The 57,142-nt window shown below is 74.0% G+C and carries 49 protein-coding genes and 2 pseudogenes (2 of these 51 cut by a window edge); 26 read left to right on the top strand and 25 right to left on the bottom strand.

Annotation, left to right across the window (positions count from 1 at the left end):
* The 4 genes from DQE82_RS10785 to npdG form a co-directional block, all read left to right on the top strand.
* Window positions 1-200 carry the 3' portion of a hypothetical protein gene (locus DQE82_RS10785; RefSeq protein WP_018787041.1) on the top strand. The gene continues 4 nt to the left of window position 1, outside the view, so the window shows 200 of its 204 coding nt (coding positions 5-204); its start codon lies off the left edge, out of view; its stop codon occupies window positions 198-200.
* A 78-nt stretch (window positions 201-278) separates the two neighbouring features.
* A complete protein-coding gene (locus DQE82_RS10780; RefSeq protein ID WP_113972572.1) occupies window positions 279-1,049 on the top strand; it encodes a histone in 771 nt (256 codons plus the stop codon).
* 87 nt (window positions 1,050-1,136) lie between these two features.
* Window positions 1,137-2,573 carry an RNB domain-containing ribonuclease gene (locus tag DQE82_RS10775; RefSeq protein WP_113972571.1) on the top strand — a complete coding sequence of 479 codons (1,437 nt, stop codon included), beginning with the start codon at window positions 1,137-1,139 and terminating at the stop codon, window positions 2,571-2,573.
* Window positions 2,574-2,637: 64 nt separating this feature from the next.
* The gene (gene npdG, locus DQE82_RS10770) at window positions 2,638-3,336 is read left to right on the top strand and encodes an NADPH-dependent F420 reductase (protein ID WP_113972570.1); all 699 of its coding nucleotides are present in this window, start codon (window positions 2,638-2,640) and stop codon (window positions 3,334-3,336) included.
* A gap of 95 nt (window positions 3,337-3,431) precedes the next feature.
* Here the strand turns inward: npdG and panB are convergent, their stop codons facing one another.
* Window positions 3,432-4,277, bottom strand: a complete 846-nt coding sequence (gene panB, locus DQE82_RS10765) for a 3-methyl-2-oxobutanoate hydroxymethyltransferase (RefSeq protein WP_043329285.1) — start codon at window positions 4,275-4,277, stop codon at window positions 3,432-3,434.
* Between the two features lie 118 nt (window positions 4,278-4,395).
* Window positions 4,396-6,156 (bottom strand): NAD+ synthase, encoded by a 1,761-nt coding sequence (locus DQE82_RS10760; RefSeq protein WP_113972569.1) that lies wholly within the window; start codon window positions 6,154-6,156, stop codon window positions 4,396-4,398.
* Between the two features lie 206 nt (window positions 6,157-6,362).
* On the opposite strand from DQE82_RS10760, the gene glnA (DQE82_RS10755) reads away from it, so the two are divergent.
* The 5 genes from glnA (DQE82_RS10755) to DQE82_RS10735 all read left to right on the top strand — a co-directional run bounded on the left by glnA (DQE82_RS10755) (window position 6,363) and on the right by DQE82_RS10735 (window position 11,015).
* Window positions 6,363-7,712 (top strand): type I glutamate--ammonia ligase, encoded by a 1,350-nt coding sequence (glnA, locus tag DQE82_RS10755; protein WP_036344036.1) that lies wholly within the window; start codon window positions 6,363-6,365, stop codon window positions 7,710-7,712.
* 79 nt (window positions 7,713-7,791) lie between these two features.
* Window positions 7,792-8,217 (top strand): DUF350 domain-containing protein, encoded by a 426-nt coding sequence (locus tag DQE82_RS10750; protein WP_043329290.1) that lies wholly within the window; start codon window positions 7,792-7,794, stop codon window positions 8,215-8,217.
* Window positions 8,218-8,249: 32 nt separating this feature from the next.
* Window positions 8,250-8,942 carry a YafY family protein gene (locus tag DQE82_RS10745; RefSeq protein WP_113972568.1) on the top strand — a complete coding sequence of 231 codons (693 nt, stop codon included), beginning with the start codon at window positions 8,250-8,252 and terminating at the stop codon, window positions 8,940-8,942.
* Window positions 8,943-9,039: 97 nt separating this feature from the next.
* Window positions 9,040-9,405 carry a VOC family protein gene (locus DQE82_RS10740; protein WP_104114833.1) on the top strand — a complete coding sequence of 122 codons (366 nt, stop codon included), beginning with the start codon at window positions 9,040-9,042 and terminating at the stop codon, window positions 9,403-9,405.
* A gap of 251 nt (window positions 9,406-9,656) precedes the next feature.
* Entirely contained in the window at window positions 9,657-11,015 is a 1,359-nt protein-coding gene (locus tag DQE82_RS10735; protein WP_043329296.1) for a M28 family peptidase, read from the top strand.
* Window positions 11,016-11,186: 171 nt separating this feature from the next.
* Here DQE82_RS10735 and DQE82_RS10730 read toward each other — a convergent pair whose 3' ends face one another.
* Window positions 11,187-11,678, bottom strand: coding sequence for a hypothetical protein (locus DQE82_RS10730; protein WP_069088972.1), 492 nt, complete (start codon window positions 11,676-11,678; stop codon window positions 11,187-11,189).
* Window positions 11,679-11,859: 181 nt separating this feature from the next.
* Between DQE82_RS10730 and DQE82_RS10725 the strand changes: the two genes are divergently transcribed.
* Window positions 11,860-12,756 (top strand): virginiamycin B lyase, encoded by an 897-nt coding sequence (locus DQE82_RS10725; RefSeq protein ID WP_113972567.1) that lies wholly within the window; start codon window positions 11,860-11,862, stop codon window positions 12,754-12,756.
* 73 nt (window positions 12,757-12,829) lie between these two features.
* On the opposite strand, the gene DQE82_RS10720 is transcribed toward DQE82_RS10725, so the two are convergent.
* Window positions 12,830-13,705, bottom strand: a complete 876-nt coding sequence (locus DQE82_RS10720; RefSeq protein WP_247677634.1) for an LD-carboxypeptidase — start codon at window positions 13,703-13,705, stop codon at window positions 12,830-12,832.
* A 113-nt stretch (window positions 13,706-13,818) separates the two neighbouring features.
* Between DQE82_RS10720 and DQE82_RS10715 the strand changes: the two genes are divergently transcribed.
* Both DQE82_RS10715 and DQE82_RS10710 read left to right on the top strand, forming a co-directional pair.
* The gene (locus DQE82_RS10715) at window positions 13,819-14,586 is read left to right on the top strand and encodes a type 1 glutamine amidotransferase (RefSeq protein ID WP_030504183.1); all 768 of its coding nucleotides are present in this window, start codon (window positions 13,819-13,821) and stop codon (window positions 14,584-14,586) included.
* 2 nt (window positions 14,587-14,588) lie between these two features.
* The gene (locus DQE82_RS10710) at window positions 14,589-17,612 is read left to right on the top strand and encodes a bifunctional [glutamine synthetase] adenylyltransferase/[glutamine synthetase]-adenylyl-L-tyrosine phosphorylase (RefSeq protein ID WP_113972566.1); all 3,024 of its coding nucleotides are present in this window, start codon (window positions 14,589-14,591) and stop codon (window positions 17,610-17,612) included.
* Window positions 17,613-17,978: 366 nt separating this feature from the next.
* Here DQE82_RS10710 and DQE82_RS10705 read toward each other — a convergent pair.
* Window positions 17,979-19,082, bottom strand: a pseudogene (locus tag DQE82_RS10705) (hypothetical protein); the annotation flags it as partial.
* 132 nt (window positions 19,083-19,214) lie between these two features.
* A pseudogene (locus DQE82_RS31440) lies at window positions 19,215-19,649 on the bottom strand (hypothetical protein); the annotation flags it as partial.
* A 36-nt stretch (window positions 19,650-19,685) separates the two neighbouring features.
* Between DQE82_RS31440 and mptB (DQE82_RS10700) the strand changes: the two are divergent.
* Together mptB (DQE82_RS10700) and mptB (DQE82_RS10695) are read left to right on the top strand one after the other, a co-directional pair.
* On the top strand, window positions 19,686-21,098 hold the full coding sequence (mptB, locus tag DQE82_RS10700; RefSeq protein ID WP_043329305.1) for a polyprenol phosphomannose-dependent alpha 1,6 mannosyltransferase MptB: 1,413 nt from the start codon (window positions 19,686-19,688) through the stop codon (window positions 21,096-21,098).
* Between the two features lie 11 nt (window positions 21,099-21,109).
* Window positions 21,110-22,597, top strand: a complete 1,488-nt coding sequence (gene mptB, locus DQE82_RS10695; protein WP_113972729.1) for a polyprenol phosphomannose-dependent alpha 1,6 mannosyltransferase MptB — start codon at window positions 21,110-21,112, stop codon at window positions 22,595-22,597.
* A gap of 58 nt (window positions 22,598-22,655) precedes the next feature.
* Here mptB (DQE82_RS10695) and glnA (DQE82_RS10690) read toward each other — a convergent pair whose 3' ends face one another.
* Window positions 22,656-24,080: a type I glutamate--ammonia ligase gene (gene glnA / locus DQE82_RS10690; RefSeq protein ID WP_043329312.1), complete on the bottom strand. Its 1,425-nt coding sequence runs from the start codon at window positions 24,078-24,080 to the stop codon at window positions 22,656-22,658.
* A gap of 183 nt (window positions 24,081-24,263) precedes the next feature.
* Between glnA (DQE82_RS10690) and DQE82_RS10685 the strand changes: the two genes are divergently transcribed.
* Window positions 24,264-24,665: an RDD family protein gene (locus DQE82_RS10685; RefSeq protein WP_370446787.1), complete on the top strand. Its 402-nt coding sequence runs from the start codon at window positions 24,264-24,266 to the stop codon at window positions 24,663-24,665.
* Between the two features lie 60 nt (window positions 24,666-24,725).
* Here DQE82_RS10685 and DQE82_RS10680 read toward each other — a convergent pair whose 3' ends face one another.
* Window positions 24,726-25,415: a DUF4191 domain-containing protein gene (locus tag DQE82_RS10680; protein WP_043329318.1), complete on the bottom strand. Its 690-nt coding sequence runs from the start codon at window positions 25,413-25,415 to the stop codon at window positions 24,726-24,728.
* Between the two features lie 215 nt (window positions 25,416-25,630).
* Here DQE82_RS10680 and DQE82_RS30800 point away from each other — a divergent pair, with 215 nt between their 5' ends.
* Entirely contained in the window at window positions 25,631-25,801 is a 171-nt protein-coding gene (locus tag DQE82_RS30800) for a hypothetical protein (protein ID WP_166456627.1), read from the top strand.
* 113 nt (window positions 25,802-25,914) lie between these two features.
* Window positions 25,915-28,836: an AAA family ATPase gene (locus DQE82_RS10675; protein ID WP_233514634.1), complete on the top strand. Its 2,922-nt coding sequence runs from the start codon at window positions 25,915-25,917 to the stop codon at window positions 28,834-28,836.
* On the opposite strand, the gene DQE82_RS10670 is transcribed toward DQE82_RS10675, so the two are convergent.
* Together DQE82_RS10670 and lipA are read right to left on the bottom strand one after the other, a co-directional pair.
* Entirely contained in the window at window positions 28,818-30,458 is a 1,641-nt protein-coding gene (locus DQE82_RS10670; protein WP_233514633.1) for a DUF423 domain-containing protein, read from the bottom strand. The genes DQE82_RS10675 and DQE82_RS10670 overlap by 19 nt on opposite strands.
* Before the next feature lie 60 nt (window positions 30,459-30,518).
* Window positions 30,519-31,565: a lipoyl synthase gene (gene lipA / locus DQE82_RS10665; protein ID WP_166456624.1), complete on the bottom strand. Its 1,047-nt coding sequence runs from the start codon at window positions 31,563-31,565 to the stop codon at window positions 30,519-30,521.
* Between the two features lie 357 nt (window positions 31,566-31,922).
* Between lipA and aspS the strand changes: the two genes are divergently transcribed.
* Window positions 31,923-33,209: an aspartate--tRNA(Asn) ligase gene (aspS, locus tag DQE82_RS10660; protein WP_113972563.1), complete on the top strand. Its 1,287-nt coding sequence runs from the start codon at window positions 31,923-31,925 to the stop codon at window positions 33,207-33,209.
* Between the two features lie 537 nt (window positions 33,210-33,746).
* Here aspS and DQE82_RS10655 read toward each other — a convergent pair.
* The 3 genes from DQE82_RS10655 to DQE82_RS10645 form a co-directional block, all read right to left on the bottom strand.
* Window positions 33,747-34,139: a VOC family protein gene (locus tag DQE82_RS10655; RefSeq protein ID WP_113972562.1), complete on the bottom strand. Its 393-nt coding sequence runs from the start codon at window positions 34,137-34,139 to the stop codon at window positions 33,747-33,749.
* Between the two features lie 5 nt (window positions 34,140-34,144).
* Window positions 34,145-34,786 (bottom strand): lipoyl(octanoyl) transferase LipB, encoded by a 642-nt coding sequence (gene lipB / locus DQE82_RS10650; RefSeq protein ID WP_043329324.1) that lies wholly within the window; start codon window positions 34,784-34,786, stop codon window positions 34,145-34,147.
* 69 nt (window positions 34,787-34,855) lie between these two features.
* Window positions 34,856-36,631, bottom strand: coding sequence for a DUF2079 domain-containing protein (locus tag DQE82_RS10645; protein ID WP_370446791.1), 1,776 nt, complete (start codon window positions 36,629-36,631; stop codon window positions 34,856-34,858).
* Window positions 36,632-36,841: 210 nt separating this feature from the next.
* Here DQE82_RS10645 and DQE82_RS10640 point away from each other — a divergent pair, with 210 nt between their 5' ends.
* Window positions 36,842-38,077 carry a PHB depolymerase family esterase gene (locus DQE82_RS10640; protein ID WP_113972560.1) on the top strand — a complete coding sequence of 412 codons (1,236 nt, stop codon included), beginning with the start codon at window positions 36,842-36,844 and terminating at the stop codon, window positions 38,075-38,077.
* A gap of 28 nt (window positions 38,078-38,105) precedes the next feature.
* Here the strand turns inward: DQE82_RS10640 and DQE82_RS10635 are convergent, their stop codons facing one another.
* On the bottom strand, window positions 38,106-39,005 hold the full coding sequence (locus DQE82_RS10635) for a TIGR01777 family oxidoreductase (RefSeq protein ID WP_113972559.1): 900 nt from the start codon (window positions 39,003-39,005) through the stop codon (window positions 38,106-38,108).
* Between the two features lie 124 nt (window positions 39,006-39,129).
* Here DQE82_RS10635 and DQE82_RS10630 point away from each other — a divergent pair, with 124 nt between their 5' ends.
* The gene (locus tag DQE82_RS10630; RefSeq protein WP_113972726.1) at window positions 39,130-39,600 is read left to right on the top strand and encodes a helix-turn-helix domain-containing protein; all 471 of its coding nucleotides are present in this window, start codon (window positions 39,130-39,132) and stop codon (window positions 39,598-39,600) included.
* 11 nt (window positions 39,601-39,611) lie between these two features.
* Complete coding sequence (locus DQE82_RS10625; protein ID WP_043329330.1) at window positions 39,612-40,160, top strand: PIN domain-containing protein; 549 nt, start codon at window positions 39,612-39,614, stop codon at window positions 40,158-40,160.
* 29 nt (window positions 40,161-40,189) lie between these two features.
* On the opposite strand, the gene DQE82_RS10620 is transcribed toward DQE82_RS10625, so the two are convergent.
* From DQE82_RS10620 to DQE82_RS10605, 4 genes are all read right to left on the bottom strand, one after another.
* Window positions 40,190-41,200 (bottom strand): aldo/keto reductase, encoded by a 1,011-nt coding sequence (locus tag DQE82_RS10620; protein ID WP_113972558.1) that lies wholly within the window; start codon window positions 41,198-41,200, stop codon window positions 40,190-40,192.
* 152 nt (window positions 41,201-41,352) lie between these two features.
* Window positions 41,353-42,231 carry an oxidoreductase gene (locus DQE82_RS10615; RefSeq protein ID WP_113972557.1) on the bottom strand — a complete coding sequence of 293 codons (879 nt, stop codon included), beginning with the start codon at window positions 42,229-42,231 and terminating at the stop codon, window positions 41,353-41,355.
* 75 nt (window positions 42,232-42,306) lie between these two features.
* Window positions 42,307-43,641, bottom strand: a complete 1,335-nt coding sequence (locus DQE82_RS10610; protein ID WP_043329334.1) for a low temperature requirement protein A — start codon at window positions 43,639-43,641, stop codon at window positions 42,307-42,309.
* A gap of 44 nt (window positions 43,642-43,685) precedes the next feature.
* On the bottom strand, window positions 43,686-44,252 hold the full coding sequence (locus tag DQE82_RS10605) for a TetR/AcrR family transcriptional regulator (protein ID WP_064448297.1): 567 nt from the start codon (window positions 44,250-44,252) through the stop codon (window positions 43,686-43,688).
* Window positions 44,253-44,400: 148 nt separating this feature from the next.
* On the opposite strand from DQE82_RS10605, the gene DQE82_RS10600 reads away from it, so the two are divergent.
* Entirely contained in the window at window positions 44,401-45,345 is a 945-nt protein-coding gene (locus DQE82_RS10600; RefSeq protein ID WP_043329336.1) for an SDR family NAD(P)-dependent oxidoreductase, read from the top strand.
* A gap of 61 nt (window positions 45,346-45,406) precedes the next feature.
* On the opposite strand, the gene sucB is transcribed toward DQE82_RS10600, so the two are convergent.
* Complete coding sequence (sucB, locus tag DQE82_RS10595; protein WP_069088985.1) at window positions 45,407-47,257, bottom strand: 2-oxoglutarate dehydrogenase, E2 component, dihydrolipoamide succinyltransferase; 1,851 nt, start codon at window positions 47,255-47,257, stop codon at window positions 45,407-45,409.
* Between the two features lie 65 nt (window positions 47,258-47,322).
* Window positions 47,323-48,714 (bottom strand): dihydrolipoyl dehydrogenase, encoded by a 1,392-nt coding sequence (lpdA, locus tag DQE82_RS10590; RefSeq protein ID WP_043329337.1) that lies wholly within the window; start codon window positions 48,712-48,714, stop codon window positions 47,323-47,325.
* A 178-nt stretch (window positions 48,715-48,892) separates the two neighbouring features.
* Between lpdA and DQE82_RS10585 the strand changes: the two genes are divergently transcribed.
* Complete coding sequence (locus tag DQE82_RS10585) at window positions 48,893-49,222, top strand: hypothetical protein (RefSeq protein WP_113972556.1); 330 nt, start codon at window positions 48,893-48,895, stop codon at window positions 49,220-49,222.
* 75 nt (window positions 49,223-49,297) lie between these two features.
* Here the strand turns inward: DQE82_RS10585 and DQE82_RS10580 are convergent, their stop codons facing one another.
* Window positions 49,298-50,866: a leucyl aminopeptidase gene (locus DQE82_RS10580; RefSeq protein ID WP_064448300.1), complete on the bottom strand. Its 1,569-nt coding sequence runs from the start codon at window positions 50,864-50,866 to the stop codon at window positions 49,298-49,300.
* A gap of 166 nt (window positions 50,867-51,032) precedes the next feature.
* Here DQE82_RS10580 and gcvT point away from each other — a divergent pair, with 166 nt between their 5' ends.
* Complete coding sequence (gene gcvT / locus DQE82_RS10575; protein WP_043329340.1) at window positions 51,033-52,157, top strand: glycine cleavage system aminomethyltransferase GcvT; 1,125 nt, start codon at window positions 51,033-51,035, stop codon at window positions 52,155-52,157.
* A gap of 42 nt (window positions 52,158-52,199) precedes the next feature.
* On the opposite strand, the gene DQE82_RS10570 is transcribed toward gcvT, so the two are convergent.
* From DQE82_RS10570 to DQE82_RS10555, 4 genes are all read right to left on the bottom strand, one after another.
* Complete coding sequence (locus DQE82_RS10570) at window positions 52,200-53,489, bottom strand: DUF2314 domain-containing protein (RefSeq protein WP_043329341.1); 1,290 nt, start codon at window positions 53,487-53,489, stop codon at window positions 52,200-52,202.
* A 63-nt stretch (window positions 53,490-53,552) separates the two neighbouring features.
* The gene (cobS, locus tag DQE82_RS10565) at window positions 53,553-54,326 is read right to left on the bottom strand and encodes an adenosylcobinamide-GDP ribazoletransferase (RefSeq protein ID WP_113972555.1); all 774 of its coding nucleotides are present in this window, start codon (window positions 54,324-54,326) and stop codon (window positions 53,553-53,555) included.
* The gene (locus DQE82_RS10560) at window positions 54,316-56,298 is read right to left on the bottom strand and encodes a bifunctional adenosylcobinamide kinase/adenosylcobinamide-phosphate guanylyltransferase (protein WP_113972554.1); all 1,983 of its coding nucleotides are present in this window, start codon (window positions 56,296-56,298) and stop codon (window positions 54,316-54,318) included. The genes cobS and DQE82_RS10560 overlap by 11 nt, the downstream gene beginning before the upstream one ends.
* Window positions 56,299-56,346: 48 nt before the next feature.
* On the bottom strand, window positions 56,347-56,556 hold the full coding sequence (locus tag DQE82_RS10555; protein ID WP_064448305.1) for a hypothetical protein: 210 nt from the start codon (window positions 56,554-56,556) through the stop codon (window positions 56,347-56,349).
* A 175-nt stretch (window positions 56,557-56,731) separates the two neighbouring features.
* Here DQE82_RS10555 and DQE82_RS10550 point away from each other — a divergent pair, with 175 nt between their 5' ends.
* On the top strand, window positions 56,732-56,932 hold the full coding sequence (locus DQE82_RS10550) for a hypothetical protein (protein ID WP_043329344.1): 201 nt from the start codon (window positions 56,732-56,734) through the stop codon (window positions 56,930-56,932).
* Window positions 56,929-57,142, top strand: the 5' portion of a protein-coding gene (locus DQE82_RS10545) for a site-2 protease family protein (protein ID WP_043329346.1). The gene runs 581 nt beyond the window's last position; 214 of the gene's 795 nt are visible here — the first part of the coding sequence; it begins with the start codon at window positions 56,929-56,931; its stop codon lies beyond the right edge, outside the window. The genes DQE82_RS10550 and DQE82_RS10545 overlap by 4 nt, the downstream gene beginning before the upstream one ends.

Here is a 57,142-nt window from a genome sequence, read left to right as displayed (position 1 = left end):
GCGACGACGGAAGTGGTGGGCACTACTACTGGTGCACGCGACACCACCGGGTCGAGACCGATGCCGACGTGTGTCCCGCACGGCACGTTCTCGGACCGTACGCCTCAGCCGCCGACGCGGACAACGCCCTGCAGACGGTGCGGGAGCGGAACGACGCGTGGGACGCCGAGGACGCCCGTTGGGCCGGGGAGGGCCGCTAGACGGCGCGGGAGGGCCCGCGTCGAGGTGATCCGTGCTCCCGCGAGGGCGGGAGCACGTCCCCAGGAAAGGGAACCGAGATGGCCGAAGCACAGCAGGCCACCCGCCCGGCCGCGAAACGGACGACCGCGAAGAGGACCGCCGCGGGCAGGTCGACGACGGTCACCAAGGCGTCGCCGAACGCCTCGGGCGCCGGCGCCGGACGGACGCCGGCGAAGAAGGCGGTGGCGAAGAAGGCGGCCGCCAAGAAGGTCGTGTCGGCGGTCCGCGGGGCGCCGGCCACGAAGGCCACCACCAGGACGACCGCCAAGAAGACGGCCGCGAAGAAGGCTGGTACCCGGACGGCGCCGGCCGGCCGGGCCACCGCCAAGAGCGCGCCCGCCAAGAAGGCCACCGCGAAGAAGACGACGGCGAAGAAGACCACCGCGGCGAAGAAGACGACGGCCGCGAAGAAGACCACCGCCGCCCGGAAGAGCACGGCGGCGAAGTCGACTGTCACCGCGCGCAAGAGCACCACCGCGAAGAAGGCGCCGGCCCGCAAGACGACCGCGAAGAAGACGGCGGCGGCGACGAAGGCGACCGGAGCGCGGAAGGTCACCGCGGCGGCGAAGAAGACCACCGCCGCCAAGAAGACCACAGCGGCGAAGAAGGCTCCGGCGAAGAAGGCCACCGCCTCGACCCGCCCCACGGCGCGCAAGACGGCGGCGAAGAAGGCGCCCGCGCGCAAGACCACCACCGCGCGCAAGACCACCACCACGGCGAAGAAGACCACAGCGGCCAAGAAGGCGCCCGCCCGCAAGACCACCACCGCCAAGAGCACCGCCCGGAAGGCGCCGGCCCGCCGCGCCTGACCCCCGCCGCCCTCCCGCGGGGCGCCGCACGGACACGGCGCTCGCCCCGAAGGGCGGAACGAGCGGGGCGCTGTCAGGATTGACCACGTGGTGATCCGACGCGTACTGGCGCCCCGTATCGACTTCGGCGCGCTGCGCCGCGAGCTGGGACTGCCCGAGAGCTTCCCGGCCGCGGCGCAGCGCGAGGCCGACGCGGCCGCCGCCGCGCCGCCACCGGCCGTCGCCGACCGGACCGACGTCCCGTTCGTCACCGTCGACCCGGCGACCTCGCGCGACCTCGACCAGGCCATGCACCTCGCCCGCCGTCCCGGCGGCGGCTACCGCGTCCGGTACGCGATCGCGGACGTGCTGACCCACGTACGCCTCGGCGGTGACCTGGAGGCCGAGACGTGGCGCCGGGGGCAGACGGTCTACCTGCCCGACGGCAACGTGCCGCTGCACCCGCACACGCTCAGCGAAGGGGCGGCCAGCCTGCTGCCCGACGCCGACCGGGCCGCGGTGCTCTGGACCGTCGACCTGGACGCCGACGGCGCCACCGTCGCGGTCACGCTGGAGCGGGCGCTGGTGCGCAGCCGGGCCAAGCTCGACTACGGCGGCGTGCAGCGCGACGCCGACGCCGGCCGGCTGCCCGAGCCGATCGCCCTGCTGCCCGAGATCGGGGCGCTGCTCACCGCCCGTGGCCTGAGCCGGGGCGCGATCAACCTGCCGCTGCCGGAGCAGGACGTCGAGCCCGACGGCGACGGGTGGCGGCTGGTGCTGCGCGGCCCCGGCCCGATGGAGGAGCACAACGCCCAGATCTCGCTGCTGACCGGGATGGCGGCGGCCGACATCATGCTGGCCGGCCGGATCGGACTGCTGCGCACCATGCCCAGTCCCCGCGCGGAGGCGGTCGAGCGGCTGCGGCTGGCCGCCGGACCGCTCGGCGTGCCCTGGCCGGACGGCACCCCCGTCGGTCAGGTGCTCGACGGGCTGGACACCTCCCAGCCCCGGGTGGCCGCCTTCGTCGACCAGGCCGCCGAGCTGATGCGCGGCGCCGCGTACACCGCGTTCGACGGTGAGCTGCCCGAGCAGCCCGAGCACGGCGGGGTGGCGGCCGCGTACGCGCACGTCACGGCGCCGCTGCGGCGGCTGGCCGACCGCTACGCCACCGAGATCTGCCTGGCGCTGCACGAGGGCCGGGAGGTGCCCGAGCAGGTCCGGGCCGCGCTGCCGAAGCTGCCTGAGGTGATGGCCACGACCGACCGGACCGCCGGCGCGGCCAGCCGCGGCGCCGTGGAACTGGCCGAGGCGGTGCTGCTCGCGCACCGGGTGGGGGAGACGTTCGAGGCGGCCGTGCTCGACGTCGACGAGCCGCGCCCGGCGGGCAACGGCCGGCCCGGCCGACCGCCCGGCGGCACGATCGCGCTGGACGAGCCGCCGGTCCGCGCCCGCTGCACCGGCGAGCTGCCGCTGGGCGAGCGCGTCCGGGTACGCCTCACCGTCGCCGACCCGGCCCAGCGCCGGGTCGCCTTCGAACGGGCCTGACCAGCGGCCATTGTCACAGCACCGGGATGCACCGCACGCCGCCTCGCTTTGCGAGGATGAGCCCATGGCTTACGACGCGACCACGCTGCCCGACGTCTCCGGGCTGACCGTCGGCATCATCGGTGGCACCGGCGACCAGGGACGAGGTCTCGCCTACCGGTTCGCCCGCGCCGGGCAGAGCGTGCTGATCGGCTCCCGCACCGCGGAGCGGGCCTCCCAGGCCGCCGCCGAGATCGCCGCCCTGCCCGGGGTGCCCGACGGCGCCATCGTCTCCGGCGGCGACAACGAGGACGTGGCCCGGCGCAGCGACGTGGTGATCGTGGCGGTGCCGTGGGACGGGCACGCGGCCACCGTCGCCGCGCTCGCCGAGCCGCTAGCCGGCAAGATCGTGGTGGACTGCGTCAACCCGCTCGGCTTCGACAAGCAGGGCCCGTACGCGCTCGACGTACCAGAGGGCAGCGCGGTGCAGCAGGCCGCCGGGCTGCTGCCCGAGTCCCGGGTGTGCGCCGCGTTCAACCACGTCAGCGCGCCGCTGCTGGCCGACCCGCAGATCGACCGGATCGACCTCGACGTGCTGATCTGCACCGAGGACCGGGAGGTGGCCGGCGTGGTCGCCGCGCTGGCCGCGCGGATCCCCGGCATGCGGGGCATCTACGCCGGCCGGCTGCGCAACGCCCACCAGATCGAGGCGTTCACCGCCAACCTGATCGCGATCAACAAGCGCTACAAGGCGCACGCCGGCATCCGCGTCACCGACCTCTGAACTGCCGCCCGCCGCGCGCCGCGCGGCGCGCGTGCGTGTTAAGAAGGGGCCCCTCCTCTACGCCAGGCGTTAAGAAGGGGCCCTTCCTTACACCCTCAGAAGGTGTGCTCGGCCGCGGGGAAATCGCCGCCGCGTACCTCGTCGGCGAACCGGCGGGTGGCGTCGGTGAGCGCGCCGGCCAGGTCGGCGTAGCGCTTGACGAAACGGGGCGCCCGGCCGGTCCGCAGCCCGGCCATGTCCTGCCACACCAGCACCTGCCCGTCGGTGTCCGGGCCGGCCCCGATGCCGACGGTGGGGATGGCCAGCTCGGCGGTGACCCGCTTGGCGACCTCGCCCGGCACCATCTCCAGCACCACCGCGAACGCGCCCGCCTCGGCCACCGCCCGCGCGTCGGCGAGCACCTCCTCGGCCGCCTCGCCCCGGCCCTGCACCCGGTAGCCGCCGAGCGTGTGCTCGCTCTGCGGGGTGAAGCCGATGTGCGCCATCACCGGGATGCCGGCGCCGGTGATGGCCTCGATCTGGGCCGCGCAGCGCCGTCCGCCCTCCAGCTTCACCGCGTGGCAGCCGCCCTCCTTCATGAACCGCACCGCGGTGCGCAGCGCCTGCGCCGGGCCCTCCTCGTACGAGCCGAACGGCAGGTCGCCGACGATCAGCGACTGCTTCGTGGCCCGCACCACGGCGCGGACCAGCGGCAGCAGCTCCTCGGCGGTCACCGGCAGCGTGGTCTCGTAGCCGAACACGTTGTTCGCCGCCGAGTCGCCGACCAGCAGCACCGGGATGCCCGCCTGGTCGAAGATCGAGGCGGTGTACTGGTCGTACGAGGTGAGCATCGCCCAGCGCTCGCCGCGCTCCTTGGCGGCGATCAGGTCGCGGGTGCGTACCCGCCGGGTGGCCGGGCCGCCGTAGAGCGCCGTCACCTCGGCCGGGGTGGACTCCACCATGACAATCTCCTTCCTCGAGGCCGCGCACGCGGTCCCCGGGTTCCCCGCGATCGTCGCACCGGGCGACGGCCCGCGGGCAGATCGGAGTGGAGGATGTCACTCCCCGGCCGGGGAGCGGTCAGCCGTCCTCGCGCCACCGGTTGGTGATCGGCAGCCGCCGGTCCCGCCCGAACGCCTTCATGGAGATCTTGGTGCCGGGCGCGGACTGCCGCCGCTTGTACTCGGCGGTATCCACCATCCGCAGCACCTTGTCCACCACGGCCGGGTCGTGGCCGGACTCGACCAGGCCGTCGCGGCCCAGGTCGCCGTCGACGTAGCCGATCAGGATCGGGTCGAGCACGTCGTAGTCGGGCAGCGTGTCGCTGTCGAGCTGGCCGGGGCTCAGCTCGGCCGACGGCGGCTTGCCGATCGAGTTCTCCGGGATCGGCGGCGTCTGCCCGCGGCGCGCCGCGTCGGCGTTGCGCCACTTCGCCAGCCGCCACACCAGCGTCTTCCAGACGTCCTTGACCGGGTTGTAGCCGCCCACCGAGTCGCCGTACAACGTCGAGTAGCCCACCGCCAGCTCACTCTTGTTGCCGGTGGTGAGCACCAGGTGGCCCTCCTGGTTCGACAGCGCCATGAGGATCACGCCGCGTACCCGGGCCTGGAGGTTCTCCACCGCCACCCCGGACAGCGACATGTTCGCCAGGAACGTGTCCACCATCGGCTGGATCGGCTCGACCCGGTAGTCCAGGCCGGTGCGCTTGGCCAGGTCCTCCGCGTCGGTGCGGGAGTGCTCGGAGGAGTGCTGACTGGGCATCGAGACGCCGACGACCCGCTCCGGGCCGACCGCGTCCACAGCGATGGCCGCCGCCACCGCCGAGTCGATGCCGCCGGACAGGCCGAGCACCACCGACGGGAAGCGGTTCTTGTCGACGTAGTCGCGCAGGCCCAGCACCAGCGCGTGCCACACCTCGGCCTCGTCGGCGACCGGCTCGATGATCCCGCCGTCCGCAGCCGGTCCGGGCGGCGTGGCCGGGATCGTCGCCACCTCGCCGCGGACCACCCGCATGCCGTCACTGAGCCCACCGGCCTCGCCGGGCGTCCCGGCCGCCGCCGGCAGCTCCAGGTCGTGCACCAGCAGGTGCTCGACGAACTGCGGCGCCCGGGCCAGCAGCGTGCCGTCCGCGGCGACGATCATCGAGTCGCCGTCGTAGACCAGTTCGTCCTGGCCGCCGACCATGTTCACGTACGCGATCGCGGCCCCGGCCTCGGCGGCGCGCCGGCGCACCAGCGGCAGCCGCACGTCGTCCTTGTTCAGCTCGTACGGCGAGCCGTTGATGCTCAGCACCAGCCCGACGCCGGCCTGCCGCGCCGCCGCGAACGGCCCACCGGCCTGCCACAGGTCCTCGCAGATGGTCAGCGCCACGTCCACCCCGCCGACGCGCACCACGGTGAGCATGTCACCGGGGACGAAGTAGCGGTCCTCGTCGAACACGCCGTAGTTGGGCAGGTGGTGCTTGAAGTAGGTGGCGACGACCTCGCCCCGGTGCAGCAGCGCCGCCGCGTTGCGGGCGCCCCTGCCCGGCTCCGCGTCGGAGCTGACCTGCGGCGGGCCGTCGGCGTCCAGGTAGCCGACCAGGACCGGCAGGTCGCCGTGGCCGTCGGCGGCGAGGTCGGCGGCGAGCCGGTGCAGCGCGGCCCGGGACGCGGCCACGAACGAGCGGCGGAAGACCAGGTCCTCGACCGGGTAGCCGGTCAGCATCAGCTCGGGGAACAGGACGAGCTGGGCGCCGGAGCCGGCCGCCTGGCGGGTCCACTCGCGGACCAGGCCGGCGTTGCCGGTGAGGTCGCCTACCGTCGGGTTGACCTGGCACAGGGCGAGACGCAGGGTGGGCATGTCCTCATCTTCCCCCAGCCCTCCCGGCCGAATCCGACCGGTTGGGGCAGACAGGCGTGCCGGCCCGCGCGTCCCAGCGCGGCGGACACGGCGGGACGGCCGGCCGGGGAGGGCGTAACGTCGGCGTAACGAGCCCGGTGGAGACTGGGCGGTCAGGCCGAGCCGGCCCGGCGCCGGTGCGGACGTACGTGTAACGAGGGGTGGAAGTGGACCGTCAGCAGGAGTTCGTCCTCCGTACGCTGGAAGAGCGGGACATCCGTTTCGTCCGGCTGTGGTTCACCGATGTGCTCGGCACGCTCAAGAGCGTCTCGGTGGCCCCGGCGGAGCTGGAGGCGGCCTTCGACGAGGGCATCGGTTTCGACGGCTCCGCGATCGAGGGCTTCGCCCGGGTCTTCGAGTCGGACATGGTCGCCATGCCGGACCCGACGACGTTCCAGGTCTTCCCGTTCGAGGGCGGCGTCAGCGGCGAGAGCGCCCGGATGTTCTGCGACATCTCGCTGCCCGACGGCAGCCCGTCCTGGGCCGACCCGAGGCACGTGCTGCGCCGCATGCTCTCCCGCGCCGCTGACAAGGGCTTCACGTTCTACACCCACCCGGAGATCGAGTTCTTCCTGCTGGAGAACGGCCCGCAGGACGGCTCGGTGCCGATCCCGGTGGACACCGGCGGCTACTTCGAGCACACCACGCACGCCGTGGCGCGGGACTTCCGCCGCCAGGCGGTGCTGGCGCTGGAGCGGATCGGCATCTCGGTGGAGTACAGCCACCACGAGGTCGCCCCCGGCCAGCAGGAGATCGACCTGCGCTACGCCGACGCGCTCACCACCGCCGACAACATCATGACCTTCCGGCACGTGGTGAAGGAGGTCGCGCTCTCCACCGGCGTGCAGGCCAGCTTCATGCCGAAGCCGTTCACCGACCAGCCCGGCAACGGCATGCACACCCACCTGTCGCTGTTCGAGGGGGAGCGCAACGCGTTCCACGACGCCGGTGACCCGATGAAGCTGTCGAAGGTCGCCAAGTCGTTCATCGCCGGGCTGCTCACCCACGCGCGGGAGTACACCGCGGTGACGAACCAGTGGGTCAACTCGTACAAGCGGCTGTTCCCGCAGGCGCTGCCGGACCGGATCACCGAGAGCCCCGCGTACGTCTGCTGGGGTCACCTGAACCGGTCCGCGCTGGTGCGGGTGCCCGCGTACGGCAAGCCGAACTCGGCCCGGGTCGAGGTCCGCTCGCTGGACTCCGCGACCAATCCCTACCTGGCGTTCGCGGTGATGCTCGGCGCCGGCCTCAAGGGCATCGAGGAGGGGTACGAGCTGCCGCCGGGCGCCGAGGACGACGTCTGGTCGCTGAGCAGCGCGGAGCGCCGCGCCATGGGCTACGAGGCGCTGCCGGAGAACCTGGCCGAGGCGATCGACGTGATGGCCGGCTCCGAACTGGTCGCCGAGGTGCTCGGCGAGCACGTCTTCGACTTCTTCCTGCGCAACAAGCGGGCCGAGTGGGAGCAGTACCGCCGCGAGGTCACCCCGTACGAGCGGCAGCGCTACCTGTCTCTCTAGATCATCCTGGCGCGGTGCCGCTATCGTCTGCGGCACCGTCCCGGCACCTGGCCGGGCGGGTGAGCCGGGGAGGCGTTGGGTGCTGGGAGACCTGCTCGACGGGGCGTGGCAGAGCATCGTGTTCGGGATCGTCGGGGTGGCGCTGATGGCCGCCGGATTCCTGCTCGTGGATGTGCTCACCCCGGGCAAGCTGCGGGAGCTGATCTGGGTACGCCGCAACGGCAACGCCGCGCTGCTGCTCGCCGCGAACCAGCTCGGCATCGCCGGCATCGTCTTCACCGCCGTGCTGACCAGCTACAGCTCGTTCACCAAGGGGCTCGCCTCCACTGTGGTCTTCGGGCTGGTCGGCCTGCTGGTGATGGCGCTGGCGTTCCTGGTGCTGGACCTGCTCACCCCGGGCCGGCTGGGCGACGTGATCGCCGCCGAGGAGCCGCACCCGGCCGCCAAAGTCAGCGCCGCCACCCACTTCGGCGCCGCGCTGATCGTCTGCGCCTGCATCGCCTGAGCGGTGTCGTACCCCCGGGTTAGCGTCCGGGGGTGAACCGCACCGATCGCCTCTACGCCCTGGTCGAGGAGCTGCGGGCGGTGTCGCCGCGCCCGCGCAGCGCGAGCTGGCTGGCCCGCCGCTTCGAGGTCAGCACCCGCACCGTCGAGCGGGACATCTCCGCGTTGCAGGGCGCGGGCGTGCCGATCTGGGCCGAGCCGGGCCGCACCGGCGGCTACGTCGTCGACCGGGCGCGCACGCTCCCGCCGGTCAACCTGACGGCGGCCGAGGCCGTGGCGATGGCCGTCGCGCTGCACCGGCTCGGCGGCTCCCCGTTCGCCGCGGCGGCCGGCGCCGCGCTGCGCAAGCTGGTCGCGGTGATGCCACCGGCCGCGGTGGCCGAGGCGCACCGGCTCGCCGGCCGGGTGCACCTGGTCGGCGACGGGCCGGGCACGCCCGTCCCGGCCGTCGTCGCCGACGCGGTCGCCGCCGGGCGGGTGCTGCGCCTGCGGTACGCCGACCGCGACGGCGCCGATTCGGCACGCGACGTGGAGCCGCTGGCCTACCTGGGCAACTCGGTGCACTGGTATCTGGTCGCCTGGTGCCGGCTGCGCGACGGTGTGCGCTGCTTCCGCACCGACCGGATCCGCTCGGTGCGCCCGCTCGCCGAGCCGGTGACCCGGGAGTGGTGTGCTGACGACCTCGACGTGCCGGTCGACCGGGTGCGCCCGCTCACCCTGGTCTGATCCCTGTGGAAACACCGACAGGACGCTGTCGTGTCCCGGCACCACGCTGATTCCTGACGACGCCGGCCGACCGCCGGCGCGAACCTCAGGAGGAAGCATGTCCAGCACGCCCGTGACCTGGTTCGAGATCAGCTCCGACCGCCCGGACGAGGCGCAGCGGTTCTACGCCGACCTGTTCGGCTGGAGTTTCGAGGAGCAGGGCGGCCCGGCCGGGTCGTACCGGCAGACGACCGCCGGCGGTGAGCGGGGGATCGGCGGCGCGATCCGGGGCACCGACGCCGGCAACTACGCGATCTTCTACGCCGAGGTGGCGGACGTCGCGGAGACCTGCCGCCGGGCCGAGGCGACCGGCGGCGTCGTGGTGACGGGGCCGGTTACCACGCCGGCCGGTCTGGTGCGGGCTCTGTTGCGCGACCCGTCGGGCAATCTGCTCGGCGTCTTCACCCCGCCGGCCGGCGGCTGACCCCGGTCCGTCCACCCGTGGCGGCCGGCCACGGTGGAGCGACGGCGGGCGAGAGACCGGTCGATGTCGGGTCCGGTGATCGCCGGAGAGGATCTTGGATGCGCCCCCTACCTCGGGTTATGTTCAAGATCCTCCGAGTCGGACGGCCAACACCGGCCGGCTCGCACAGTCAGGAGAAGCGTATGACCAACGACGGCCACCCCTCTTCCCCCGCCACGGACATCACCGGATCCACTGTGAACCGACGCCGCATGCTGACCATCGCTCTCGGTGGCGCCGCCACCGTGGCCCTGCCCGCGCCGGCCTGGGCGGCCGACGACAAGCGCCCCGGATCGAGCCGGAAGCCGGCGCTCACGTCGGACGATCGCAAGATCATCGCCCAGGTCTCGGCCGAGCGGGCGCTGGCGCACCTGCGCGTCCTCAGCGAGGAGATCGGGCCGCGTATCGGCGGGACCGCCTCGGAGCGGCGTGCCGCCGACTACATCGCCAAGCAGCTCGACCGCCTCGGCTACCAGGTTCGGCTGGAGCCGTTCGCGGTGGCGGACAAGTTCCTCGCCCAGCTCGCCTCGCCGGCCGGGCTGCCCACCGACCTGAACTGGCAGGCCGGCGCCTCCCCGCAGGCCGCGCTGGACACCACAGTCCAGGGTGACGTGGTGGACGTGGGCGCGGGTGCTGAAGAGAACTACCCGGCGAGCGTCACCGGCCAGATCGTGCTCGTCGACTACGTGGCGGCCCGGCGCGAGCAGTTGGTCGCCACCGCTGTGGCGCGCGGCGCGGCCGCCGTGGTGTTCCTCGCCGCCGACGGGGTGCCGCCCCGGCGCAGCAGCGCGTTCTCGCCGACCCTGCCGGGCTCGGCGGGCACGCCGGTGCCGATCCCGGTGGTCGGCGTCGCGCAGGCGCAGAAGGAGCGGCTGCGTGCCCTGCTCGCGGCCGGGCGGCTCACGCTCACGATCTCCACCGTCGCGCACCGCAACCTGACGTCCCACAACGTCATCGCGGAGCGGGTCGGGCGGTCCGGCGCGAACGGGCCGGTCGTCATGGTCAGCGCCCACTACGACACTGTCATCGGCGCCCCCGGCGCCAACGACGACGGTTCCGGCACGGTGCTCTGCCTCGAACTGGCCCGGGTGATGAAGGCGATCCCGGTCGACGCCACCCTGCGGTTCGCGCTGTGGGGCTCGGAGGAGCAGGGCCTGCTCGGCTCGCGTCACCACGTCCGGCAGCTCCCGCAGGCCGAGCGGGACCGCTTCCTGGCGGTGTACCAGAACGACATGGTCGCCACGAGCTGGGACCCGGCCACCCTCTACTGGCTGCTGTCCTTCACCGGCCAGTCCAACCGGGCCACCGACGAGGTGGCCGCCGCCGGTGTACGCCTCGGCTACGACCCGCGGATGTCGCCGGTGACGCAGCGCGGCTCCAGCGACCACCAGTCCTTCCAGGAGGTCGGCATCGCCAGCGCCAACTTCTCCTGGCGGGGTGAGACGAGCCCGGCGCTGCTGGAGCCGCCGTACCACACCCCGGAGGACACCATCGCCAAGAACATCAGCCTCGAGCGACTCCAGGTCTCCCTCGAACTCATCGGCTGCGCCGCGTACGCGACAGCTCGCTGATTTACTGCCGTCCCCGTGCCGCCGGCCGCGGTGTCACGGGGACGGCGACCGGCGCCGCACCGGGGAGCCCCGGTGCGGCGCCTCTGTCCCGCCCGCCTGGTGTCAGGCGGTGGCCTCGCCGGCGCCGGTCACGAGGAGGGCCGGCCGGCGGGAAACGGCGTGGCCGTGCGGTCACTTGCCGTCCGGGCCGCCCTTGCCGCGCTCGCCGTGCGGGCCGCCCTTGCCGTCGTGGCCGGGGCCACCCGGGAACACGCCCGCCTCGGTGGCCTTGAGCACCGCGTCGGCCTGCTCCTGGGTGAGCTTGCCGTCGGTGACGGCCTGGTCCAGGCGCTCCTTCAGCGCCGCCTGCCGGTCCTCGGTCGACGGCCGCTCCGGCCGCTCCGGGCGGTCGCCCTGCCGCTGCTCGTGCAGCTTCTCCAGCGCCGCGGTGACCTTGTCGGTCGACACGCCCAGCTCCTTGGCGAGCGCCTCGGCGAACTCGGCCTGCCGGTCGGCGTGCTTCTGGCGGCGTTCGTCACCCTGGTCGGTGCTGCTGGCGCTCGAGGACGGCTTCGGGTTCTTGTCGTCGGCGAGCGCCACCGTCGGGGCGGCGATCCCGACGCCGAGCACGCCGGCAGCGGCCAGGCCGGCCAGCAGGTGCTTCTTCGACATCGTGCGGATCATGCGATTCTCCTGTTCGGTGGTGGTGCGATGACGTCACCGACAGTGAGCCCCGGAACTGAGGGCAACCCGTGGCGAACCTGTCAGCAGGCTGGCAATCCCGTCCGGAAGGCCCGTTTTATTCGTGTTGCCGGTGTGTCGGAGCGCCCGCGAGGCTGGGCGAAACCCGACGAAAGGCCACGCCATGACACAGCCTGCCATCCGCGAGATCCCGCTCACCGGGCCGGGCTCCGGCCCGTACTCGATCACGGTCGGGTCCGACGGCGCGCTCTGGCTGGCGCTGGCCGGCTCCGGCGGCGTCGCCCGGCTCGGCCCCGACGGTGAGGTGCGGACCTACCGCGACGACCCACCCGGCAGCCGCCCGCTGATCATCGTCGGCGGCCCCGACGGCGCGCTCTGGTACACCCGCTCGGGCGACGACCGGCTCGGCCGGATCACCGTCGACGGCGAGACCGGCTCGGTGGCGCTGCCGCCCGGCTGCGGCCCGTGCGGGCTGGCGGTGGGCCCGGACGGCGCGCTCTGGTACGCCGGCATGAGCGACGACACGGCCGGCCGGGTGAGCGTAGACGGGGAGGTGACGTCCGTCCCGCTGCCGGTGGAGAAGGGCTTCCCGTCGATGCTCGCGGCCGGCCCGGACGACGCGCTCTGGCTCACGCTCAACCAGGCGAACGCGATCGCCCGGATCGACCTGGACGGATCGGTGACGCTGCATCCGCTGCCCACCGAGGCGGCCGGGCCGGTCGGCATCACCCGGGGTGTCGACGGCGCGCTCTGGTTCGTCGAGATCGCCGCCGGGCAGGTCGGCCGGATCACGCCGGACGGGCGGATCGACGAGTTCCCGCTGCCGGACCGCGCGGCGCGCCCGCACGCGATCGTCGCCGACCCGGCCGGCGGCTGCTGGTTCACGGAGTGGGGCGCCAACCGCATCGCCCACCTCGACCCCGACGGCCACATCACCGCCCACGATCTGCCCACCCCCGCGTCGGAGCCCCATGGCCTCACGGTCACCCCCGACGGCACGGTCTGGGCAGCCCTGGAGATCGGCGCGGTAGCCCACCTCACCCCGCCCGCGCCGCGTTGATCATGAGGTTGGCGGCAGTTGTGGATCTCTGAACTGCCGCTAACTTCATGATCGCCGGGCCTCGGCCTCGGCTTCAGCGGACGGCGGCGGTCACCGTCAGGGTGCCTGTGGTGGCGTCCAGGACCGCGGGGGTGTTCACCGGGACGGTGAGCTGGTCGGGGCCGTGGCCGATCGGCAGGCCGCCGAGCACCGGAACGCCCAGGTCGCCCAGGCGGTCGGTGAGCACGTCCACGACAGTGGTGTCCCAGCCGTCCGCGCACTCGGTGAACTGGCCCACCGCCACCCCGGCGATCCCGTCCAGCGCGCCGCAGCGACGCAGGTGGGTGAGCATCCGGTCGATCTTGTACGGCGGCTCCTGCACCTCCTCGACCAGCAGGATCGCACCGGTCAGGTCCGGCATGTCCGGCGTGCCGATCGACGCGGTGATCAGGCACAGGTTGCCGCCGATCAGCCGGCCCTCGGCCCGGCCGGGCACCCGCACCGGGTACGTCTCCTCCGCCTCGACCGCCGCCACCGTCACCGGCTCGGCGCTGGTCAGCGCGGCGTGCAGCGACTCCGCCGAGCGCAGCGGCGTGCGCTCGTCCCGCCACGCCGCCCCCGGGCCGTGCACCCCGGCCAGGCGGGCGCCCCGCCAGAGCGCGAACTGCAACGCGGTGATGTCGGAGAACCCGGCCACCACCTTCGGGTCCCGGCGTACCGCCGCCATGTCGATCAGGTCCACCACCCGCTGCGCGCCGTAGCCGCCCCGCGTGCAGATCACCCCACGGATCTCCGGGTCGGCGAACGCCGCGTTCAGGTCCGCGGCCCGCAGCGCGTCGTCGCCGGCCAGGTAACCCCGCCGGGCGTACGCGTTCGGCGCGGGCACCGGACGCAGCCCCCAGCCGGTGAGCAGTTCGATGCCACGGGCCACCCGCTCGGGACGGGTCGGTCCGGACGGGGACACCAGCATCACCGCGTCGCCGGGACGCAGGGCCGGTGGGCGCAGGCAGTCGTCGGGCACGATCGCGAGCCTAGGGCCTGCCGGACCGTGCCCTGTCGGCCGCACCGGTTAGCCTCGACGTCGTGGCGACCGCGCTGGTGATCGAGAACGACCCGACCGACGACCTCCGCCGCCTGGGGGAGTGGCTCACCGAAGGGGGCCTGGAACTGCGCGTGCTGCGTCCGCACGCCGGTGACGCGCTCCCCGCCGACCTGGAGGGATACGCCGCGCTGGTGGTGCTCGGCGGCGACCAGCAGGCGTACCCGGGGTCCGACGGCGCCCCCGGCGCGCCCTGGTTCCCGGCGCTGGAGGGGCTGCTGCGCAAGGCGGTCCGCCAGCGGGTGCCCACGCTCGCGATCTGTCTCGGCGCGCAACTGCTCGCCACCGCGCACGCCGGCCTGGTCGAGCGCAGCCCGTCCGGGCCGGAGATCGGCCCGGCCCTGGTGGGCCGGCGCGACGCCGCCGAGGACGATCCGCTGTTCCGGTACGTGCCGCTGATGCCCGACGTGCTCCAGTGGCACGCCGACGAGATCACCGAGCTGCCGCACGGCGCGACGCTGCTGGCCGCGTCCACCCGCTACCCGCACCAGGCGTTCCGCCTCGGCGATCGGGCCTGGGGCCTGCAGTTCCACATCGAGTGCGACACCGCCATGATCGCCGAGTGGTCCCGCGACTCGGCGGTGCTGGCCGAGCTGGACTACGACCCGGAGCTGGTGGTGGCCGCCTGCGACCGGGTGATGGCCGACGTCGAGGAGGCGTGGCAGCCGTTCGCGATCCGGTTCGCCGCGCTCGCGCTCGGCGAACTGGGCGACGACAACCCGCGCCGCAGCCTGCCGCTGCTCGGGGCCTGACGGTGACCCGGCCGGCCCGCGGGCGCCTGGCCCGCTACGGATTCGCCGAGGGGGACGGCGCCACGCGCGCCGCCGACCTGCTCGGCCCGGACGGGCTCGACCTGTGGCGGCCCGAGACGCAGGAGCCGGCCGACGAACGCGCCGCCGAACTGCTCGCCGCGCTGTCCCGCGCCGCCGACCCGGACCTGGCGCTGCGTCAGCTGCACCGGCTGGTCGAGTCCGAGCGGCGCTCCGGCGACGAGGTGGCCGTACGCGACGCGCTGGCCGCCGACCCCGGGCTGCGCCGCCGCCTGATCGCGGTGCTCGGCGCCTCCTCCGCGCTCGGCGACCACCTGGTCGCCAACCCGGGGCAGTGGGCGGTGCTGGCCACCGAGCCGGACGGGCTCGCCCCCACCGCGGACGGGCGGCTCGACCTGAGCGTGGCCGCCCGGCTCACCACCATGACCGGCGCGGTCCCGCTGCTGCGGCAGGCGTACCGGCTCGCGCTGCTACGGATCGCGGCGGCCGACCTGACCGGCGGGCGCGGCCTGGAGCAGACCATGGCGGCGCTGTCCGGGCTGGCCGACGCCACGCTGGCCGCCGCCTACGACATCGCCGCCGACGAGCTGCCCGAGGGCACGCCGCGTCCCCGCCTGGCCGTGGTGGCGATGGGCAAGTGCGGTGGCGACGAGCTGAACTACGTCTCCGACGTCGACGTCATCTTCGTCTCCGCCACCGACGACGACCTGCCCGCCGCCACCCAGATCGCCACCCGGCTGATCCAGATCTGCGGACTGGTGGCCTGGCCGGTCGACGCGGCGCTGCGCCCCGAGGGCAACCGGGGCCCGCTGGTCCGCACGCTCGCCAGCCACCTCGCCTACTACAAGCGCTGGGCCCGCACCTGGGAGTTCCAGGCGCTGCTCAAGGCCCGCCCGGCCGCCGGTGACCTGGAGCTGGCCCGGGAGTGGATCGAGGCGCTCGCCCCGCTCGTGTGGACCGCCGCCGAACGGCCCGAGGCGGTCGAGGACGTCCGGTCCATGCGCCGCAAGATCCTCGACAACGTGCCGCCGAAGGAGCTGGAACGCGAGATCAAGCGCGGTCCGGGCGGGCTGCGCGACATCGAGTTCGCCGTCCAGCTGCTCCAGCTCGTGCACGGCCGGGGCGACGAGTCGCTGCGGGTGCCGGGCACCGTGCCGGCGCTGCGCGCGCTCGTGGCCGGCGGCTACGTGGGCCGCGCCGACGGGGAGGCGCTGCTGCGCGGCTACCGCTTCCTGCGCGCCGTCGAGCACCGGCTCCAGCTCCAGGCCCTGCGCCGCACCCACACCGTGCCGACCGAACCGGCCGCGCTGCGCTGGCTCGCCGCCGCGCTCGGCTACGCGGCCACGCCGGGCCGCAGCGCCGTCGAGGAGTTCCGCGCCGAGTGGGTCACCCACGCCGCCGAGGTACGCCGGCTGCACGCCAAACTGCTCTACCGGCCGCTGCTGGAATCCGTGGCCCGGGTGCCGGCCGAGGGGCTGCGCCTCACGCCCGAGGCGGCCCGGCACCGGCTGGAGGTGCTCGGCTTCGCCGACCCGGCCGGCGCGCTGCGGCACCTGCAGGCGCTCACCGGCGGCGTCAGCCGTACCGCCGCGATCCAGCGCACGCTGCTGCCGGTGCTGCTCGACGAGTTCGCCGACGCCCCCGAGCCGGACCGAGGTCTGCTCAACTACCGGCAGGTGTCCGACAAGCTCGGCAGCACACCGTGGTACCTGCGCCTGCTGCGCGACTCCGGCCCGGTGGCGCGCCGCCTGGCCCGGGTGCTCTCCTCGTCCCGGTACGCGGCCGACATGCTGTCCCGCGAGCCGGAGGCGCTGCGGCTGCTCGCCGAGGACAGCGAACTGACCCCGCGTCCGCGCGAGACGCTCGTCGACGGGTTCGCCGCGGCCGCTGCCCGGCACGACGACCCGGTCGAGGCGATCCGGGCGGTCCGTGCGCTGCGCCGCCGGGAACTGGTCCGCATCGCCGCCGCCGACGTGCTCAGCCGCGCCGGCTCACTCGCGCCGCTCACCCCGCGCCCGGTCGGCGGCGGCGAGCGGCGGCCCACGGTGGTCGACGTGACGGCGGTGGGTACCGCGCTGTCCCACGTCGCCGACGCCACGCTGGCCGCCGCGCTGCGCGCCGCCCGTACCGTCCACCCCGGACCGCCCGGCCTGCGCTTCGCGGTGATCGGCATGGGCCGGCTCGGCGGGTACGAGTCCAACTACCTCTCCGACGCCGACGTGCTGTTCGTCTACGACCCGCCGCCCGGCGTGGACGAGAGCACCGCGAGCGCGGCGGCGCAGGCCATCGCCGAGGAGTTGCGCCGGCTGCTGTCCGCGCCCGCCCCCGACCCGCCGCTCGGTGTGGACGCCGACCTGCGCCCCGAGGGCCGGCAGGGCCCGCTGGTACGCAGCCTCGCCGCGTACGCGCAGTACTACGCGCGCTGGTCGCGGGTGTGGGAGGCGCAGGCGCTGCTGCGGGCCCGGTTCGTCTGCGGCGACGCCGACCTGGGCGCCGAGTTCGAGGCGATGATCGAGCCGGTGCGCTACCCGGCCGACGGGCTGACCCGCGAGCAGGTCATCGAGATCCGCCGGATCAAGGCGCGGGTGGAAACCGAGCGGCTGCCCCGGGGCGCCGACCCGGCCACCCACACCAAGCTGGGCCGGGGCGGGCTCGCCGACGTCGAGTGGGCCGTGCAGCTGCTTCAGCTCCGGTACGCCGGCCGGATCCCCGAGCTGCGCGGCACCCGTACGCTCGACGCCCTGACCGCCGCCCGCGACGCCGGCCTGCTCGACGCCACCGACGCCGCCGAGCTGGCCGCCGGCTGGACGCTCGCCGCCGAGGTGCGCGACGCGCTGATGCTGGTACGCGGCCGGGCGGGGGACCAGTTGCCCCGGCACGGGGTGGAGCTGGCCGGGGTGGTGCGGCTGCTGGGGCGCGAGGACCAGGGCGAGTTCCTCGACGAGTACCTGCGAACGGGCCGCCACTCCCGCACGGTCGTCCAGCGCATCCTGGAGTCCCCCCTCTAGGCCCTGCGCCCGCCCACGCCTCTTGGTTAGGCGGCGCCTGCCCGGCCCTCGGCCTTGTTCACGTCGGCCGTGCCCCGTCCCGCCCTCGACCTCGCCCCGCCCGGTCCCAACGTCGATCTTGCACTTGCGGCCCTAGCTGTAATGCCTAGCTGCGTCGCCTGTCGTCGGCAGCGGGGAGGCGGTCAGAGGGCGAGGCGGTCCAGCCCGGTGCCACGGGATGCCGGGACCTCGATGGCCGCCCTCGCCTCCGCTGCCGCTGCTGGTCCCGACACGCGAGAAATGCTTTCCGAATCTCAGGAAAGCCGAGAGATCTTGGTAGGGAACGGCCCCTATGGGGGCCATTTCGTACCAAGATCTCCGCCGGGATCAGCTTGTAAGGGTGTAGGTGCCCTCTCGGGGGACCGTCACCGTTGTCCACTTGCCGTCTTGGGTGACTTCGGCGCCGCCTGAGGCGGTCAGCCAGCGATCGTGGCGGACCCGGATCGGGATCGGGCCGGGGGCGGGGGCGCGGAAGGTGATCGAGGCGCCGTCCTGGCTGATCAGCTCACCCGGCGCGCCGACGACCGGGGTGGGCTCGGCCACCGCGTACAGCTTCCAGTGCCGGTCCGACCAGACCTCGGTCAGGTACGGCAGGCCCGTCTCCACCAGCTCCGCCTCGGATCGCCCCACCCAGGAGAACTCGGCGTCGGGCACTGCCACGTACTGCACCGCGTTGTCGGCCAGCCAGTCCCGGTAGGTGACGGGGGTCAGCGGAATGCCGGTGCCGTCCGCGCCGGGCACCGTGGTGAAGAACAGCGGATTGCGGTCGATGTCGGCCTGGCGTAGCCAGCCCCGGGCCAGCGGCACCTCGCCCATCCGGGCGGCTTCCCAGTAGTTGCGGGTCGGCGGCACCTCCACCCGTCCGGTGAGCCCGCGCCGGGCCAGTTCCGCGCGCAGCGGCGCGAAGTACGCCGGGTCGGCCGTCGGATCGTCGGCGCTGTGCAGGTCGGCGGTGACCACCGGCGGCTGCCACCAGCAGACGACAGCGAGCAGCGCGGTCAGCCCGGCTGCACCGGCGGTCCGGGGCAACCGGGGGATGCCCAGCCTCGCCGGTGGCGTCGCCGCGGCGGCCAGCAGCGGCAGCGCGAACATCACCACCAGGCGGGTGGCGTTCAGCCCGACCGGGGTGGGCAGCAACGCCGACGCCAGCACCCCGGCCGCGGACAGCAGCGCGCCCACCCGCACCGGCCGGTACGTCACGAGCGCCGCGACCAGCAGGCTCGTCACCACGGCGTGCACGGTGTCGGTGCGGCTGATGTTCATCCAGCCGCCCTCGCCGAACAGCAGCCCGGTCACGGCGAGCGGTCCGGCCGCGGGTACGGCGAGCAGCAGGCCGTCGGCGTACCGGCGGCTCAGCAGCAGCGCGACGCCGGCGAGCCCGACGAACAGCCCGGCCACCGGGCTGGCCGCGGAGGCGAGCAGCGCGGCGACAACGGCGGCGACGGCCGCCCAGACGCTCCGGCCCGCCCAGATGCCGACGGGCGAGGCCGGCGCGCCGGGGCCGGCCGGACCAGCAGCGGCACCGGCCGCACCGGCACCGGTGCCGGAAGCGTCGACGGCGGCAGCACGTCGGGCGGGCACGGTGAGCGCGAGCAGCGCGGCCAGGCCGAACGCGACGCCGAGGGCGTACGTGACCCGGCCGGAGACCAGGTTGCCGGCGATCGTGACCACACCGACCAGGCTGCCGAGCAGCGGTCGGGGCACCCGGGTCCGCACCAGCAGGGCGGCGAACGCGGTGGCGGAGGCGAGCAGGGCGAGTGCGCCGGTGACGCGTACGCCGAGCAGTGCCATCAGCGGCGGCGAGACGAGGCTGTAGCCCCACGGGTGCACGCCGCCGTACCAGCGCAGGTCGACCAGGGCGGACGGGTGCGCGGCGAAGAAGTCGGCGCGGGCGACCTGGGCGGACAGGTCCGAGCCGGTGACCGGCAGGGTGAGGTGGAGCACGGCGAGGACGAGCGCGAACGCGGCGGACACCGCCACCACCCGACCGCCCCGCATGCCCACCTCCTGATCGCGAACCACCGTACTGGCAGCATGTCGGGCGTGCCTCACCACCTCTCGCGTTGGATCGGCCTGGCGGGTTCGGTGCTGCTCGCCGTGGCCGCGTTCCTCGGCGGCGCCCTGCCCGACGGCGAGTTGCGTCCCACCCCGGTCAGCATCTGGCAGGGCCCGAACGGGCCGCTGATCATCGGGTTGTGGCTGGTCGGCACCGGGCTGCTGGCGTGGGCGTGGTGGTCGTTGCGGGACCGGGTGCCGTCTTCGCGCTGGGTGCTGGTCACAGTCGCGCTGTGGCTGCTGCCGATGCTCGTCGCGCCGCCGCTGGGCAGCCGGGACGTGTACGCGTACGCCTGCCAGGGCGCCAGTTTCTCGGCCGGGATCAACCCCTACGAGCAGGGCGTGTCCGCGCTGCCCTGCCCCTGGCTGGACACCATCTCCTACATCTGGCGGGACACCCCGGCGCCGTACGGGCCGCTGTTCGTGCTGCTCGCCGGTGCGGTGGTGGAGGCGACCGGGTCGCTGCTCGGCGCGGTCGCGCTGTTCCGGCTGCTCGCCGTGGCCGGGGTGGCGCTCACCGCGTGGGCGCTGCCGGTGCTGGCCCGCCGCTGCGGGGTGCCGCCGCGGCGGGCGCTGTGGCTGGCGCTGGCCAGCCCGCTGGTGCCCGTGCACCTGATATCCGGTGCGCACAACGACGCGCTGATGATCGGCCTGCTCGTGGCCGGGCTGGCGGTGGTGGCGGCCCGGCCGGGGCGGCCCTGGCCGCTGCTCGCCGGTGGGGCGCTGCTCGGACTCGCCGCCGCCGTCAAGGTCACCGCGCTGGTCGTGATGCCGTTCGCCGCGCTCGCCGCCATCGTCGGGGCGTACCGGATCAGGTCGCTGGTCCGCGACGGCGGGTGGGTGGTCGGCGGATCGCTCGTGGCGCTGGCCGGGGTGACGCTCGTCTCCGGCCTGGGGCTGGGGTTCATCAGCGGGCTGGAGCAGGGCAGCCTGGTGGTGGCCTGGACGTCGCCGCCGACAGCGGTGGGGCAGACCGTCGGCTATCTGCTGGCGCCGTTCGGGGTGCACGTCGACGCGCTGCCGGTGACCCGGGCGATCGGCATGGTCGTGCTGGTCGGGGTGCTGATCTGGCTGTGGTTCCGCTCGTTGCGTCGCGGTGAGCCGTTCTGGCACGCCGCGCTGGCGCTCACCGCCACCGTCGCGCTGTCCCCGCTGTTCCACCCCTGGTACTGGCTGTGGCCGCTGGCGGTGCTGGCCGCCACCGCGCACCGCACGCTCTGGTTCTCGATCGTCACCGTGGTGTCGTCGTTCCTGGTGCTCGCCGACGGAACCGGGCTGGCCCGGTACAGCAAGATGCCCGGTGCGCCGCTGATGACGCTGTTCGTGATCGGCGTGGTCGTCTGGTTGGTACGGTCGGCTCGCAAGGGCCGGCAGCCGGTTCCCGCGGACTGAGGAGTGTGCCGGTGAGCGAGGTCGACGGACCGGTCCGGCCGATCGCCGCCGCCGTCGCCCGCTACGCCGGTCTCGCCGGGGCGGTGCTGCTCACCGTCGCCGGGTGGCTCGGCGGCGCGCTGCCCGGCCCGCCCCCGCGCAGCACGCTCGCCGCGATCTGGGCGGCCCCGAACGGGCCGCTGACGCTCGGCTGCTGGCTGGCCGGGACGCTGCTGCTGGTCGGCGCCTGGTGGTCGCTGCGGTGGGGCGCGCCGTCCGGCCGGTGGGCGTACGTGACCGCCGGGCTCTGGTCGCTGCCGCTGCTCGCCGCGCCGCCGATCGGCAGCCGCGACGTCTACTCGTACGCCTGCCAGGGCTGGACGTGGACGCAGGGCCTCAGCCCGTACCGGGTGGGGGTCGCGGCGGCCGGCTGCCCGTGGACCGACTCGGTGTCGCCGATCTGGCGGGACACCCCGGCGCCGTACGGGCCGTTCTTCGTGCTGCTGGCCGGGCTCGCCGTCCTCGCCGGCGGCGGCCTGATCGGGACCGTCGTGGCGCTTCGGCTGATAGCGGTGGCCGGGGTGCTGCTGGCCGCGCTCTGCCTGCCCGGCCTGGCCCGGGCCGCCGGCGTGCCCACCCGCCGGGCCGCCTGGCTGGTGCTCGCCTGCCCGCTGGTCGGGATCCACCTGGTGGCCGGCGCGCACAACGACGCGCTCGCGCTCGGCCTGCTCCTGCTCGGCCTGCTGGTGCTGGTCCGCCTGCCGGGCAAACCGCGCGCGCTGCTGGTCGCCGGGGTGCTGCTCGGCCTGGCCGTGGCGGTGAAGGCGGTGGCGGTCGTCGCGCTGCCGTTCGCGGCGCTCGCCGCCGTGCTCGGCCGCTACACCTGGCGGGCGCTGCTGCGCGACGGCGGGCAACTGGCCGCGTCGGTGCTCGGCACGCTGCTCGTCGTCTCGCTCGCCACCGGCCTCGGGCTGGGCTGGATCGGCGGACTCGGCCACAGCGGCGACTCGCAGCAGTGGACCTCACCGCCCACCGCGATCGGGTTCGTCATCGACTACGCCGGCGAACTGGCCGGGCAGCGGCCCCGGGCGGTCCCGGTGGTGCGCGCCGTCGCGCTGGCGTTGCTGGCCGGGACCCTCGTCGCGCTCTGGTGGCGGGCGTGGACGGCGCTGCGGCGGCTCAACGACAGCCGGCAGCGGGTGGCCCGGCTGACAGTGGCCCGGCCCCGGGTGGCGCTGCTCGGCGCGGGACTGGCGCTCGCCGCCACCGTGCTGCTCGCACCGGTCTTCCACCCCTGGTACGCGATCTGGCCGCTGACGCTGCTCGCGGTCGCGGCGGTGCCGCTGGCCCGGGAGGTGTGGTTCGTGGCCCCCTGCGCGGCGGTCTCGCTGCTCACGCTGCCCGACGGCACCAACCTGGCCCGGTTCACCAAGGCGCCCGGCGCGGTGCTGATGACGGTGCTGGTGGTGGTCGTCGCGGTGGCCGGAGTCCGGGCGGCACTGCGCCGCCGAGCCGCGTGAAACGGCCGGGCCGGCTCCGCCATCGCGGAGCCGGCCCGGCCGGTGCTGACGAGCGTGCTCAGCAGTCGAAGTACATCGCGAACTCGTGCGGGGTCGGGCGCAGGCGCACCGGGTCGACCTCGTTGGCCCGCTTCCACTCGACCCAGGTCGAGATCAGGTCCGGCGTGAACACGCCGCCGTCGAGCAGGTAGTCGTGGTCGGCCTCGAGCGCGGTGAGCACCTCCGGCAGCGAGCCCGGGACCTGCTTGACGTCGCCCCACTCCTCCGGCGGGAGGTCGTACAGGTCCTTGTCGATCGGCGCCGGCGGCTCGATCTTGTTCTTGATGCCGTCCAGGCCGGCCATCATCATCGCCGAGAACGCCAGGTACGGGTTGCTGGACGGGTCCGGCACCCGGAACTCGACGCGCTTGGCCTTCGGGTTGCTGCCGGTGACCGGGATGCGGGTGCACGCGGAGCGGTTGCGCTGGGAGTAGACCAGGTTGACCGGCGCCTCGAAGCCGGGCACCAGACGACGGTAGGAGTTCACCGTCGGGTTGGTGAAGGCCAGCAGCGAGGGGGCGTGGTGCAGGAGGCCGCCGATGTACCAGCGGGCGGTGTCGGACAGGCCGGCGTAGCCGGTCTCGTCGTAGAACAGCGGTTCGCCGCCGCGCCAGAGGCTCTGGTGGGTGTGCATGCCGGAGCCGTTGTCACCGAACAGCGGCTTGGGCATGAACGTCGCGGTCTTGCCGGCGGCCCAGGTCTCGTTCTTGACGATGTACTTGAACAGCTGGAGCTGGTCGGCGGCGTGCAGCAGCGTGGAGAACTTGTAGTTGATCTCCGACTGGCCGGCGGTGCCGACCTCGTGGTGCGACCGCTCGACGGTGAAGCCACCGTCGACGAGGCGCCGCACGATCCGGTCACGCAGGTCGGCGTAGTGGTCGACCGGCGGCACCGGGAAGTAGCCGCCCTTGTAGGCGGTCTTGTAGCCGCGGTTGCCGCCCTCTTCGATGCGGCCGCTGTTCCAGGCGCCCTCGATCGAGTCGATGTAGTAGAACGACTGGTGGGCGGAGGTTTCGTGGCGGATGGAGTCGAAGATGTAGAACTCGGCTTCGGCGCCGAAGTAGGCGGTGTCGGCGATGCCGCTGGCGGCGAGGTAGGCCTCGGCCTTCTTGGCGACGTTGCGGGGGTCGCGGGAGTAGGCCTCGCGGGTGAACGGGTCGTGGATGAAGAAGTTCAGCGCGAGGGTCTTCTGCGTGCGGAACGGGTCGATGAAGGCGGTGGCGACGTCCGGCAGCAGGAGCATGTCGGACTCGTGGATGGCCTGGAACCCGCGGATCGAGGAGCCGTCGAAGGCGAGGCCGTCGGTGAACACGCTGTCGTCGAACGACTCGACCGGCAGGTTGAAGTGCTGCATCACGCCGGGCAGGTCACAGAAACGTACGTCGACGAACTTCACGTCCTCGTTGGCGAGGTATCGCAGGAGTTCCTCGGAATTGGCGAACACACGTCCTCCTGGCAGGTCCACTCCGGTAGCTAACTACTGGCGACGCTATGGCCGGGGGGTTGCCCGGCCGTGTCTCGTCTGTTTCCGCCGTGTTACGTCGCTTGCGGAGCGTCACTCCGGCACGCTCTGGCGGCGAATGTCGGATTTTTCGTCAGGGGTTGCGGCGGCGCTACCCTGGCCGCTGTGACCGATACCGCCGCCACACCGGTGCCGCCCGCCGCCGACCCCGCCTTCACCCCGCCCAGCCTCGGCCGCCGATTCGGCGCCCTGATCATCGACTGGGTGCTGTGCCTGATGGTCGCCCGGGCCTTCTCCGACCCGGTCCGCGACGGCTGGCCGCCGGTCCTGGTGCTGATCCTGGAGTACGGCTTCTTCATCGGCCTGTTCGCCCAGACCCCCGGCATGTACCTGACCCGGCTGCGCTGCGTCGCCTGGGCCGACGGCGGCCGGATCGGGCTGCTCCGCGGGCTGCTGCGCGGATTCCTGCTGGCCCTGGCCGTGCCGGCCCTGCTCATGGACGAGCACCGGCGCGGCCTGCACGACCGGCTCGCCGGCTCCGTCGTCACCGACGCGCCGCGCCGCTGACCCGCACAAGAAAGGAGCCGGCCCCGCACGGGACCGGCTCCTTCTCGCGTACGCCGAAGGTCAGCGACCCCGGGTCTGCCGGAACGCGCCACGCGGCGGCCGCATGTTCTTCGGGACCGCGCCCTTGGGCATCTGCGGCCGCGCGGTCAGCGCCTTGAGCCGCTTGTCGAGCGCGTTGACGTCCTTCGGGGACAGGGCGCGGGGCAGCCGCATCAGCGTCATCCGCAGCTTGCGGACCGGCAGCTCACCCTCGCCCTGCCCGATCACGTAGTCGTGCAGCGGCGCCGTGCCGATCACCTTCGCCAGCCGGCGCTTCTCCTGGCCGAGCAGGCCACGCACACGCTGCGGGTTCCCCTCGGCCAGCAGGATCACGCCCTGGCGGCCCACCACCAGGTGCACCATGTCCATCTGCGTGGTGGAACTGACCGCCGGGGTGACCCGCCAGTCGCCGCGCATGCTCTCCATGATCTGCGCCGCCGCGCCCGGCTGCCCCTCCGCGGCGTTCATCATCGCCTTGTTGGAGCGCAGGTTGAGCACGATCAGCACGGCCAGCAGGGCGAGCAGGATGCCGATCGGCAACCAGATCCAGCCCCAGGCGATCACCGCGACCACGGTGAGCGCGAGCGGGATCAGCACCGCCGCCGCCGTCAGCGGCGCGAACCACTTGTCCTGCTTGGCGGTGAACCGGAACACCATCCCGATCTGCTTCAGCCGCTGGCCGAACGAGACCTTCTCCTGGGGCTTTGCCATGCCGCAGAGTCTAGTGGTCGGCGCACGTCACGTTGATCCGTGGCCGCCTCTTCCGGAGCGGGCTGAGTACCTTACGGCCGCGCGGCCCCTCGTCGGCCCTCAGGTAAGGAGGCGGCGGGGGCAAAGATCAGGCGGCGTACCCATGTGCCCGGGGCACCTTCGCGCGAAAAGTGGATCTCGACAGCGACGACAGACCCACGACAGGGAGATCCGACATGTTCGGCAACGACGCGGAGTTCATCCTCAGCATCCACCGCAGCCACGCCTCCGAGCTGCAGGCCGACGCGGCGCAGGACCGGTTGGCCCGGTCGCTGCCCCGACGGCACCCGCGCGGCTGGCTGAGCCGCCGACAGCACCACGCCCGCATCACCGACGCCCGCCGGTGACCGCGCCGGCGGTCGTCGCCGGTCCGGCCGTCACGGGGGCGGCCGGGCCGGCGGCCACCGACCGCCCGATCGGCCAGGCGAGGCCGTCGGGGGGCCGTGGCATGCTCGACGGCGTGACAGTACGCGCCGCCAGCACCGTCCTCGTCGGCCGCCGGCCCGAGCTGACAGTGCTCGGCGACGCGCTGGCCCGGGCACGCTCCGGCGACCCGACGACCGTGCTCGTCGGCGGCGAGGCCGGGGTCGGCAAGACCCGGCTGCTGGAGGAGTTCGGCACGCACGTCCACACCGCCGGGGCGCGGCTGCTGGTCGGCCAGTGCCTGGAACTGGGCGAGGCCGGCCTGCCGTTCGCCCCGTTCGCGGCCGCGCTGCGCGACGTGCTGCGCCACGACGGGCCGGCCGCGTTCGCCGGCTACGAGGCGGAGTTCGCCCGGCTGCTGCCGGAGCTGGCCCGGATGCCCGCAGGCGTCGCCGCGCCCGCCGGGCCGGCCCTCGCCGACACCCCGCGCGGCTACCTGTTCGACCTGGTCGCCGACCTGTTCCGGCGCATCGCCGAGGAACGCCCGCTGGTGCTGGTGATCGAGGACCTGCACTGGGCCGACCGCTCCACCCGCGACCTGATCGGCTTCCTGGTGCGGGCCGCCCGCGCCACCCGCCTGCTGGTGGTCTGCACGTACCGCACCGACGAGCTGCACCGCGGGCACCCGCTGCGGCCGTTCCTCGCCGAGCTGGACCGGGTCCGCGGCGTGGACCGGATCGAGCTGGGCCGCCTCGACCGCGACGGCACCGCCGCCGTGCTCGCCGACCTGCTCGGTGTCGAGCAGTTCGCCCGGACCGTGGACGACGTGCACGAACGCACCCAGGGCAACCCGTTCTTCATCGAGGAGCTGGCCGCCGCCGGTGGCCCGGTCGGCTGCGCCACCATCCCGGAGACGCTGCGCGACCTGCTGCTGGCCCGCGTCGACCGGCTGCCCGAGCCGGCCCAGCGGGTGCTGCGGATCGCCGCCGCCGGCGGCACCCGCTTCGCCCACCAGCTGCTCGCCGAGGTGGCCGGCCTGCCCGAGGCCGAACTGGAGGACGCGCTGCGCGCCGCCGTCGCCGGTCAGCTCGTGGTGGCCGACCCGGACGGCGACTACGAGTTCCGGCACGCGCTGGTCCGCGAGGCGGTGCACGACGACCTGCTGCCCGGCGAGCACGCCCGGCTGCACGCCCGGTACGCCGCCGCGATCGAGGCCCAACCCCACCTGGTCGCCGCCGGTCGCGCGCCGGCCGAGATCGCCCACCACTGGTACGCGGCGCACGACCACCCGCGCGCGCTCACCGCCGCCCGGGTCGCCGCCGAGGCAGCCGCCGAACGGTACGCGTACGCCGAGCAGAGCCGCCTGCTGGAGCGCGTCCTCGAACTGTGGGAGCAGGTGCCCGACGCCGCCGACCGGCTCGGCATGGACCACCTGCGGGTACTGGAGGACACGCTCACCGCCGCGGTCACCGCCGGTGACCTCAGCCGGGCGCTCACGCTCACCCGGGCCGCGCTGGCCGAGGTCGACTCCGACGCCGAACCGCTGCGCGCCGCCCGCCTGCTCGACCACCGGGGCCGGCTGTTCGCGCTGCTCGGCAAGAGCGACGGCGCGGCCGAGCTGCGCGAGGCGTACCGGCTGGCGGCCGGCGCCCCCGACGGCCCGGAACGGTTCGCCGTGCTGGCCGACATCGCGTCGCACCTGATGAAGGTCGACCCGCGCGAGGCCGCCACGGTGGCCGCCGAAGCCGCGGCCGGCGCGTCCGAGGTCGGCACCGACCTGGTGCTGCTGCCCACCCGGATCGCCCTGCTGCACCGCCTCGACGGCACGCCGGAGCGCGGGTTGGCCGAGCTGCGCCGGGTCGAGGCGCGGGCCCGTGCCGCCGGTGACTCGTGGGCCCTGGTCAGCGCGCTGGTCTTCCTCTCCGACGTGCTCTACGAGCTGGGCCGCTACGACGAGTCCGAGCAGGCGGCCGCGGCCGGGGTGACCGAGGCGCGCCGGGTCGGCATCAGCCGCTCGATCGGGGCGTACCTGCTGTCGAACCGGGCCGAGGCGCTGATCGCGCTGGGCCGCTGGGACGAGGCGGACGCCACCTGCGCCGAGGCGGCCCGCATCGACCCGCCGGGCGTCTCCGGTCTGCACTGGCTGCAACTGCGCGCCGGGCTGCACCTGGCCCGCGCCCACCCCGCCGCCGACGAGGTCGTCGGGCGGGCGCTGGCGTTCCTCAGCCGCCCCTACCTGTGGCCCAACCACCGGCTGCCGCTGCACGAGCTGCGCGTGGAGGCCGCGCTCGCCGTCGACGACAAGCTGGAAGCGGTACGCGCGGCGCGCGCCGCCCTGGCCGACCCGCACCTGGCCGACCTGCCGCGCGAGGGCTGGCCGGTGCTCGGCGCGGTGGCGCGTACCGCCGCGCTGACCGGTGACGCGACGCTCGCCGCCGACGTGTCCACGAGGGCCGCCGCGCTGCCCGCCCGGCACCCGGCCGAACAGGCGTACGCGGCGCACGTCACCGCCGTCCTGGCCGGGCTCGCGCCCACCGGTCCCGCCGGGGCGCTCGCGCAGTGGCGGGCGGCGGTGGCGGCGTGGCGGACGGCCGGGCAGCCGTACCCGCTGGGCCGGGCGCTGCTCGGGCTGGCCGAGGCGGCCGCCGCGGCGGGCGAGCGGGACGACGTGGCCGCCGCGGTACGGGAGACGGTCGAGGTGGCCGCCCGGCTGGGCGCCACCCCGCTGGGCGAGCAGGCGGCGACGCTGGCCCGCCGGGTCGGGCTGCGCGGCACCGGGCGACCCGGGCCGGACCTGCTGACCAGCCGGGAACGGGAGGTGCTGCGGCTGGTGGCCGAGGGGCACAGCAACAGCCGCATCGCCGAGCGGCTGTTCATCTCGCCGAAGACGGCGAGCGTGCACGTGTCCCGGATCATCGCCAAGCTGGACGTGACCAACCGGGTGGAGGCCGCCGCGCTGGCCCACCGCCTCGGTCTGCTCGACCCGCCACCGGGCCTGCGTCAGCGGCGTGGCAGGTAGATCCGCCAGCCGGCGACCGTGACGACGTCGAGCGCGCCCGGTTCGGGGCCGAGGCGCGCGTCCAGCCGGGCGGCCAGCGGCGAGCCGGCGAGCGCCACCCAGGCGGCCTCCGGGTCGGCGGCCACCTCCCGCCGGTACGCGGGCAGCCGGTCGAATCCGGGGCGCAGATCGTCCTCGACCACGGCGCAGAGCACGTTCTCGCCGGTGGCGTAGGTGAGCCGGTTGCACGTCCAGTAGCCGCCGCGCACGTGCCGGACGCCGAGCGCGCCGAGCGTGTCCACGAGCGAGCGGTGCCGGTCCGCCTCGGCGTGCACGGCCGGGGCCGCCCGGATCACCTCCACTGTGGTCGCCGCGCCGGTTCCGAGCACACCTGCGAGCACCGCCACCGCCCCGACACCCGCCACCCGGGCCCTAGCCCAGGCCGCCCGCCGGCCGGTCGCCTTGATCGACTCCACCTCGGCGAGTGGGCGGGCGGCCTGCCACAGTGGCCAGAGCAGGGCGGGCACCGCCACCGCCAGGCACGACAGGTACCGGCTGCTCTCGATCGGCGTCCGCCCGGCCGCGTTGCTGACCGCGTACGCGGCGAGGACCCCGGCCGCGCCGCCGAGCAGCGCCAGCCGCACCCCGGCCGACACCCGCTCCACCGAGCGTGGACCGCCCCAGGTTCGTCGCAGGGTGTGCCACGCGGTGAACGCGGCCAGCGCCAGCAGCACCGGGAACGCGAGCGCCCACCAGAGCTGCCAGGTGGCGCACCGGCCGGGCGAGCAGAAGCCCATCGCCAGCGGCGGCCCGAGCACCAGCCCGCCGTGCAGTCGATCCGCCCAGTCCGCGGCAGCGCCCGTACCGCCCGCTGCCAGCACCGCGCTCACCGGGTTGCGGCCGTGCCGAAGGCTGTCCACGAGCATCGGCGCGGTACCCAGCAGCAGCGCCCCGGCCAGCACCACGCCGGCCCGCCCGGCCAGTTCCCGCCAGCGCCACGCCACGAGCAGCGCGCCGAGCGTCAGCACGTACGGCAGGATCAGCGGGTCCACCCAGAGCAGCACCCCGGCGATCAGTCCCCAGGCCGCCCAGCGGGGCAGCCGCGCACCCGGCCCGGTCACGCAGAGCCCGACGGTGAGCAGCGCCAGCGCCGCGCCGGCCGGGTTCAGCTCCGGATAACCGCCACCGGCGATCAGCTGGTTCTTCACCACCCGATCCGCGCCGAGCGCCAGCACGGCGACGACCAGCAGGGCGTACCAGCGGTCACCGCCGAGCCGCCGGGTCAGTCGCCAGGACAGCAGCAGGAACAACGCGTACAGGGCCAGCGTGGGCAGCCGCAGCACGAGCACCGACGGTCCGGCCAGCGCGATCAGCGGCGCGGCCAGGTACGCCTCCAACGTGCCCATGTACGCCTGGCCGTAGAACCACACCGGGAAGCCGTCGCCCCGGGCGATGTGCAGGGCGGCCAGCCCCATCGTCGCCTCGTCGCTGTTGGTGGGCGGCACGTCGGCGAACAGCAGCGCCAGCCGGTAGCCCACAGCGGCGAACCCGACGAGCACGGCGAGCAGCGTCGGTAACGGCAGCCGCCGGGGCGTACGGGAGCGCACGGTCTCGCGTGGCTCCTCGCGTACCCCGGCGGTCATGCCTGTGATCATGGCATCCGGCGGGCGGCCGGCGGCGGGTGACGCGGTCGACGGCCGGCCTCAGCCGGCGGCGACGACCTCCCGGCGGGCGTCGAGCGCCTGCTGGTAGAGGCGGCCCGCGCGGTACGACGAACGGACCAGCGGGCCGCTCATCACGCCCGCGAAGCCGATCTCCTCGGCCTCCTCGCGCAGCTCGACGAACTCCTCCGGCTTGACCCAGCGGGTGACCGGGTGGTGCCGGGGGGAGGGGCGCAGGTACTGCGTGATGGTGATCAGCTCACAGCCCGCCTCGTGCAGGTCGCGCAGCGCCTGGGACACCTCGGCGCGCTCCTCGCCCATGCCCAGGATCAGGTTGCTCTTGGTGACCAGGCCGTCGGCGCGGGCCTGGCGGATCACGTCGAGCGAACGCTCGTAGCGGAACGCCGGGCGGATCCGCTTGAAGATGCGCGGCACCGTCTCCACGTTGTGCGCCAGCACCTCCGGCCGCGAGCCGAACACCTCGGCGAGCTGCTCCGGTACGGCGTTGAAGTCGGGGATCAGCAGCTCGACACCGCAGCCGGACTGCAGCGCGTGGATCTGCCGGACCGTCTCGGCGTACAGCCAGGCACCACCGTCGGGCAGGTCGTCGCGGGCGACACCGGTGATGGTCGCGTAACGCAGACCCATCGCGGCGACCGACTCGGCGACGCGCCGCGGCTCGTCGGCGTCGAACTCGGCCGGCTTTCCGGTGTCGATCTGACAGAAGTCGCAGCGCCGGGTGCACTGGTCACCACCGATGAGGAAGGTGGCCTCCCGGTCCTCCCAGCACTCGTAGATGTTGGGGCAGCCGGCCTCCTGGCACACGGTGTGCAGCCCCTCGCGCGAGACGAGCCCGCGCAACTGGGTGTACTCCGGGCCCATCTTGGCCTTGACCTTGATCCACGGCGGCTTGCGCTCGATCGGCGTCTCGGCGTTGCGTGCCTCGATCCGCAGCATGCGCCGCCCCTCCGGGGCGACCGTCGCGGGGCGCGCGGGCTGCTCAGTCGTCGGCGCGGATTGCTCGATCGTCACAAAACCGAGCGTACGCCGGTCGGCGCCGGTCGATGAACGGCGGGCGACCGCCGTCACCCCGGAATCGCTGTGACACCGGACACGAAGGGCCAAAAATCCCGGTCACACCGCGAGGCGCCCGGTGCTAGCGTGCCGGGCAGAGCTGTGACGGAGCCGAGTAACGGACCGATCCGCCAGTCGAGAGAGCCGCCGGTTGCTGCGAGGCGGTCTGGCGCCGGGCCGTGAAGACCCTCCCGAGCTGCGGGAAGAACAGCGCCTGTGCGCCCAGTAGAGCCCGCCCGGCCGGCCCCGGTGAAAAGGCGACGAACGAGGCTCCCGCCCCGGCGGGGGCGAAGGTGTGGTGGCACCGCGAGGTTCCCGCTCGCCCACACCTCCCTGGGGATCGCGTTGCGATTGGTCAAGGAGGTAGTCGTCGTGCAACGCATCCTGTCCTCTCAACTCCCCGCCCATGTGGGCGCCACCGTGCGGCTCGCCGGCTGGGTCCACCGCCGCCGGCTGCTCAAGTCGGTGGCCTTCCTGGTCCTCCGCGACGGCGGCGGGCTCGCCCAGGTGGTGGTCACCGCGCCCGCCGTGCGCGCGCAGGTCGAGGCGCTCACCGAGGAGACGGTCGTCGAGGTGGTCGGCACGGTGGTCGCGAACCCGGCCGCGCCCGCCGGGGTCGAGGTCGTCGAGCCGACGGTACGTCCGCTCGGGCCGCCCGCCGTCCCGCCCCCGTTCGACCTGTACCGGCCGGTGCTGACGGCCGGCCTGTCCACCCAGCTCGACCACGCGCCGGTCGCGCTGCGGCACCCGAGCCGATCCGCCGCGCTGCGGATCTCGGCGGCGGCCGTGTCCGGCTTCCGGGCCACGCTCGACGGGCAGGGCTTCGTCGAGGTGCACACGCCGAAGGTGGTCGCCTCGTCCACCGAGAGCGGGGCGAACGTGTTCGCGCTGGACTGGTTCGGCCGTCCCGCCTACCTGGCCCAGTCGCCGCAGTTCTACAAGCAGCTCATGGTGGGCGTCTTCGAGCGGGTGTACGAGGTCGGGCCGGTGTTCCGCGCCGAGCCGCACGACACCGCACGGCACCTGGCCCAGTACACGTCGCTCGACGTCGAGCTGGGGTTCGTGGCCGACCACCGGGACGTGATGGCGGTGCTGCGGGACACCCTGGCCGGGATGGTGGCGACAGTCGCCGACCGGGCGGACGGCGCGCTGGCCACGCTCGGCGTGACGGCGCCGGAGGTACCGGCCGAGATCCCGGCGGTGCACTTCACCGAGGCGTTGACGATCGCCGGCGCGCCACCTTCCGAACCCGATCTGGCCCCGGCGCACGAGCGGGCGCTGGGGGAGTGGGCGCTCCGCGAGCACGGCAGCGACTTCCTCTTCGTCACCGGCTATCCGATGGCGAAGCGCCCCTTCTACACCCACCCGGACCCGGCGCGGCCCGCGTACTCGAACGGTTTCGACCTGCTGTTCCGCGGCGTGGAGCTGGTCACCGGCGGGCAGCGGCTGCACCGGCACGCCGACTACCTGGCCGCGCTGGCGGCGCGCGGCGAGCCGGTCGAGCCGTACGCCGGTTACGTGGACGCGTTCCGGCACGGCATGCCGCCGCACGGCGGGTTCGCGATCGGGCTGGAGCGGTTCGTCGCGCGGCTGACGGGCGCGGCGAACGTCCGGGAGGTGACCGCCTTCCCGCGCGACCTGCACCGCCTCGCGCCCTGACGGCTGCGCCCTCGCGCGGCTTGCTCCGTGCCGGTCCGCGGCGGCGGGCTCGCTCCTAGCCGGTCCCGGTCCCGGTTCCGACCCCGATGGCGGGCGCGGGCTCGGCATCGGGCCGGCGGTCTCGCCGCCGACCTCCGGAATCGGTTCGGATCTGCCACTGAGCGTGACGAGAGGTCGCTCGGCCTAGTGGTCACTCTCGGTGAGGGTTGTTTCGGGGCGGTCGAGAGGCCCTCGGCGTCGGCGGATTGCGCTGAGCTGGGGTTATGGCGGACTGCCGTCCGGAGGGAGGGAAGGGTGTCTGCGCCCTTTGCTCTGCAGCCACGAGCGCAACGGTCGACCGGGCGTGATCGTTGCGGATCTGGCTGCAGAGCAAAGTCGGCGAGAGGTCACATGCCGCGGACGCGGCGTTGTCACTCACCGTGACCGATGGCGGGGTGGGGGCTGGGCGAGCGGCGGTTCTGGGCGGACGGCGATCCGGCCCGGTCGGCCACCGCGCCGCCGAGCGGTCGGGCCGGGCCGATCGGCCGGACCGGGCGGTCAGGCCGGGCCGAGCAGGTCCCAGGGGTTGCCGGCGATGTCGCGGAAGACCGCGACCCGGCCGTACGGCTCGGTGCGGGGCGGCCGGACGAACTCGACCCCCGCGTCGGCCATCCGGCGGTACACCGCCTCGAAGTCGTCGACCTGGAGGAAGAAACCCACCCGGCCGTGGGTCTGGTCGCCCACCGCACCGGCCTGGTGCTCACCGTCGGCGCGGGCGAGCAGCAGGCCGGTGCCACCGCCCGGCGGGCGTACGACCACCCAGCGCTTGGGCCGGCCGTCGTTCGTCAGCGAGGGCTTGTCCTCGGCCAGCTCGAACCCGAGCACCTCGGTGAAGAACGCGATCGCCGGGTCGTACTCGGCGACGACGAGCGTGACCAGGTCGAGCCGCACGGGGCTCAGACCTGCGTCAGCGTCGGCAGGTGTCGCTCGACCACCGGCAGCACGTCGGCGACGGTAATCGGCCGGCCCAGCTCGGCGGTCAGCGAGGTGACCCCGGCGTCGCGGATGCCGCAGGGCACGATCCGGTCGAAGAAGCCCAGGTCGCAGTCGCAGTTGACGGAGAAGCCGTGCAGCGTGACGCCGCGGGCCACCCGGATGCCGATGGCGGCCACCTTGCGGGCCGGGCCCCTGTCGTCCTCCGGCACCCACACGCCGGAGCGCCCCTCGACCCGGCCGGCGGCCAGCCCGAACTCGGCGCACACGTCGATCAGCAGCTGCTCGGTGCGGCGGACGTACGCGACCACGTCGACCGGGTCGGGCAGCCGGACGATCGGGTAGCCGACGAGCTGCCCCGGACCGTGCCAGGTGATCTTCCCGCCGCGGTCCACGTCCACCACCGGGGTGCCGTCCATCGGGCGGTCCCACGGCTCGGTGCGCTTGCCGGCGGTGTAGACGCTGGGGTGCTCCAGCAGCAGCACCGTGTCGCCCTGCTCGCCGGCCACCACCGCCTCGTGCAGCCGGCGCTGCTCGTCCCAGGCGGCCTGGTAGTCGAGCAGGCCGGCGCGGACGGCGGTCAGCCCGGAAGTCGTCACGCTCACCCGTCCAGCCTAGTCCCGCCCCCGGGAACCGGACCCGTGAGCCTCGTCGCCATCGGGCCGAGGTGGCGGTCAGTCCGGCACCCGCCACAGCCAGACGTCCTCCACCCGCTCCGGCTCGCCGAGCAGCGCGGTGGCGGTACGCCGCAGCGCGTCCTCGTCGACGTCGTACTTCGCGCCGTGCACCCGGTCCGGCAGCACCACCGCCCGCACGCCCCAGTGGCGCAGGTCCGCCCGGGACTCGCGGATGCTGCCGTCGGTGATGATCGGCACCAGCCCGGTCCGGCCGGCCTGGTCCATCAGTGAGTCGAAGGTGCGCGGCACCGGCCCGATCCGGCCCCGGCCCTCCGGACCGCCCGGGCCGAGGAAGAACCCGGCCGGGATGCGGAACTCACCCTGCCGGTGGGCCAGCGCGTACGCCTGCCAGCGCTGCCCGTCCGGGTACACGTCGACGGTCAGCGGCAGCGGGGTCAGCACCCCGTCGGGCGGGACGTAGCGCTGCCAGGCGCCACTGGTGATGAACGCCGGGATCGGCTCGCGGACGCTGGTCAGCAGTGGCGTCGGCACCAGCGGCAGCAGCGCGGCGACGAACCCGAGCGCCCAGGCCACGCCGACGGCGCGGCGCCGGGGCGGCCGGGCGCGCAGCGCGTCGATCGCGTACGCCAGCAGCAGGCCGATCACCGGCGCGACGACAAGGGCCAGCCGGGACGGCAGCGCCGCGTTGATCACCGGCAGGTTGTCCAGCACCCCGAACGGCAGCGTCTGGTCGAAACGGCGGCCGTTCCACTTCACCGTCGGCCCCCACGACAGCACCGCGAAGACCACCGCGGTCACCCCGAGCGCCGCGAGGGTGGCCCGGAACGCCCGGTCCGCGCGCCACCACAGCAGCGCGAAGCAGGCGACACCAAGCACGAGCAGCGGTACGCCGAAGAACGAGTTCTCCTCCGTCGGGTTGGGCGCCAGCGAGGTGCCCCACCCGGCCCAGCCGGCCAGCGACCGGCGCGGGTACGACCCGTACGCGGCGATGTCCTCGGAGTGGATCAGCGGGTCGAAGCCGGTGCCGTGGAACCGCTGCGGCCCGAGGAAGTGCAGCCAGAGCGGGTACGCCAGCAGCGCTCCGGCGACGAGCGCGGTGACTCCGAGCCCGGCCGCCATCCGGGGCAGCGCGGCGCGTACCTCCGGCCACCGGGCCGGGTGCAGCGCCCAGACGGCGAGGAACACGCCGAGCGCCAGCGCGGTGAAGAACAGCCCTTCGGCGGCGATCGAGAACGCGGCCGCCACCAGCAGCCCGAGCACGATCCCGCCGGTGACCGCGCGGCCGGGGCGGCGCAGCCGGAACACGCCCCAGATCAGCAGCGGCACCAGCCAGCCGGCGGTCCAGTTCAGGTGCGCGTTGGCGTGCGACACCATCGCCGGGCAGAAGGCGATGAACAGCGCCCCCACACCGGCGGCCAGCCGGCTGCGCACCAGGTACCGGCTCAGCAGCCAGTACCAGGCCACCGCGGTGGCGGCGAGGTTGAGCGTGAGGATCACCAGGAACGTCGCGGGCGGCCCGATCAGGTACGTCAGCGGCGCGAAGACCGCCGCGTACACGGTGATCGAGGTGTTCACCGCGAGGTTCACCCCGTCCGGGACGTTGATCAGCGTGGTGTAGAGCGGGTTCTCCCCGTGGGTGAGCGCGTGCCCGCCGAACGCCAGCAGCCACTCGAACAGCGCCTGGTCGCTGGAGTTGACCGTGATGGCACGGCTGTTCGGATCACGCCACATGCCGCTGGCGACCCAGAAGGCCAGAGCCAGGGCGGCGAGCGTCACCAGCAGGTCGGCCCGCCGGTCACGGACGCGGGTCATCGACGGCCCGGTGGCCAGGAACGGGGAGGACGGCACGCAGCGGACGTTACCAACCGGACCTGGGCAGACCGCCCGGACACGAAACTCACCCGCACACTTCGGCGGTCGTGAATGTGTGAGCGGCGGCCATTCCGGTGTGACGAAACGCAGCCGTAACGTCGCGGCAACCCGGAGGTGACTCAGTTCACATTCCACGATCGGGAGGTTCCCGTGCCCCGCTCCTCATCCCTCATCGCCCGCGTCGCCGGGGCGGCGGCCGGGGTCGTGCTGGCCGCGGCCACCGCGCTGGTCGCCGCCCTCCCCGCCCAGGCCGCCACGCTCACCCAGGTCACCGGCTTCGGCTCCAACCCCGGAAACCTGACCATGTACGCGTACCGCCCGGACGGCCTGCCGGCCGGCGCGCCCGCCGTGGTGCTGCTGCACGGGTGCGTGCAGAACGCCTCGACCTACGTCGCCAACTCCGGCTGGCAGAAGTACGCCGACCAGTGGAAGTTCACGCTCATCGCGCCGCAGCAGCCCAGCGGCAACAACGCCAACTCCTGCTTCAACTGGTTCGAGGCCGGTGACACCGCCCGCGGTCAGGGCGAGGCGCTGTCGATCAAACAGATGGTCGACTACGCCAGGACCACCTACGGCACCGACGGCGCCCGCGTGTACGTCAGCGGCCTCTCCGCCGGCGGCGCGATGAGCGCGGCCATGCTCGCCGCCTACCCCGACGTCTTCGCCGGCGGCTCGATCATCGCCGGCATCCCGTACCGCTGCGCGACCAGCACCGTCACCGCGTTCAGCTGCATGAACCCGGGTGTGGACAAGACCCCGGCCCAGTGGGGCGACCTGGTCCGCGGCGCGTACGCCGGCCACACCGGCAAGCGGCCCCGGGTGGCGATCTGGCACGGCACCAGCGACACCACTGTGGCGACCGCGAACGCCGCCGAGTCGCGGGACCAGTGGACGAACGTGCTGGGCCTGTCGACCACCCCGACCAGCACGTCCACGCTGCCGTCCGGCACGAGCCTGGAGGTCTACGGCAACGACCAGGTCCGCCTCTACCGGGTCTCCGGCATGGGCCACGGCACCCCCGTCGACCCGGGTACCGGTGCGGACCAGTGCGGCACCGCCGGGGCGTACTTCCTGGACACCATCTGTTCGACGTACCGGGACGCGCTCTTCTTCGGGCTCGGCGGTGGCGGCGCCTCGCCGAGCCCGACCCCGACGGCGACCGCGTCACCCACGCCCACCGCGTCGCCCTCGCCCACGCCATCGCCGACCGGCGCGCCGGTCTGCGTCACCGCCAGCAACTACGCGCACGTGGTGGCCGGGCGGGCCTACCAGTCCGGCGGGTACGCCTACGCGCTGGGCAGCGGGCAGCGGATGGGCCTCTACAACACCTTCTACACGAGCACGCTCAAGCAGACCGGGCCCGCGTACTGGGTGATCGGCTGCTGAACGGCCACGCCGCGCCGCCCTCGCGGGCTCACTCCGTGAGGGCGGCGCGCAGCGCGCCCGGCAGGTCCGGATGCGTCCAGGGAAAGCCGGACTTGTCGAGTACGCCCGGCAGCACCCGGGTGCTGGTGAGCGCCTCCTGCGAGAAGCCGCCGAGCACCACCTTCAGCGCCACCGCCGGGATCGGCATGATCGCGGGGCGGTGCAGCTGACGGGCGAGTTCCCGGGTGAACTCGGCGTTGGTGACCGGCGCCGGGCCGACCACGTTGACCGGGCCCGCCACGTCGTCGCGGTCGAGCAGGAACTTCGCCGCGTTCAGCCAGTCCCGCATCGAGATCCACGGCAGCCACTGCCGCCCGTTGCCCAGCTTGCCGCCGACGCCGAGCCGGAACGGCAGCAGCTGCGGCTTGAGCAGGCCGCCGTCGCGGTGCAGCGGCAGTCCGGTCCGCAGCCGCACCACCCGTACGCCCGCGTCCTCGGCCGGCCGGGTCGCGGCCTCCCACACCCGGCAGACGTCGGCGAGGAACCCCTCACCGGCCGGCGCCTCCTCGGTGACCGCGCGGTCACCGGTGTTGCCGTACCAGCCGACCGCTGAGGAGTTCAGCAGCACCGCGGGCCGGTCCGCGGTGGGCAGACCGGCGATCGTGATGGCGAGCGTGGTGGTGCTGTCCACGCGGCTGGTCCGGATCAGCTTCCGGTACTCGTCGTTCCAGCGCTTGTCGCCCACCCCGGCCCCGGCCAGGTTCACCACCGCGTCCGCCTCGGCGACGCACTGCGGGTCCAGTTGCGCGGCGGACGGGTTCCACTGGCGCTCGGCGGGTGTGCGTGGTGGGCGGCGGACCAGGCGGGTGACCTGGTGGCCGTCCGCGGTGAGGCAGTCGACCAGTCGGGTGCCGAGGAAGCCGGACACGCCGGCCATGAGGATCCGCATGCTCACATCTTCGAGTACGCGGCGCTATTCGGATGCGTGGAGCGAAATCACTCACTCGTCACGCCCACCCGTCACGCGCGCTGAACGCGTTGCGTTTTTTTCGAATAGCGATACCCTTGTGGTCATGAGCAGCGCGCTGCGTGAACGTACCGTCCTTCCTCCGGACGACCCGGCTGAGCTGGCCCGGTTCGTGCACGAACTGCGGAGCGCCAGCGGTCGTGCGCGGGCCAGGCTGGTCGGGCCGGACGGGTCCGAGATCGAGATCCCCGACGAGTTGTACGGAGTGCTGCGGGACGTGGTGACGGCACTGTCCGAAGGGCTTGCGATCTCCATCGCACCGCACAACACGATGCTGACGACCCAGGAGGCGGCAGACCTGCTCAACATCTCCCGGCCCACGCTGGTCCGGTTGCTGTCCGAGGGCGAGATGCCGTACACGATGCGCGGCCGTCACCGGCGAGTCATGCTCCGGGACGTTCTCGACTACCAGGAGCGGACCCGGCAGGCACGCCGCCGGACGCTCGACCGAATGACCGCCGAAGCCGAGGAAGACGGCCTGTACGACGCGACGGCCACACCGCGCAGGACGAGATGAGCGTGACCTGAGTGGCGTTCCCGGCTTTTCTCGACACCTGCGTCCTCTACCCGGCGCATCTCTGCGACACCCTGCTGCGGCTGGCCGAGGTCGCCGCCTACCGGCCCCTCTGGTCCAGGGACGTCCTTGACGAGCTGCGACGCAACCTGATCGCACGAGGCATCGCGGAGGAGCGGGTCGACCGCCGGATCGGCCAGATGTCCGAGGCGTTCCCGGACGCCATGGTCAGCGGGTACGAGTCGCTCATCGACGGCATGTCCAACGATCCCAAGGACCGGCACGTGCTGGCTGCCGCCGTCCGGGCGAACGCGGAAGTGCTGGTCACGTTCAACGTCGGTGATTTTCCCGAGGCGTCGCTCAAGTCCTTCGACATCGTGGCGATGCACCCGGACGACTTCCTGCTCGACCAGCTGGACCTCTACCCGGGGCAGACACTGGACGTCCTGCACCGCCAGGCGGCCGCCTACCGCAGGGAGCCGACGACCGTACCGGGTCTGCTCGTACTGCTGGGACGCACCGGCCTGCCCCGGTTCGCCGCGGAGGTCCGCCGGCACCTCTGAGGCGGCCCCCCCGCGGCGGGACAGAGCGGTCAGGCGTCGGCCGGGGCGGTGCGCAGGTCGGCGAGCAGGCGTTCCACCTCGGCGAACGCGGCCTGCGGCAGCGGCCCGTACGCCAGCGCTCCCAGGTTCTCCTCGGCCTGCGCCACGGTCCGGCAGCCGGGAATCGGCAGCGTGTGCGGGCTGCGGGCGAGCAGCCAGCCCAGCGCGCCCTGGGCGAGCGTGCGGCCGTCGGCGGTCAGCGCCGCACGGACCCGGGCCACCCGCTGCGCCCACTCGGCGCGCGGTACGCCGCCGGTGAACCAGTCCAGCCACTCCGGTGCCACACCGCGCACGTCGTCGCCGCCCCGGGCGGTCGGCGCGTCCTGGTACTTCGCGGTGAGCAGGCCCATCGCCAGCGGCCCTCGATTGAGGCTCGCCAGGTCGAACTCCGCGCACACCGCGAGCATGGCGGCGTTGTCCCGCAGCACCGACTGGTCGTGCTGGATCGCCGCGCAGTGCGGTCCCGCCTCGGCGAAGGCGCGCGCCGAGGCGGGGTCGTCGGTGCTCCAGCCGTACGCCCGGATCTTCCCCTCCGCGACCAGGTCCTCCAGCGTGCCGACGAGGTCCAGCGCCCGTGGCACCGGCAGACCGCCCAGGTGGAGCTGGTAGAGGTCGACGTGGTCGGTGCCGAGCCGGCGCAGCGAACCCTCCAGGCTGCGCCGCGCGTACTCGGGACTGGCGTCCTCGCCGAGCGCCTGGCGGGTCTCCTCGTCGGTGGGATAGCCGAACTTGGTCGCGATGACCGCGCGGTCCCGGCGGCCCGCCAGCGCGCGCCCGAGTACCCGCTCGCTGTGCCCGGCGCCGTAGTTGCTGGAGGTGTCGAACAGCGTCGCGCCCAGCTCCAGGGCCCGGTGGACGGTACGCACCGACTCGTCGTCGTCCACCTCGCCCCAGCCGAGCGGTTGGGTGCCGTCCCAGAGCGGACCGCCGATCGCCCAGCAGCCCATGCCGATCGCGCTGACCTCGATGCCGCTGCGGCCCAGCCGTCGTGTCGTCGTCATGCGCCCAGTGTTCACTTTCGAGTGTGCTCGAAGTCCAGCGCTTTTCCGGCCAGCCGGGGCAGGAGCGCGTCGACGGCTCCTGCCGCCCAGACCGTAAGGAAGGGCCCCTTCTTAACGCCTGGCGAGGTGAAAGGGCCCCTTCTTAACACGTGTCACACGGCGTCGAGGCGGGCCAGGTCGGCGGGGGAGAGGCGCAGCGCGGCGGCGGCGACGTTCTGCTCCAGGTGCGCCGGGTCGCCGGTGCCGGGGATGGCCAGCACGTTCGGGCCGCGGGCCAGCGTCCACGCCAGCCGGACCTGGGCCGCCGTCACGCCGTGCTCCCGGGCCACCGCCAGCACCTCCGGGTGCTCCTGGCCACTCGCGCCGGCCTCCCGGCCGCTGGTGACGAGGGAGAAGAACGGCACGAACGCGGTGCCGTGCGCGGCGCAGTCGCGGATCAGCTCGTCGTGCTGACGGCGGTAGCCCAGGCCGTACGAGTTCTGCACGCACACCACCGGTGCGATGGCGCGCGCCTCGGTGACCTGGTGGGGGCGTACGGCGGAGACGCCGAGGTGCCGGATCAGCCCGGCGTCGCGCAGCTCGGCGAGCGCGCCGAAGTGCTCGGACAGCGGCTCCGGGCCGTGCACCCGCAGGTTCACCACGTCCAGGTGGTCGCGGCCGAGCTGGCGCAGGTTCTCCTCCACCTGCCCGCGCAGCTGGTCCGGGCGGGCCGCCGGCAGCCACTGCCCGGACGGGTCCTTGCCCGGCCCGACCTTGGTGACGATGACCAGATCCTCCGGGTACGGCCACAGCGCCCGGTTGATCAGCTCGTTGGCCGAGCGCAGCGGCGAGAAGTAGAACGCGGCCGTGTCGATGTGGTTGACGCCCAGCTCGACGGCGCGGCGCAGCACGGCGACGGCCCGGTCGCGGTCGCTCGGGCTGCCGTCGGCGTTCGCGGTCAGCCGCATCGCGCCCAGGCCCATCCGGTTGACGGTCAGGTCGCCGAGCTGCCAGGCGCCGGCCGCGCCGGCGTGGACGGTGTCGATGGTCATGTGGCCCCCGTATCCCTCAGGTGTGGCGCCCCGCGGCGGGGCCGACAGGTTTCACGGAGGCGGCGGGCCGCTGGTTCACTCGCCTTCGTCGCGGTCGTCGGGCCGTTCGTGCCAGCGGGCCCGCCAGGCCGCCTCGTGCGCCTCGTGGCTGGCGCGTTCCTCGAAGACCAGCTTCCGCAGGGCCCGCCGGCCCTCGTCGAAGACGATCACTTCGACGGCCACCATACCCACGGTGATGGCGGTGAGCATGCCCAGCGCGGCCAGCCCCGGCACCCGTTCCGCGACCGGGATGCTCAGGCCGAGCAGCAACGCCGTCGCGACCCGCGTCCAGCTCAGCGTGCGCAGGGTACGGAGTTGGAACAGCATGTTGCCGCAGAGATAGCAGATCACGCCGCCGAACAGCAGCGGCACGCTCGGCCCGTGCCCCGGCTCGCTGGGCGGCACGTTCGGGTCGGCGATGCCGTGCACTATCGTCTCGGCGCCGAGCGCGAACAGGATGATGCCCGCGATCATCGGCAGGAACAGGTAGGCGTACGCGTCCCGGGCCATCGCCACCCGGGGGCCGTCCTGCGCGACGTGCAACGCGATCCGGGCGGCCGGCCCGATCATGTCGTAGTGCGCCCACCAGAGCGCGGCGGTGAAGAAGATGCCGAGCACGGCCGCGGTCACGGCCGGCCAGGTGGGCGGCTGGCCGAGCAGGTTGCTGCCGACGCCGACCGAGATCACGGACTCGCCCAGCGCGATGATCAGGATCAGGTCGTACCGCTCGGTCCAGTGTTCGGCCGATGCGACGCCCCAGCCCCAGGTGCCGGCGAGGATGCCGGTGCCGTACTGGAGCAGGACGACCACCGCCCACAGCACGTCGCGGAGCACCGCCGCGGAGAACAGGTCGTCGATCCTCGGCGGCAGCAGCGCGGCGACCAGCAGCAGCGCGGTGCTGCCGATCAGTTCCGGGGCGAACCGGAGGAGTTGCCGGCGCTCGTTCGGGCTGTCCCGGACCGCGTGCCGGTACAGCAGCAGGTGGATCAACCGCAGGACGGTGTAGCTGAGCGCCGCGACCATCGGCCCGGCCGCGTTGCCGGTCGGGTCCCGGAACGCCTGCGGCAGCGACAGCGCGAACGTGAACAGCGCGGCCATGCCGACTGTCATGAGCACCGGGACGAAGCCTTCGCCGAGGCGTACCCGGGTGGCGACCACGCTGTGCACCACCCACGACCACCAGAGCACGGCGAGGACCAGCAGCGCGTGCAGCAGCGCCCCGCCGGTCACCTGCAGGGCGGTGGCCCGGGTGATGATGAAGAACGAGAAGACGAAGACCAGGTCGAAGAAGATCTCGAACCGGTCGACGCGGGCGCCCGGGGCCACCGGCACCGCCGGCCCCAGGCGTCCCCGCCACCGGTTCGAGCCCACCGGCCGAGTCTGTCAGCGCAGGTCGGGCCGGGTGGCCGATTCGGTCAGCCCGTCCGGTGGCGCAGGCCGTCCATCAGCAGGTCGAGCAGGCGTCCGGCCTGGGCGCGCTGGTCCGGCTCGCCGGCCACCAGGGACACCCCGCTGAGGCTGGCGAGCACGTCGGCGGCGGCCACGTCGGCGCGTACGGCACCGGCCGCCGCGCCGGCGGCGAGGAGTTCGCCGAGCGCGGCCAGCAGCAGGTCGCGGCTCTGCGCGTACGGGTTGGCGCCGGAGGCGATGACCAGCCGCAGGGCGTCGGCCATGCCCCGCTTGGTGGCGAGGTAGTCGACGAACCGGTCCATCCACGTGCGCAGCGCCACGTCGGCGGGCCGGGTGGCGAGCAGCGTCGACGCGGCGTCGCAGAGCTTCTCCAGCTCGTTGCGGTACGCCGCCTCGATGAGCGCTTCCCGGCTGGGGAAGTGGCGGTAGAGCGTGCCGATCCCGACCCCGGCCTCCTTGGCGACGCGGTCGAGCGTTACCTCCGCGCCCGCCTGGGAAAACGCCTGCACCGCGGCGTCCAGCAGGCGCTGCCGGTTGCGCAGCGCGTCGGCGCGCAGCGGTCGGTCGGGCACGGTTCCTCCTCGGCTCGACCGGGTCGCGGGCCCGGGTCGGTGGTAACCGGAGTCTCCTCCGGTTATGCTGAGCAAGTAACGGAGGATCCTCCGCTTCTCATCGTAGCGGGCGGACATCGGTCCGCGTCGCCGTCGACAAGGATGGACCATGACAACCCCGACACCAGTCACGACCCCGTTCGACTCCGAGACCACCGCCCTGGAAGTGGTCCGCGACCTGGACCTGACCGGCCGGCGGGCCGTCGTCACCGGCGGCGCCTCCGGGATCGGCGTGGAGACCGCCCGCGCGCTCGCCTCCGCCGGAGCGGACGTCACCCTCGCCGTCCGCAACACCGAGGCCGGTCAGCGCGCCGCCGCCGAGCTCACCGGCGCCACCGGCAACGACCGGATCCTGGTCGCCCCGCTCGACCTGGACGATCTCGCGTCGGTGGCCGCGTTCGTCCGGAACTGGGACGGGCCGCTGCACATGCTCGTCAACAACGCCGGGATCATGGCCTCCCCGGAGATGCGTACCGAGCAGGGCTGGGAGATGCAGTTCGCCACGAACCACCTCGGGCACTTCGCGCTCGCCACCGGACTGCGCCCGGCGCTCGCCGCGGCCGGTGGCGCGCGGATCGTCTCGGTCAGCTCGGCCGCCCACCTGCGGTCGCCGGTGGAGTTCTCCGACATCCACTTCCGGCAGCGGCCGTACGACCCGTGGCTGGCGTACGGGCAGTCCAAGACCGCGAACGTGCTGTTCGCGGTGGAGGCGACCCGCCGCTGGGCCGACGACGGCATCTGGACCAACGCGCTGATGCCCGGCGCGATCCGGACCAACCTCCAGCGCTACATCACCGAGGAGGAGTTGGCCCGGATGCGCGCGCAGAGCGGTGGCGGTGCGGCCTCGTTCAAGACCCCGGAGCAGGGCGCGGCGACCTCGGTGCTGGTCGCCACCTCACCGCTGCTCGACGGCGTCGGCGGCCGGTACTTCGAGGACTGCCAGGAGGCCGGGCCGAACCAGCCGGGCACGCGGACCGGCTGGGCGCCGTACGCCCGGGACCCGGAGGCCGCCGAGCAGCTCTGGACGGTATCCGAGGAGCACCTGAAGGGCTGAGGCCGCTGACGACGAAGGGGGCGCACGGCATGTCGCCGCGCGCCCCCTCGCCGTCTCGGATCTACAGACCCAGCTCGGCCTCGAAGTTGCCGGCCTCCAGCCGCTCCTTCACCGCGGTGAGGAAACGGGCCGCGTCGGCGCCGTCGATCAGCCGGTGGTCGTACGACATGGCCAGGTAGACCATCGACCGGATCGCCACGACCTCGCCCAGCTCCGGGTCGTTCACCACGACCGGGCGCTTCACCACAGCGCCCGTGCCGAGCATCGCCGACTGCGGCGACGGCACGATCGGGGTGTCGAACAGGGCGCCCCGGCTGCCGGTGTTGGTGAGCGTGAACGTCGCCCCGGCCATCTCGTCCGGGGTGATCTTGTTGGCCCGGGTGCGCTCGGCCAGGTCGGCGATCCGCTTGGCGATGCCGCCCATGTTCAGGTCACCGGCGTTGTGGATGACCGGCACGAGCAGGCCGCGCTCGGTGTCCACGGCGATGCCCAGGTGCTCCGCGGCCGGGTAGGTGATCGTCCCGCCCTCCAGGTCCATGCTGGCCTGGACGATCGGGTACGTCTGGAGCGCCTCGACGGCGGCGAGCGCGAAGAACGGCAGGAACGACAGCTTCACGCCGTGCTTGGCCTGGAACGACTCCTTCGCCCGCGCCCGCAGCTTCGCGACCCGGGTGACGTCCACCTCGACCACGGTGGTCAGCTGGGCCGTCTCGTGCAGCGACTGCTGCATCCGCTTGGCGATGGTGGCCCGGATACGCGGCAGCTTCTCCGTCGTACCCCGCTTGGCGCTCGGCTGCGGCTTGGCGGCCGGCTGGGCCGGCGCCTCCGCCTTCGCGGCCGGAGCGGCGGCGGTCGGCGCGGGCTTGGCGGCCTTCGCCTTCTCCGCCGCCTCCAGCACGTCCTGCTTGCGGATGCGGCCACCCACGCCGGTGCCCTTGACCGAGCCCAGGTCCACGCCGTGCTCGGCGGCGAGCTTGCGCACCAGCGGCGTCACGTACCCGGCGGAGTCCTCGCCGTGCTCGGCCGGAACGCTCCGGCGCTGCGTGGCGGCCGGCGCGGCCGGCTGGGCCGCCGCCTCGGCCTTGGCCGGCTGCGCGGCCTGCTCCGCCTCGGCGGCCGGCTCGTTGTAGGCCGCGCCCGGCGTCGGCTCCTCGACCTTCGGCTCCGGCTTGGGCTCCGGCTTGGGCTCCGGCTTCGCCTCGGCCTTGGGCTCCGGCTTGGGCTCGGGCTTCGGCTCCGCCTTCGCGGGCGCGGCACCGGCCACCCCGACGATCGCCAGCACGGCGCCGACGTCGGCGGTCTCGTCCTCGGCGACCTTGATCTCCTGCAGCGTGCCGGCGACCGGCGACGGGATCTCGGTGTCGACCTTGTCGGTGGAGACCTCCAGCAGCGGCTCGTCCACCTCGACGGTCTCACCGACCTGCTTGAGCCAGCGGGTGACGGTGCCCTCGGTGACGCTCTCGCCCAGGGCCGGCATGGTCACCGGCGTGCCCTCGCCCGACGACGCCGCCGGCTGGGCCGGCTCCTCGACGGCCGGCTGCTCGGCCTCGGCGCCCGGCTCGGCGGCGGCCTCCTCGGCCTGCTGCTCCGGCTCGGGGCCGGTGCCCTCGGCGGCGGCGGTCGGCTCGGTGGCCGGCTCGGCCTCCTGCTTCGGGGCCGCGCCCGCGTCCTCGCCCTCACCGGCGATGACCGCCAGCTCGCTGCCGACCTCGGCGGTCTCGTCCTCGCCGACCACGATCCGGCTCAGCACGCCCGCCGCGGGGGACGGGATCTCGGTGTCGACCTTGTCGGTCGACACCTCGAGCAGGGGCTCGTCGACCTCGACGGTGTCACCCTCCTGCTTGAGCCAGCGCGTGACGGTGCCCTCGGTGACGCTCTCGCCGAGCCGGGGCATGGTGACCGATACCGGCATGTTCTCCAGACTCCTTCATTCCCTGGTGGGATTCTCGCCCGTCGCCGGACGCCGCGGTTGTCGTGTCAGGCGTGCGCGTGCAGCGGCTTGCCGGCCAGGGCCAGGTGCGCCTCGCCCAGAGCCTCGTTCTGCGTCGGGTGGGCGTGCACGAGCTGCGCCACCTCGGCCGGGTACGCCTCCCAGTTGTAGATGAGCTGCGCCTCGCCGATCAGCTCACCGACCCGGGCGCCGACCATGTGCACGCCGACCACCGGGCCGTCGTCCACCCGGACCAGCTTCACGTGGCCCGCGGTCTTGAGGATCTGGCTCTTGCCGTTGCCGCCCAGGTTGTAGTTGTACGTCTTGATCTTGTCGGCGCCGTACTGCTCCTTGGCCTTCGCCTCGGTCAGGCCGACCGACGCCAGCTCCGGGTCGCAGTACGTCACGCGCGGGATGCCGGCCTCGTCGATCACGGCCGGGCTCTTCCCGGCGATCTCCTCGGCGACGAAGATGCCCTGCTGGAAGCCGCGGTGGGCGAGCTGCAGGCCGGGCACGATGTCGCCGACCGCGTAGACGTTCGGCACGCTGGTGCGCAGCCGCTCGTCGGTCAGCACGTAACCGCGGTCCATCTTGACGCCCTGCTCCTCGTAGCCGAGGCCGGCGGTGTTCGGGCCGCGGCCCACGGCGACCAGCAGCAGCTCGGCCTCGACCGTGTCGCCGCCCTGAATCGTCAGCTTCACGCCCTTGTCGGTCTTCTCGACCTTCTCGAACGGCTTGCCGACCTTGAAGTTGATCTTACGCTTGCGGAACGCCCGCTCCAGCGCCTTCGACGACTCCTCGTCCTCGGCGGCGACCAGGCGGGGCAGCGCCTCGACGATGGTCACGTCCACGCCGAAGGACTTCCAGACGCTGGCGAACTCGACGCCGATCACGCCGCCGCCGAGCACGATCGCCGAGGACGGCACGCGGTCCAGGGTCAGGGCGTGGTCGCTGGTGATGATCCGCTCGCCGTCGACGTCCAGGCCGGGCAGGCTCTTCGCGTACGAGCCGGAGGCCAGCACGACGTTACGGCCGGTGTAGCGCTTGCCGTCCACCTCGACGACGTTCTTGCCGACCAGCTTGCCGGCGCCCGCCACGAAGGTGATCTTCTTGCTGCTGCCCACCAGGCCCTGCAGGCCCTTGTACAGGCGGGAGATCACGCCGTCCTTGTACGAGTTGACCGCCTTCATGTCGATGCCCACCAGCTCGGCCTTCACGCCGAACTGCTCGGACTCGCGGGTCTGGTCGGCGATCTCGGCGGCGTGCAGCAGCGCCTTGGTCGGGATGCACCCGTTGTGCAGGCACGTCCCGCCGAGCTTGCTCTTCTCGATGAGGGCGACGGAGAGGTCCAGCTGGGCGGCACGCAGCGCCGCCGCGTAGCCGCCGCTACCACCTCCGAGGATGACGATGTCGAAGGTCGTGTCGTTCGGCTCGCTCACATCCAACTCCCAGGTCGCGTCACTGCATCGGGGGTTACGGCGGAGTAACAGGCACACCCCACCTCGGTCATCTTGTCACCACCACGGACCGGGCGCGTACCGAGGTGCCCAACGACACGTCGGTGACACGTACCCTTGGCACCGTCCTCGACGACGGCTTGGGGGAGGAGTGGATTCGGTGGGGTTGTTCCGACGACGAAAGCGGGCCGCCCCGGCGAGCCGCGACCGTGCCGCCGACCGCGCCGATCTGGACCACTTGGAGAACTTCGTCCGGACCCGTAAGGGCGTCGAGGCGTACATCGAGCCCCGTACGACGGTCACCGAGACCACGATCATGCTGATCGCCGACGACGGCGAGTGGACCCGGCGGCGCGTCGGCGGGCCGGACGAGGCCCGCCGCTGGGCGCACCGGATCGCCATCCCGATCTACGACGTGCGGCTGATGGGCTATCCGCAGCGCATGCGCGACTACAACGAACGCCGCAAGCGCCGCCCGGAGCCGTTCTGAGCGGGCGCGGGCGCGGGTGTTAAAAAGGGCCCCTTCTACAACGCGAGGCGTTAAGAAGGGGCCCTTCCTTACACGTCAGCCGTTGGTGGCGACGTCCTCGACCAGGTGCACGAGCGTACGCACCGGCACGCCGGTGCCGCCCTTGGTCCAGTAGCCGGTCGCCTCGCCCGAGTGGTAACCCGGACCGGCGATGTCGATGTGCGCCCACGCCACGTCGTCGGTGACGAACTCGCGCAGGAACACGCCGCCCTGCAGCATGTGCCCGGCCCGGTCCATCCCGGCGTTGACCTGCGAGATGTCCGCGACGTCCGACTCCATGCCCTTGCGCACGTCGTCCGGCAGCGGCATCGGCCAGGCCGGCTCACCGGTCGCGTCACCGGCCACCCGCACCCGCTCGCACAGCTCCGGGGTGCCCATCACACCGGCGATCCGCTTGCCCAGCGCGATCACCTGCCCGCCGGTCAGCGTGGAGGTCTCGAACAGGTAGTCCGCGCCGTCCGCGCAGGCCCGCGCCATCGCGTCGGCCAGCACCATCCGGCCCTCGGCGTCGGTGTTGAGCACCTCCACCTTCTTGCCGTTGAACATGCTGATCACGTCGCCCGGCCGGTAGCTGGCGCCCGACGGCATGTTCTCCGCCATCGGCAGGTAGCCGGTGACGGTGACCGACGGCTTGAGCGCCGCGATCGCCAGCATGGCCGCGCCGACCGCCGCCGCGCCGGCCATGTCCGACTTCATCTCCCACATGCCCTGCGCCGGCTTGATCGAGATGCCGCCGGTGTCGAACGTGATGCCCTTGCCGACCAGCGCGACCCGCTTGCCGTTGCCGCCGCCCTCCGGCGTCCAGGTGAGCTTCACCAGCCGCGGCGGGGCCTCGGAGCCCTGGCCGACGGCGAGGATGCCGCCGTAGCCACCGGCCTTGAGCGCCGCCTCGTCCAGCACCTCGACCTCCAGCCCCGCCTCGCGGGCGGCGGCGGAGACGGCGTCGGCGAACGCCGGGGGACGCAGCTCGTTCGGCGCGGTGTTCACCCAGTCCCGGCTGGTCCGCACCGCGCCGGCTACCGCCTGCGCCCGCGCGACCTCGGCCTGGGCGGTCGCGTCGGCCGCGTCCGGCACCGCCACCAGCACCTCGGCCACCGGCTCACGGCGGGCCGGCTGCGGCTTGGTCTTGTAGCCGGCGAACCGGTAGCCGCCCAGCAGCGCGCCCTCGGCGACCGCGCGCAGCGCGGCCGGGGCGTCGGCGTCGTCGGGCAGCGGCAGGGCCAGGGCGACGCGCGCCGCGCCGGCCAGCGCCCGTACGGCGGCGCCGGCGGCCCGGCGCAGCGACTCCGGGGCCGGAGCGGCGCCCGAGGGCTCCGGGCCGAGGCCGACGGCCACGACCAGCGGGGCGGTCACGGTGCCCAGCGTGGCCAACTTGATCACCTCGCCCGGGCCACCTGTCGCGCCGAGCAGGGCCAGCGTCTCGGTCAGCTTTCCGTCGAACGCGGCGGCGATGCTCTCCCCGCCGGTGGCCAGCAGCAGGGCGTGGGCGGGTGCGCCGCTGCCCGGCTCGGTGGTCTGGCTGTGCACGCCGATCACGATCGCGTCGACGGCGAGTTCGGCGGGGTCGGTGTCGACCAGGCTGAGGGTGGTGCGGGGCGATGTCACGAAAGCTACTCCGGGCGGGCCGGGCCGGCCGCGTCGTCGCGTACCGGCGGTGAAGGTGTCTCCGGCGGCAACCTACCCGCCGGAAGGCGTGGGTGTCCCGCCGATGCGCGCCGACGGGATCCCGCCGATGCTAACCACAGTCGTCGCGGCCGGTAAGTTGCCACCCATGACCGAGGTGACCTCCGACGCCGCCGAGACCCGGCTGCGCCGCTCCCCGCTGCACGAGCGGCACACCGCGCTCGGCGCGAAGTTCGCCCCCTTCGGGGGCTGGCAGATGCCGCTGGAGTACGCCGGTGGCGGCGTGCTCAAGGAGCACACCGCCGTCCGTGAGGGCGTCGGCGTGTTCGACGTCTCGCACCTGGGCAAGATCCGGGTCACCGGGCCGGGCGCGGCGGACTTCGTCAACGCCTGCCTCACCAACGACCTCGGCCGGATCGCCCCCGGTCAGGCGCAGTACACGCTCTGCTGCGACGACGCCACCGGCGGCGTGGTGGACGACATCATCGCCTACCTGCACGCCGACGACCACGTCTTCCTGATCCCCAACGCGGCGAACACCGCCGAGGTGGCCCGCCGGCTGCGCGCCGCCGCGCCCGCCGGGGTCACCGTCACCGACGAGCACGAGGCGTACGCGGTGCTCGCCGTCCAGGGCCCGCGCTCGGCGGACCTGCTGGGCGCGCTCGGCCTGCCCACCGGGCACGACTACATGAGCTTCTCCACCGCCACGCTCGACGGGGTGGAGCTGACCGTGTGCCGCACCGGCTACACCGGCGAGCTGGGCTACGAGCTGGTCGTGGCGTCCGAGCACGCGGTCGCCGTCTGGGACGCGCTCTTCGCCGCAGCCGGCGACGTCCGTGCCTGCGGCCTGGCCGCCCGGGACACGCTGCGCACCGAGATGGGCTACCCGCTGCACGGGCAGGACCTGTCCCCGGAGATCACCCCGGTGCAGGGCCGCTCCGGCTGGGCGGTGGGCTGGGACAAGCCGGCGTTCTGGGGCCGCGACGCGCTGCGCGCCGAGAAGGCCGCCGGACCCGCCCGTACGCTGCGCGGCCTGACCGCTGTCGACCGGGCCATCCCGCGCCCCGGCATGGCCGTGTACGCGGGCGACCGGCAGGTCGGCACCGTCACCAGCGGCACGTTCAGCCCGACGCTCAAGCACGGCGTCGCGCTGGCGCTCGTCGACACCGACCCGAAGCTGGCCGACGGCGAGGAGCTGGAGGTGGACATCCGGGGCCGCCGTGCCCGGATGCGCCTGACCCGGCCGCCGTTCGTCAAGCCCTCGGTGCGCTGAGGCCGGAGGCGGATCGGCCCTCGGCGCGCTGAGCCGCGCGGGTCAGTCCTCGCCGCGCTCCCCGGCGTCGAGGACTGCCTGCGTCCAGCCGCCCTCCAGCACGCCGGTGCCGTCCAGCACCGCCCAGTCGACCACGTCCGACGCCTCCACCACCACCGGGGAGCCGATCCGTACGCTCGGGTCGGTGTTGGCGTCGCTGGCGCTCGCGCCGACGATCCGTTCCGGGCTCTCCCACGAGGTCACCCCGGCCCAGACGTACTCGGGGCCGTCGTCGCCGGGCAGCCCGTACTTGACCACGAGCTGGCTCTCCTCGGGCAGCCGCCCGGCCAGGAACCGGGCCCGGATGTCGCCGAGCGCCTCCCGGGCGGTCTCCACCGCGCGGCTCATCGCGTCCCCGGTGCGGGTGTAGCGCACGTCCGGCTGGATGCCGTTGAACAGCGTCGCGCAGGCGGCGGCGAAGTAGCGGCCGGGCGGACCCGGATGCCCGGGCGGCGGGTTGAGGCTCAGGAACGAGTCGGCGTCCGGGTCGGTGGCCGGGTCCAGCTCCAGCCGCAGCAGCACCGGCGCGGTCGCGCCGTGCTGCTCCGGATTGCCGTACGCCACGGCGATGTCGTGCCCGGTCACCGTGGCCAGCACCGGTAGCTGCACGAACGCCGGCACCTCCTCACCGGCGAGCCCGTCGGTCCAGTCCCGCAGCAGCCGCCGGGCCGCGCCGGTCATCACCGCGCCCCACGCCCGGGTCAGGTGGTCCGGCACGCCCTGGGCCTGCAACTCCAGCAGCCCGAACCGGCGCAGCCCCTTCGTGGTGAACCACAGCCCGTCGGAGTCCGAGGAGTAGGGCACCAGCACCCAGTCGACGAGCCGGATCCGGCCCTGCTCGTCGGGCAGCGAGCGCAGCGCCGCCGCCGGGTCGAGGAACTGGAGCCCGAAGACGTCCACCACGTCCCCGCCGACCGTCTCGGCGACCGCCGCGGCCACCGCGCGGGCGGCCCACTCGTGCGCCGGCGGCCAGCCCGGCCGGTACTCGGCCTGCACCACCACCAGGTGGGTGGCGGCAGCCAGCCGGGCCAGCTGCTCCTCGGTGGCGCCGAACGCGGTGAGCAGGTCCGGCGGCAGCTCGGGGAACTCGTCGACGGTACGGGTGTCGACGGTCATCAGCGGGCTGTCGAGCATCTGCTTGGCCAGCCCGTGCACCGGCTCGGCGAGCCGCCCGGCCAGCCCTTCCACGGCCGTCTTCGGGCTCACCTTGGGCAGCCCGGTGATCGGCACCAGATAGGTCGCGTCGAGCGACTCGGGCACCGGTACCGGCAGGAAGTCGTCCGTGATGAGCATGCCGTCCCCCTCGACCGCGCCGGTGCACTCGCCCCGAACGCTACCCGCCCGGACCGGTGACGCTCAGCCGGTCAGCACCAGTCCCAGGTAGGACAGCGTGGTGACGATCTCCACGAGCGCCCCGAGCACGTCGCCGGTGATGCCGCCGAAGCGGCGTACCAGGTGCCGGAGCAGCCCGGCCGCGACGGCGAGCGCGCCGAGCACGGCGATCGGCCCCTGCCACGGACGGTCCGGCACCGCGGGCACGGCCGCCAGCGCGACGGCGACCGCGCCGAGCGCCAGCGCGCCCCACCCGACGGTGCCGGCCACGAGCGCGCCCAGGCCCTCCGGCCGCGCGGCCGGCACGCCGCGCCGGCAGGCCACGCCGACGGCGAGCCGCCCGGCCGCGGTCGCGGCGACCACGGCGGCGAACGCGGCGAGCGCGTCCCGGCCGGCCAGCTCCGCGAGCACCGCGCTCTGGAGCAGGAGTACGACCACCAGCGCGACCACCCCGAACGGGCCGACGTCCGGCTGCTTCATGATCTTCAGCGCGGCCGGACCACGCCGGTACGAGCCGAGCGCGTCCACGGTGTCGGCCAGCCCGTCCAGGTGCAGGCCCCGGGTGAGCAGCGCGCCCAGCCCGACCGTGACCACGGCGGCGACGAGCGGTGGCGCGAGCGCGCCGGTGAGCAGCAGCGCCCCGCCGAGTACGGCGCCGAGCAGCGCGCCGACCAGCGGGGCGAGCGCCATCGCGGTGCCGGCGGCGGCCCGGTCGACCCGGCCGGCGCGTACCGGTGCGGTGGTGAACGTGGTGAGCGCCAGCCGGATGCCGTCGGCGAGCCGCGCCTCAGTCGGCACGTCGGCCGGGGGAGACCGGCTCGTCGGACCCGATCGTGGTCGGTCCCGGCCCGGCCGGCTCCGGCTCGGCGAAGTCCGGTTCGTCGCCGGTCCGGTCGGCGTCGCTGTCGTAGCTGTCGTCGCCGCCGAGTGACGGGTGCGCCGGCAGCGTGGCGGCGAGCGTCAGCGCGGAGCGCAGCAGCGGCAGCGCGGCCAGCGCGGTCGCCCCCTCGCCCAGGTCGAGCCGCAGGTCCACCAGCGGCGTCAGGCCGAGCACGTCGGCGGCCAGCCGCACACCCGGACGGCCGCCGTGGTCGGGCAGCAGGCACCAGTGCCGCGCCTGCCCGGCCAGGTCGCGGCTGACCATCGCGGCGGCGGTGCCGACCGGGCCGTCCAGCAGCACCGGCACCCTACGGGCGGTGGCGCCCAGCAGGACGCCGGTGGCCAGCGCGATGTCGCCGCCACCCAGCTCGGCCAGGATGTCCTTGGCCTCGCGGGACGAGCGGCGGGTGCGGTGCAGCGCGTCCCGTACCGCCGCGCAGCGGACCATCCAGGCGGCGTCGTCGATCTCGCCCTGCTCGGTGATCACCCGGCCGAGCACGGTGGGCGGCTCCGCGCCCGCGGTGGCCGCGAGCACCGCCGCGGCGGCGGCCTCGGCGCCCGCACCGCACGCGGCGAGCACCAGCAACTGCACCCCCGCGTCGGCGGCCTGCTCGGCGAGCCGCCAGCCGTAACGCAGCGCCGCCTCCACCTCGTCGCCGGGCAGGGCCGGGCGGTCCTCGATCGGCGCCGACGTGGGCGCCTCGACGATCTGCAGGTCGGCGCGGTTCTCGGCGGCCAGCCGGGCCAGCGCGCCCCGGCCCGCGCGGGCCTGCCGGGCCCGGCGGGCCGACTCACCGGCCGGCGCGCCGGCCGACACGCCGCCTTCGTGGTCGCCCTGGATCAGCAGTACGCGCACCGAGTCCCACGGCCGCGGCATCGAGGTGCCCTGGGTGGCGGCCGCGAAGCCGACCACCTGCTCCAGCACGCCCAGACCGGCGCCGGGAAGGTCGAGCGTGGCGAGCCGGTCGACCGCCTGCGGACCGGTGTAGTCGTCAGGCATCGGCAGTTCCATGCCCGGCTGGATCACCAGGCCGGTGGCGATCATCGGCAGCGCCATGGTGGGGGCGGCCCAGTCGCCCGTGCCGGGCTCGTCGGACGCGGCCGGGGCGGGCAGCGGGGCGGCGGCCGGGGTGAGCACCTCGGGCAGCGTCACGTCCCCGGCGCCGAGGTCGGCCGGTACGGCCTGAGCCGGTGCGGTCCGGCTCGCGGCGGCTCCGGTCGGCGCGGCCTGGTCCGGCGCGGGCCGGGGTGCCGTGGCCCAGGATGTCGCGACCTGGGGCGCCGCGTCGCGGCTCGGCCCGGCCTCGGGCGACGTGCCGGCGGGCGGCACGGCGTGGGCCGGAGCGGCCGGCTTGAGCCATGTGGTCTGACCGGCGACCACCAGCGCGACCGCGTCGCAGGCGTCGGCGACCGCGCGGTTGGCGGCGCCGAGCGCGTCAGTGAACGCCCGGCCGAGCGGCGTGGTGGGCACCAGGGACAGGCCCACCTCGGGGCTGACCAGCACCAGCCGGGCGGTGCTGGAGCGCACCGCCGCGGCCAGCTCGGCGATCGTGGCGGTGTCGTCGGCCGGCTGGTGGGCCGGGTCGAGCAGCACCGTCACCCAGCCGCCCAGGTCGTCCACGAGCAGCGTCTCGTTCGGCCCGGCGGCGGCGATCACCTCGACCAGTCGGCCCGGGTTCGCGGCCGTCTCCTCGGTGGTCCAGCTCCCCGGCCGGCGGGCGCGGTGCGTCGCGAGGCGGGCCGCCCACTCGGTGTCCTCGGGATCCCCGGCCGGGGCGGTCGCCACGTACCGGACCGTGGGCGCGTCGGCGACCAGCGACTCGGCGATCTCGGACTTGCCGGAGCGGATACCGCCGAGCACCAGGAGGGTGTGCCACCCGTCAACGGACATGCCCCGTACCTTAGATGCCGCCGCCCCGGCGGGGCAGTGAGAGGTGGCTCATCGCGGTCGGCGCTCGGGGGCCTCGAAGCGATAGTCGTTGGGATTCACGTCACCCGGCTTCGGATCCTCCTGCCAGGCTCCCTCGCCGGGGCGGGCGAGAAGCGCGTCGAGCAGCTCCTCCCGGTCCATCTCGTGGGCCGCCTCGATGCCGCCGCGTACCGCCATCGCCCGTATCTCCTCGGTGTCCATCTCCCGCAACGGCCGCATGGTGTCCTCCCTCGCTGACGACGTCCGGCGTGGATACCCCGCTGGTGACGGCCGAACCTTGCGGGCACCCGCGCGTCGGCCCGCGCCGGTCGAGGGGTGAAGCGTCGTGGGCGGGCGACTAGGCTTGCGGAGGTTTGGCGTCCTGCGGGACGACGGCGGCGAGGGGAGACGCGGCATGGCGTGGAGCTGGCGGTACGAGGGCACGAACGGCGACGCGGTCGACGGGCCGGACGAGTCGTTCACGAGCCAGGCGGACGCCGAGTCGTGGATCGGCCAGACCTGGCGGGAGCTCGCGGCATCCGGCGTCACCACCGTCGTGCTGGTCGAGGACGACCGGGTGGACTACCGGATGAGCCTGCAACCCCCGGCCGAATGACCGGCTACGACCGTCCCGGCGAGCCGCTGGTCCTCGGCGTGCCCCGGGCGGCGTTCCGGCCGAGCCCGATCTTCCTGGCCCTGGTCGCGCTCTTCGTGGCCAGCGGGGTGATGGCCTGGAACCGGTACGGCAACGTCCGGTTCGACGTGTTCCTCTTCGTGGTCTCCGGCTGGCTGGTCTCACTGTGCCTGCACGAGTACGCCCACGCCG

This window comes from Micromonospora sp. LHW51205, assembly GCF_003315815.1.
Classification (GTDB): Bacteria; Actinomycetota; Actinomycetes; order Mycobacteriales; family Micromonosporaceae; genus Micromonospora; species Micromonospora chalcea.
The sequence above is the reverse complement of the archived record's forward strand: the minus strand, read 5'-3'. Positions and strand labels throughout refer to the sequence as shown.

Excerpts from the sequence above, each read along its gene's own strand:
- DQE82_RS10780 (WP_113972572.1), top strand. The coding sequence starts at position 279 with ATGGCCGAAGCACAGCAGGCCACCCGCCCGGCCGCGAAACGGACGACC.
- npdG (WP_113972570.1), top strand. The coding sequence starts at position 2,638 with ATGGCTTACGACGCGACCACGCTGCCCGACGTCTCCGGGCTGACCGTC.
- panB (WP_043329285.1), bottom strand. The coding sequence starts at position 4,277 with ATGGTGGAGTCCACCCCGGCCGAGGTGACGGCGCTCTACGGCGGCCCG.
- DQE82_RS10760 (WP_113972569.1), bottom strand. The coding sequence starts at position 6,156 with ATGCCCACCCTGCGTCTCGCCCTGTGCCAGGTCAACCCGACGGTAGGC.
- DQE82_RS10740 (WP_104114833.1), top strand. The coding sequence starts at position 9,040 with ATGTCCAGCACGCCCGTGACCTGGTTCGAGATCAGCTCCGACCGCCCG.
- DQE82_RS10735 (WP_043329296.1), top strand. The coding sequence starts at position 9,657 with ATGCTGACCATCGCTCTCGGTGGCGCCGCCACCGTGGCCCTGCCCGCG.
- DQE82_RS10730 (WP_069088972.1), bottom strand. The coding sequence starts at position 11,678 with ATGATCCGCACGATGTCGAAGAAGCACCTGCTGGCCGGCCTGGCCGCT.
- DQE82_RS10725 (WP_113972567.1), top strand. The coding sequence starts at position 11,860 with ATGACACAGCCTGCCATCCGCGAGATCCCGCTCACCGGGCCGGGCTCC.
- DQE82_RS10720 (WP_247677634.1), bottom strand. The coding sequence starts at position 13,705 with ATGCTGGTGTCCCCGTCCGGACCGACCCGTCCCGAGCGGGTGGCCCGT.
- mptB (WP_043329305.1), top strand. The coding sequence starts at position 19,686 with ATGTCGGGCGTGCCTCACCACCTCTCGCGTTGGATCGGCCTGGCGGGT.
- DQE82_RS10680 (WP_043329318.1), bottom strand. The coding sequence starts at position 25,415 with ATGGCAAAGCCCCAGGAGAAGGTCTCGTTCGGCCAGCGGCTGAAGCAG.
- DQE82_RS30800 (WP_166456627.1), top strand. The coding sequence starts at position 25,631 with ATGTTCGGCAACGACGCGGAGTTCATCCTCAGCATCCACCGCAGCCAC.
- DQE82_RS10670 (WP_233514633.1), bottom strand. The coding sequence starts at position 30,458 with ATGACCGCCGGGGTACGCGAGGAGCCACGCGAGACCGTGCGCTCCCGT.
- DQE82_RS10645 (WP_370446791.1), bottom strand. The coding sequence starts at position 36,631 with ATGACCCGCGTCCGTGACCGGCGGGCCGACCTGCTGGTGACGCTCGCC.
- DQE82_RS10635 (WP_113972559.1), bottom strand. The coding sequence starts at position 39,005 with ATGCGGATCCTCATGGCCGGCGTGTCCGGCTTCCTCGGCACCCGACTG.
- DQE82_RS10630 (WP_113972726.1), top strand. The coding sequence starts at position 39,130 with ATGAGCAGCGCGCTGCGTGAACGTACCGTCCTTCCTCCGGACGACCCG.
- DQE82_RS10620 (WP_113972558.1), bottom strand. The coding sequence starts at position 41,200 with ATGACGACGACACGACGGCTGGGCCGCAGCGGCATCGAGGTCAGCGCG.
- DQE82_RS10615 (WP_113972557.1), bottom strand. The coding sequence starts at position 42,231 with ATGACCATCGACACCGTCCACGCCGGCGCGGCCGGCGCCTGGCAGCTC.
- DQE82_RS10600 (WP_043329336.1), top strand. The coding sequence starts at position 44,401 with ATGACAACCCCGACACCAGTCACGACCCCGTTCGACTCCGAGACCACC.
- sucB (WP_069088985.1), bottom strand. The coding sequence starts at position 47,257 with ATGCCGGTATCGGTCACCATGCCCCGGCTCGGCGAGAGCGTCACCGAG.
- gcvT (WP_043329340.1), top strand. The coding sequence starts at position 51,033 with ATGACCGAGGTGACCTCCGACGCCGCCGAGACCCGGCTGCGCCGCTCC.
- DQE82_RS10570 (WP_043329341.1), bottom strand. The coding sequence starts at position 53,489 with ATGCTCATCACGGACGACTTCCTGCCGGTACCGGTGCCCGAGTCGCTC.
- DQE82_RS10560 (WP_113972554.1), bottom strand. The coding sequence starts at position 56,298 with ATGTCCGTTGACGGGTGGCACACCCTCCTGGTGCTCGGCGGTATCCGC.
- DQE82_RS10555 (WP_064448305.1), bottom strand. The coding sequence starts at position 56,556 with ATGCGGCCGTTGCGGGAGATGGACACCGAGGAGATACGGGCGATGGCG.
- DQE82_RS10550 (WP_043329344.1), top strand. The coding sequence starts at position 56,732 with ATGGCGTGGAGCTGGCGGTACGAGGGCACGAACGGCGACGCGGTCGAC.